The sequence below is a fragment of the Enterobacter cloacae complex sp. IR5459 genome (assembly GCF_049238005.1).
In the GTDB taxonomy this organism is placed as follows: domain Bacteria; phylum Pseudomonadota; class Gammaproteobacteria; order Enterobacterales; family Enterobacteriaceae; genus Enterobacter; species Enterobacter hormaechei_C.
This window is the reverse complement of sequence record NZ_JBMKIG010000012.1, coordinates 1-56,063: the sequence shown is the minus strand read 5'-3', so window position 1 is coordinate 56,063 and position 56,063 is coordinate 1. Positions and strand designations below refer to the sequence as shown.

Genomic DNA, 56,063 nt, shown 5'->3' with positions numbered 1-56,063 from the left:
AAAAGATAACAAACTGAATATTCAGGGGAAAATATGCGCAAGATCACACTGGCGCTCAGCGCCGCCTGCTTATTGTTCTCGCTTAATAGTACCGTTGTTGCGCGGGCTTCTGCACCCACGCCGCTTTACACCGGCACCACCGCCGCCATTCTTGCCGAACAGGCCCCCATTCACTGGGTTTCAGTGGCACAAATTGAAAACAGCCTGACGGGTCGCCCGCCGATGGCCGTGGGCTTCGATATTGACGATACCGTTCTCTTCTCCAGCCCCGGTTTCTGGCGCGGCAAAAAAACGTACTCCCCGGACAGCGAAGCCTATCTGAAAAACCCGGAATTCTGGGAAAAGATGAACAACGGCTGGGATGAGTTCAGTATCCCGAAAGAGGTTGCCCGCGCGCTGATCGCCATGCACGTAAAGCGCGGCGACAGCATTTACTTCGTGACCGGACGTAGCCAGACCAAAACCGAAACCGTCTCGAAAACGCTACAGGATGATTTTCTGATCCCGGCGGCCAGCATGAATCCGGTCATTTTTGCCGGGGACCAGGAAGGGCAAAACACCAAAACCCAGTGGCTGGAAAAGAAAAATATCAAAGTGTTCTACGGGGATTCAGATAACGACATCACCGCGGCGCACGACGTGGGAGCCAGAGGCATCAGGGTGTTACGCGCCTCGAACTCCACCTACCGACCGCTGCCGATGGCCGGAAAATTTGGTGAAGAGGTGATTGTTAACTCTGAATACTGATGTATTAACGGCGGGGTGAATGCTTTTTTAAGCAAATCTCGCTGCGCGGGTTTTACCTTTCGCTTTCTTGCTGCACACTTAGAAAGATTCACCTTTCATAATGGAGCAGCACATGTGGTATCAACAGACCCTGACCTTAAGCGCAAAACCACGCGGATTTCACCTTGTGACGGACGAAGTCATCGGGCAAATCCGCGACCTGTCGCGCGTCAAAACGGGTTTGCTGCATCTGCTGCTTCAGCACACGTCTGCTTCTCTCACGCTTAATGAAAATTGCGATCCCACCGTCCGGTCCGACATGGAGCACCATTTTCTGAAGAGCGTCCCGGACAACGCGCCTTATGAGCATGACTATGAGGGGGCGGACGATATGCCTTCGCATATTAAATCCTCCCTGCTGGGCGTCTCGCTGATGCTGCCGGTCCACAACGGACGGCTACAGCTGGGAACGTGGCAGGGGATCTGGCTGGGAGAACATCGCATTCACGGTGGTTCGCGTAAAATTATCGCAACGCTACAAGGGGAATAAAGATGACAATTTCGGAGATACTTCAGTACTGCATGAGCAAGCCGGGGGCGGAACAAAGCGTACACAGCGACTGGAAAGCCACGCAGATCAAAGTGGGGGATGTGTTGTTCGCGATGGTGAAAGAGGTGGATGCGCGGCCTGCGGCATCACTGAAAACCAGTCCTGAACTGGCCGACTTACTGCGCCAGCAGCACGATGATGTCAGGCCTAGCAAGCATCTGAATAAAGCACACTGGAGTACGGTGTTTCTCGACGGCTCGCTGCCAGATTCGCAAATTTACTACCTGGTGGATGCGTCGTATCAACAGGCGGTAGAACTGCTGCCGGAAACGATCCGACAGCAGCTCTCCGTGTAACGATTACAGCAACGGTTTGAGGAAGCGCGCGGTGTGCGAGGCTTCGCACTCTGCAACGGTCTCTGGCGTACCGGAGACGAGGATTTCACCGCCGCCGCTGCCGCCTTCCGGGCCGAGATCGACAATCCAGTCCGCGGTTTTAATCACGTCCAGGTTGTGCTCAATCACCACGATGGTGTTGCCCTGATCGCGCAGCTGGTGCAGCACGTCCAGCAGCTGCTGGATATCCGCAAAATGCAGGCCGGTGGTCGGCTCATCCAGAATGTACAGCGTCTGACCGGTACCGCGTTTAGACAGCTCACGCGCCAGCTTCACGCGCTGCGCTTCACCACCGGACAGCGTTGTCGCTGACTGCCCCAGACGGATATAGGTCAGACCCACATCCATCAGGGTTTGCAGCTTACGCGCCAGCGCAGGGACGGCGTCAAAGAACTCGCGCGCCTCTTCGATGGTCATATCCAGCACTTCGTGGATGGTCTTGCCTTTGTACTTAATCTCCAGCGTTTCACGGTTATAGCGCTTGCCTTTGCACTGGTCGCACGGCACGTAGATATCCGGCAGGAAGTGCATCTCAACCTTGATTACGCCGTCGCCCTGGCACGCTTCACAACGGCCGCCGCGCACGTTAAAGCTGAAACGTCCTGGCGTGTAGCCGCGCGAACGCGCTTCCGGCACGCCGGCAAAGAGTTCACGTACGGGCGTAAAGACGCCGGTATAGGTCGCCGGGTTGGAACGCGGCGTACGGCCAATCGGGCTCTGGTCGATGTCGATAACCTTGTCGAAATGCTCCAGCCCCTGAATGTCGCGGTACGGTGCAGGTTCAGCCAGCGTCGCGCCGTTCAGCGCCGTCTGCGCAATCGGGAACAGCGTATCGTTGATCAGCGTCGATTTACCGGAACCGGACACGCCGGTGATGCAGGTGAACAGCCCGACAGGCAGCGTCAGGGTCACGTCCTTCAGGTTGTTGCCGCGCGCCCCGGTTAGCTTCAGCACTTTTTCCGGGTTCGCCGCCACGCGCTGTTTTGGTACTTCAATTTTGCGCTTGCCGCTCATGTACTGGCCGGTCAGCGACTCGGGCACCGCCATAATGTCTTTCAGCGTCCCTTCTGCCACCACCTGTCCGCCGTGCACGCCAGCGCCCGGGCCGATGTCGATCACGTGGTCAGCGGCGCGAATGGCGTCTTCGTCGTGCTCAACCACAATCACAGTGTTGCCAAGGTTACGCAGGTGAACCAGCGTGCCGAGCAGGCGTTCGTTGTCGCGCTGGTGCAGGCCGATAGACGGCTCATCCAGCACGTACATCACGCCGACTAAGCCTGCGCCAATCTGGCTCGCCAGACGGATACGCTGGGCTTCACCGCCGGAGAGCGTTTCAGCCGAGCGGGAAAGCGTCAGGTAGTTCAGGCCAACGTTCACGAGGAACTTGAGGCGATCGCCGATCTCTTTCAGCACTTTTTCAGCGATTTTCGCGCGCTGGCCGGAGAGCTTCAGGTTGTTGAAGAAGTCCATCGCGTGGCCGATGCTCATGTCTGAGATGGTCGGCAGCGCCGTGTTTTCGACAAACACGTGTCGCGCTTCGCGGCGCAGGCGCGTGCCCTCGCAGGTGGCGCAGGAGCGGTTGCTGATGAACTTCGCCAGCTCCTCACGCACCGCGCTGGATTCGGTCTCTTTGTAGCGGCGCTCCATGTTGTGCAGCACCCCTTCGAACGGGTGGCGACGCACGGAAGTGTCACCGCGATCGTTCATGTACTTGAACTCAATGTTCTCTTTGCCGGAACCGAACAGGATCACTTTATGTACGTTCGCGCTCAGGCTGGCCCACGGGGCTTCAACGTCGAACTTGTAGTGCTCCGCCAGCGACTTCAGCATCTGGAAGTAATAGAAGTTACGCTTGTCCCAGCCGCGAATGGCGCCACCCGCCAGCGACAGCTCCGGATTCTGGATCACGCGATCAGGGTCGAAATACTGCTGAACGCCCAAGCCGTCACAGGTCGGGCACGCGCCCGCCGGGTTGTTGAACGAGAACAGGCGCGGTTCCAGCTCGCGCATGCTGTAGCCGCAAATCGGGCAGGCAAAGTTGGCGGAGAAGAGCAGCTCTTCCGCTTTTGCATCGTCCATGTCTGACACCACCGCCGTGCCGCCCGACAGTTCCAGCGCCGTTTCAAAGGATTCCGCCAGACGCGTCGCCAGATCTTCACGTACCTTAAACCGGTCAATCACCACTTCGATGGTGTGTTTCTTTTGCAGCTCCAGCTTTGGCGGATCGGACAGGTCACACACTTCGCCGTCGATACGGGCGCGGATATAGCCCTGGCTTGCCAGATTTTCCAGCGTTTTAGTGTGTTCGCCCTTACGCTCTTTAATGATTGGCGCCAGCAGCATCAGGCGTTTGCCTTCCGGCTGCGACAGCACGTTATCCACCATCTGGCTGACGGTCTGGGCCGCCAGCGGAACGTCGTGATCCGGGCAGCGCGGCTCGCCCACGCGCGCATACAGCAGACGCAGGTAGTCATGGATTTCGGTAATGGTACCGACCGTGGATCGCGGGTTATGCGACGTGGATTTCTGCTCAATGGAGATAGCAGGAGACAACCCTTCAATGTGGTCGACATCCGGTTTTTCCATCAGCGACAGGAACTGACGCGCGTACGCCGAGAGCGATTCAACGTAACGACGCTGTCCTTCGGCATACAAAGTGTCGAAAGCCAGTGAGGATTTGCCAGACCCCGAAAGCCCGGTCACGACGATGAGTTTGTCGCGAGGGATTATGAGGTTGATATTCTTGAGATTGTGGGTGCGGGCGCCCCGAACTTCGATCTTATCCATTCACCTTTCCCGGTTGGAACACGGATTGCCTGATTTGTTTGAAGGACAAACGGCTGTCAGAAACGGCTAATTATGACACAAAATGACCTGTTTGAATATACAGTATTGGAATGCATTTTCTGATTCACTGTGTAACAATGTCGAGTCCGCGAGAGAACTCTGGAACATGCTACGCAACTATCAAAGTGTCGCATGGAAATGGTACACTCGCGCGTTTACACTATTAAGAAACGTATTCAGGAGACACGAACATGGCCAGCAGAGGCGTAAACAAGGTGATTCTCGTCGGTAATCTGGGCCAGGACCCGGAAGTACGCTACATGCCGAGTGGTGGCGCAGTTGCCAACATTACGCTGGCTACTTCCGAATCCTGGCGTGATAAAGCGACCGGTGAAATGAAAGAGCAGACCGAATGGCACCGTGTTGTGCTGTTTGGCAAACTGGCTGAAGTGGCCGGTGAGTATCTGCGTAAAGGCTCTCAGGTTTACATTGAAGGCCAACTGCGTACCCGCAAATGGACCGATCAATCCGGTCAGGAAAAATACACCACGGAAGTGGTGGTGAATGTTGGCGGCACCATGCAGATGCTGGGTGGCCGTCAGGGCGGCGGCGCACCGGCAGGTGGCGGCCAGCAGCAGGGCGGTTGGGGCCAGCCTCAGCAGCCGCAGGGCGGCAATCAGTTTAGCGGCGGCGCGCAGTCCCGTCCGCAGCAGCAGTCTGCTCCGGCACCGTCTAACGAACCGCCAATGGACTTCGACGACGATATCCCGTTCTGATATCCAGACGCGTTAAACACAAAAAACCCAGACAATGTCTGGGTTTTTTTATAACAGGCTATCAGGTAATCACCATCGGCCAGTCTGGTGGGGTGTGGCTCATGGCTTCAACCATCACCACTTTAATGTTTTCCCAGACGGCGGCTATATCCACCAGCGTAATACCGAGCAAACCTGTTGCGAACCAGCATGCGGCGCCTAACCCTAACAGGGTGCTAATCACAGCAAGACCTGCGTAGTCGGACTTTCGGCACTGAATGTTTAACGTGCTGGCCAGGAACATCAAAACCGCGCTCAACAACGGCCAGCGCAGGAGCACCATGCTGGTGGTAATGGTTGCCATAAAACTCATCCTCGACAAAACAGACGAACTGGAATGAAACAATGTTTCTCGTTACATAAGATGTGTGAACTATATCACATTTGCTGTTTTATTAGCCAGTATCCGCGTGAGGTAAAAGTGGGTTTATTACCAGGGAAAATATATCGTCGTCGCTCGTATCCGCGTCTGGTCGGAATTTTTATTTTTAATTCATTCAGATAGCAAAACCTTTGCAAAACACCTTCGGCTGTATAGCGTTTACAGCAGTATGTCTATGGATTATGCTTGTGTGGAACAATAAATGTACCCGCAGAAATAATTCATCGCATTGAATTAATTGCCTTTTTTGGATTTTATATTCTTTGTTTTACACTCAGCATGCTCTTTGATTTCGTGGTCTTATTCTTTTATTCAGATATGAGTTATTGCGGTTGCTCTCTCGATTAATGACCTGCGAAAAGATAATGAAAGAACAAAGACGCGAGATTATTAACGACAGCATGCAGGCGCTGCACGCCCTGGCGAAGCTGATGCCGCAACTCAACGCGCAGTGTTCGCCGGTGGAAATGCTGGAAACCATCAACAGCGCTCTGGGGGCAAATCTCTCGTGGGTCAGTGTCGAATCCGCAGACGGGCCGCGCGTGGTTTGTGCCGGCGACGTGACGTGTCACGCCTTCAACGTGGCGGATTTTCTTGCCAGCACCCTGTTGCAGCGGCATCACCGCGCCTGGCGCGTTATCTACTGGAAAGCGCATATTGGCCGGGCGGTATTTTCCCCTCAGCACCCGGGCTATGCGCGGCTGCAAAGCGGCGTTCTGTGTAAACTCTCAGCGCATGGCAGACAGTGCAGTGGTTATTTCTTTTTGGCTTTTAATGGAAAACTTACCTCGTTGCCGATACTGAAAAATATCGTGGTGGTATTGGTTGAGAAGCTAAAAGATTATTTTGATGACATCATCGTGCGGGAAAAAACGGCGCAAGAAATGCAGCGTGTCGTCACGCAATATAAAACCTTATTTGAGCGTGCGCCGGTATTAATGAACGCCTTTGACAGGCATAACCGGTGTGTATTGTGGAATGCCGAATGCGAAAAAGTCTTTGGCTGGAGTATGACTGAAATCGACGAGCACCCCGATCCACTGGCCCTGTTTTATCCGGATCCCGAGGAGCGACAGCGCGTGCAGGAGTCGGTTCGTTTCGCACCACTTAAGGATATGTACGAATGGCACCCGGTGCGTAAAGACGGGACGCAGTTAACGATTCTCTGGTCAAACATCCTTTTGCCGGATAACTCCATTCTCAATATTGGCCTGGATATCACCGAACGTAAAAAAGCAGAACAGCAGCTGACCGTCAAAGCCACCACGGACGATCTGACGGGCTGTCTGAATCGCTCGACAATCTTACAGCAGCTCAAAATGGCGCTGGCAGCCAGTTCGCCGCAGGATGTCAGTAGCCACTTCTGTCTCCTGATGTTCGATCTCGATTATTTCAAGCAGATTAACGATCGGTGGGGACATCAGGTTGGCGATGCGGCATTGATTCACTTTTGCGACCGTATTCGCGAGGTGAGCCCGGCCGGGTCAGCGCTGGGACGGGTGGGGGGCGAAGAGTTTGTTCTTCTGCTGGCGCGTACGGATGGTATGGCCGCTACGTTGCTCTCTTCTCGCCTGCGTGCCGCGCTGATCTCAAAACCGCTGCGTGTGGGCGATAAAACGCTGGTACTCTCCTTCAGCGCCGGGGTGGTTGAAGTCTGTCAGGGGCAACGAGATACTTCTGCCATACTGATGCGTGCCGATAAGGCATTATATGACGCCAAGCGTACGGGAAGAGGAAAAACGGTCCTGGCGTCTGATTATTTATAAATCAGCATAAGAACAAAGAGCAGGCTATTTCAGCCAGCGAATTTTCCACACCTGTCGCGGGTAATTATTTTCCTTATCAGAAACGAAATGAATACTTTTAGTTTGGCTTACGGGAAAATATTATCGGCATCACGAATTTTAGGATTTTTAATACCAAAAGTCAGTTGCTAACTTCCTATGATTCATGCAACGTAATCACCTGTTTATCAAAGCAGCCGGTCTTCATTGCTACAGGCGTACAACATGCAGGGATACAGAGCGGGAAATGAATCGTAGCGCGCGGCGCAAAATGCTTAAAGTGGTCGGGATTATCATGGTAGTTATGCTGCCGGTGATGCTTGCGCTATGGTTTGCCCAGCTTAGTGCAGTGTCGGAAATCAGCGCCCAGCTGCGCACGTTTGCTGAACTTGCTTTAAATAAAACTGAACGGGTTATTCAACAGGTTGACCTGGCCCGGAAAGACGCGGAAAAATATCAGGGCAAAGTGTGTACGCCGGAGCATCGTCAATATATGTTGAACGTTTCCCGCGGTCGCCTTTTTGTTGCCGATTTAATTTATGCTGATGGCCAGGACTTTCTCTGCTCGACCCTTTTTACGCCGAAACACCCTTACATCATCCCCGCTGCCAATTACACACGTAAACCCGACGTTGCTATCTATTATTTTCGCGATACACCATTTTTTAATGGTTATAAAATGATATATATGCAGCGCGGAAATTATGTCGCAGTGGTCAACCCGCTTTCGTACAGTGAGGTGATGTCAGACGATCGTTCCCTGTCGTGGGGAGTGTATGACACCGTCAGCAATGCATTCTTTTCTGTGAGCCAGAAAGCCAATATTTCTTTATTGCATTCGATGCTTCGACATCAGGAAACGACTTTTCAGAAAGATGACCGTTTTTATACGATCGTAAAATCAGAGCAGCGGCCCATTGCGGCCATCGTTTCTACCTCCAGTGCCCGTTTTTATAAAACGCTTTATCATCAGGCTACCCTGACGCTACCGCTAGGGATAATTTGCAGCATTATTATTCTGCTGGTGTGGTCGCGTACACACCGTGAATTCAATTCGCCTGGCCGACTTCTGCACCGGGCGCTGAATAAACGCCAGCTGTGCGTCCATTATCAGCCCATTATTGATATTAAAAATAACCAGTGCGTGGGGGCAGAGGCGTTGTTGCGCTGGCCTGGATTCAACGGTCAGGTTATGAGCCCGGCGGAATTTATTCCCCTGGCAGAAAAAGAGGGGATGATTGAGCGCATTACGGATTACGTCGTTGAGGAGGTGTTCAGCGATCTGGGCCATTTTCTTGCCGCTCATCCCGATCTGTATGTCTCGATTAACCTGTCGGCGTCAGATTTCCACTCTTCGCGTCTTATCGCCCTGATCTCCGACAAAGCCCGCTTTTACTCGGTTCGCGCGCAGCAAATCAAAATTGAGGTGACGGAGCGGGGGTTTATTGACGTGCCGAAAACCACGCCGGTCATTCAGGCGTTTCGTCAGGCGGGGTATGAAGTGGCGATTGATGATTTCGGAACCGGCTACTCTAACCTGCATAACCTCTATTCACTGAACGTCGATATCCTGAAAATCGACAAATCCTTTATCGATACCTTAACCACCAACAGCACCAGCCACCTGATTGCCGAGCACATCATTGAGATGGCGCAAAGCCTGCGGCTGAAAACCATTGCGGAAGGGGTCGAGACGGGGGAGCAGGTGAGCTGGCTGCTGAAGCGTGGCGTACAGTATTGCCAGGGATGGCACTTCGCGAAAGCGATGCCGCCCCAGGCATTTATGGCCTGGCAGCAGCAACCCTTGCGTTAACACGCATTAATTGAGCTGATGGCGGTAGTCGCTCGGCGTACGGTCAAACTCGCGGCGGAAGACGCGGGAAAAGGTCTGCTGCGACACATAGCCCAGATCCATTGCGATATCAAAAATGGGCCGCTGCGTTGAGCGTAACGCCTGCGCCGCCAGCAGGAGCCTGCGCTGGCGAATGTAATCACCCAGCGTTTGATGCATTACGGTGCGGAACATTCTCTGTAAATACCATTTCGAATAGCCCGACTTCTTAGCGACCACATCAATGTTCAACGGCTGGTCGATATGTTCATCAATCCATTCAATAAGTGTCTGAATAATTTGCTGATGCGACATAAGGTTACCCCTCTGTGGAGACATCTGTCCTGGTTGATTCGTCATTTTCTCTGCGGGGGAGTATAATTCCTCAAGTTAACTTGAGGTAAAGAGGTTTTATGGAAAAGAGATTACCGCGCATCAAAGCACTGTTAACCCCCGGTGAAGTGGCTAAGCGAAGCGGTGTGGCGGTGTCGGCGCTCCACTTCTATGAAAGCAAAGGGTTAATAAAAAGTATCCGTAACGCCGGAAACCAGCGGCGCTACACGCGCGATGTGCTCCGCTACGTGGCGATTATCAAAATTGCGCAACGTATCGGCATTCCTCTGGCCACCATTGGTGACGCGTTCGGCGTATTGCCGGAAGGGCACTCACTGAGCGCGAAAGAGTGGAAGCAGCTGTCGTCCCAGTGGCGAGAAGAACTGGATCGTCGTATTCACACGCTGGTGGCCCTGCGCGATGAACTGGATGGCTGCATTGGTTGCGGGTGTTTATCACGTAGCGATTGCCCGCTGCGTAACCCGGGTGACAGGCTGGGCGAGCAGGGAACAGGGGCACGGTTGCTGGAGGAGGATTGAGAGGTGTTTGCCGGGTAAGGCGCAGCCGCCACCCGGCAACAAACATAAAGAACTAAAGCGCCACTAAGGGCGCTTTAGTTTTTTCCGGTCTTTGTCTTTCTCTCTATCCCGCTGGCTCACGGGAGGGTTTCCCCCGACATCAGTACCCCTCGTGTCGAGCTTGTGAAGGAGGTTCCGGTTTGTACTGACACTTTAATTTTATGCCCGGCCGCCGTTTTTGCCACCGGAGACGGTGAGATTTTAGCCGAATTTTTTTCGTGAAGTTGTTCAGTTTTCTATAGTTAAAAAGTATGAATCATCGGAGAACATCATGCTAACGGTCCACCACCTTAATCAGTCTCGTTCACATCGTGTCCTCTGGGCGCTGGAAGAGCTGGGTCTGACGTACGACATCGTGCGCTACCAGCGCGAAAAAACCATGCTCGCGCCAGACTCGCTCAAAAAAGTGCATCCGCTGGGAAAATCCCCGGTACTCGAAGATAACGGACTGGTTCTGGCCGAATCAGGTGCGATTCTGGAATATCTTCAGGAAACGTACGATTCGGCGTCACGATTCAAACCGTTAGATCCCGCCCATAAAGTGCAGTATCGCTTCTGGCTGCATTACGCCGAAGGGTCTTTGATGCCGCTACTGTTAATGAAGCTGGTGTTTAACAGCCTCGGCAAACCACCCGTCCCGTTTGGCCTGCGCACGCTGGGTAAGGCGCTGGGGCAGGGGGTGCAAAAAGCGTATCTCAACCGCCAGCTGGAAACGCATGCGCACTTTATTAACGATCATCTTGCCGAAAACAGTTGGTTTGCCGGCGACACGCTGACCATGGCTGATATCCAGATGAGTTTTCCCCTCTTCGCCCTGCTGGCGAGAGGCGGCATCGACAATCTCGACCACATAGCGGCGTGGAAACAGAGAGTGGAGGCACGTCCGGGCTGGCAGACAACGCTTGCGAAAGGCGGCCCGCTGACGATCCCCGGCGAGGGATGAAATTTAACGAAATTGCGCATGGACGATAACGTTTGCGCATCCTCTGCTTAATTCTTCATCGTCATGAGGCAATTTTAGCGAAAAACGAGAAAGTTCAGTTGAAAAGGGCGGGTATTAGGCTAGATAATCGTTTGCCTTAATTTGACCACCCGTTTGTAAGCGCGGAGCTAAACGTTTGCTTTTTCTGTGACGCCCTTTCGTCGCAAACGCAACACAAGGATTTGACGTTTAGCTGGCAGTGGCGTCTCCACCTCGCTTACGGACTTCCTAAAAAACTCTCAGGGGATGTTTTCTATGTCTACGCCATCTGCGCGTACCGGCGGTTCACTTGACGCCATGTTTAAAATTTCTGCTCGCGGCAGCACCGTGCGCCAGGAAGTTGTTGCCGGTCTGACCACGTTTCTGGCGATGGTGTACTCCGTCATCGTGGTGCCGGGCATGCTCGGCAAAGCGGGCTTCCCGCCAGCGGCGGTCTTCGTTGCCACCTGCCTGGTTGCGGGTGTGGGTTCGATTGTGATGGGCCTGTGGGCGAACCTGCCTCTGGCGATCGGGTGCGCCATCTCCCTGACCGCATTTACCGCCTTCAGCCTGGTGCTGGGCCAGCAGATCAGCGTCCCGGTAGCGCTCGGCGCCGTGTTCCTGATGGGCGTGCTGTTCACCGTAATTTCAGCAACCGGCATTCGTAGCTGGATTTTGCGCAACCTGCCGCAGGGCGTGGCGCACGGCACCGGCATCGGTATTGGTCTGTTCCTGCTGCTGATCGCTGCCAACGGCGTCGGCCTGGTCATCAAGAACCCGCTGGACGGCCTGCCGGTTGCGCTGGGTAACTTCGCGAGCTTCCCGGTGATCATGTCGCTGGTGGGTCTGGCGGTGATCATTGGCCTGGAAAAACTGAAAGTGCCGGGCGGCATTCTGCTGACCATTATCGGCGTGTCCATCGTCGGCCTGATCTTCGACCCGACCGTTCATTTCTCCGGGATTTTCGCCATGCCGTCGCTGAGCGATGACAAAGGCAACTCCCTGATTGGCAGCCTGGATATTATGGGCGCGCTGAACCCGGTGATCCTGCCAAGCGTGCTGGCGCTGGTAATGACCGCGGTATTTGACGCCACCGGCACCATCCGCGCGGTGGCCGGTCAGGCGAACCTGCTGGATAAAGACGGACAGATTATTGACGGCGGCAAAGCGCTGACCACCGACTCCCTGAGCAGCGTTTTCTCTGGTCTGGTGGGTGCGGCGCCTGCGGCGGTGTACATCGAGTCCGCAGCGGGTACGGCGGCGGGCGGTAAAACCGGCCTGACGGCCATCACCGTTGGCGTACTGTTTCTGCTGATCCTGTTCCTCTCTCCGCTCTCTTATCTGGTGCCAGCTTACGCGACCGCACCTGCGCTGATGTACGTTGGCCTGCTGATGCTGAGCAACGTGGCGAAAATCGACTTCGCGGATTTTGTTGATGCCATGTCCGGCCTGATCACTGCGGTATTCATCGTGCTGACCTGTAACATCGTGACCGGCATTATGATCGGCTTCGCCTCGCTGGTGATTGGGCGTCTGGTCTCCGGTGAGTGGCGCAAGCTGAACATTGGGACCGTGGTCATCGCCGTTGCGCTGGTGGCGTTCTACGCGGGCGGCTGGGCCATCTGAATTGACTTTTTATGCGAAAACGGGTGGCTAAGGCCGCCCGTTTTTATTTTCAGGACTCATCCTGTTGCCTTTTACGTTACTCTGGAGAGGATAGAATAAGAGGCACGACGCCTCAGGTTTGGCTTATAAGAAACACAGCAAACAGGGAACGCATGGAAATTTTCTTCACAATACTCATCATGACCCTTGTGGTCTCATTATCCGGGGTGGTTACACGCGTACTGCCCTTCCAGGTCCCCCTGCCCTTAATGCAAATAGCTATCGGCGCGCTGCTGGCGTGGCCGACGTTCGGTCTGCACGTGGAGTTCGATCCGGAACTGTTTCTCGTGCTGTTTATCCCGCCGCTGCTGTTTGCCGATGGCTGGAAAACGCCGACGCGCGAATTTCTGGAGCACGGGCGAGAGATCTTCGGCCTGGCGCTGGCGCTGGTGGTCGTCACCGTGGTCGGGATTGGTTTCCTGATCTACTGGGCCGTACCAGGGATCCCGCTCATCCCCGCCTTTGCGCTGGCTGCCGTGCTGTCGCCTACCGACGCCGTGGCGCTGTCCGGCATTGTGGGTGAAGGGCGCATTCCAAAGAAAATCATGGGCATTTTGCAGGGCGAGGCGCTGATGAACGACGCCTCTGGCCTGGTCGCCCTGAAGTTTGCCGTGGCGGTTGCCATGGGCACGATGGTCTTTACCGTAGGCGGCGCGACCCTGGAATTCTTCAAGGTGGCGATTGGCGGTATCCTCGCGGGCTTCGTAGTGAGCTGGCTGTACGGACGCTCGCTGCGCTTCCTTAGCCGCTGGGGTGGTGATGAACCGGCGACGCAGATCGTCCTGCTGTTCCTGCTGCCGTTCGCCTCTTACCTGATTGCCGAACATATCGGCGTGTCGGGCATTCTGGCGGCGGTAGCTGCGGGGATGACCATCACCCGCTCCGGCGTGATGCGCCGCGCACCGCTGGCGATGCGCCTGCGTGCAAACAGTACCTGGGCGATGCTCGAGTTTGTCTTTAACGGCATGGTGTTCCTGCTGTTGGGCCTGCAACTGCCGGGCATTATGGAATCCTCGCTGATTGCGGCCGAAGCGGATCCAAACGTTGAAGTCTGGATGCTATTTACCGATATCGTGCTCATCTACCTTGCGCTGATGCTGGTACGTTTCGGCTGGCTGTGGACGATGAAGAAATTCAGCGTTCGCTTCCTGACCAAAAAGCCGATGGAGTTTGGCTCGTGGACCACGCGCGAGCTGCTGATTGCCTCTTTCGCGGGCGTTCGCGGGGCGATCACCCTTGCTGGTGTGCTCTCCATTCCTCTGCTTCTGCCGACGGGCGACGTCTTCCCGGCGCGCTACGAGCTGGTGTTCCTGGCGGCAGGCGTGATCCTCTTCTCGCTGTTTGTCGGCGTGATTATGCTGCCGATTCTGCTGCAACATATTGACGCGGGTGACTCCTCGCAACAGCACAAAGAAGAGCGGATTGCCCGTGCGGCGACGGCGGAAGTGGCGATTGTCGCCATCGAGAAAATGGAGGAGCGTCTGGCCGCCGATGCCGAAGAGAACATTGATAACCAGCTGCTGAAGGAAGTCAGTTCACGCGTGATTGGTAATTTGCGTCGCCGTGCTGACGGACGTAACGACGTGGAAAGTTCGTTGCAGGAAGAGAACCTCGAACGCCGTTTCCGCCTGGCGGCGCTGCGCTCCGAGCGTGCCGAGCTGTATCACCTGCGCGCGACGCGGCAGATCAGTAACGAGACGCTGCAAAAGCTGCTGCACGATCTGGACCTGCTGGAAGCGTTGTTGATAGAGAATCAGTAGCGCGCTTTGCCCCCTCACCCTAGCCCTCGCCCTATGGGGAGAGGGGTTGGGGTGAGGGGTCAGGGCACCCAAAACCCCTCACAGCATTGCAACCACGCCTGCGCGCTGTGCGACAGATAGACCCCTTCACGCCAGATCATCCCCAGCTGCCAGTGCAGGTCGCTCTCCAGCGGGATCCAGCGCAGCGTGTTTTTATCCAGCCGCTCGCAGATCGGCTGCGGCAGAATGGCAATCCCCACGCCCGCCTGTACCATCGCCGCCAGAAAATCCCACTGGCCGCTGCGCACCGCAATGCGCGGCTTTACGTTGTGCTGGTTAAACAGCGCCATCAGCTGGCGGCTTAAGGCAAAATCTTCGTTGTAAATCAGCAGCGGGTGTTCGCCGAGCAGCTCGGGTTTTACTGCGTCTATCTTCAGCCAGTCGCCGGAGCGCGGCACCAGCACGCACAGCGGGTGGCTGAACAGCGGCAGCGTCGCCAGGCCGCTTTCCTCCTCTACGGGAAGGGCCGTCATGGCTACATCCAGTTCACCGTTCATCACCGCCTGCTGCACGGTCAGGCCGCCAAATTCAGAAATTTTTAGCTCAACGCCGGGGTAGCGCTGACGAAACAGGCTTATCGGCCCGGCCATCATCATGCCGACCATCGGCGGAATACCGAGCCGCAGCAGCCCTTTTGTCAGGTGGTTGATGTCCCCAAGCTCGGCCTCCAGCTGGCGGAACTCTGCCAGAATGGCCAGCCCGCGCTCGAACACTACGCGACCGGTATCGGTCAGCAGTAGCTTGCGCCCGTCGCGGATCAGCAGCGTACAGTTCAGCTCATCTTCGAGGTTTTTCAGCATCTTGCTGATGGTCGGCTGGGTTACGAATAACTTCTCCGCTGCGCGAGTAAAACTTTGCTGGCGAACCACCTCGACAAAATAGCGCAGCGTTCTTATGTCCATGATTATTCCTCGAAACTATACCTTCGATGATTTTAATTCATTTCAGTCGATACCGTACGCTCACTATACTGGCGCCTCGTCTCATTTCTGAGGAAAACCCCCATGGCCGTGGCGTTAAGCCGTGTTACGCCTGCCGTTGTGCAACGACTTCAGGTACCGGTTCAGGTACTGCTCTACGCGGGACTGTTTGTTTTCGCGGAATATCTTGTCGACTGGCTGCATCTGCCTTTACCCGCCAACCTGGTGGGGATGGTGCTGATGCTGACGCTGATCCTCTGTCGCGCGTTGCCCCTTAACTGGGTGCGCGCCGGGGCGCGCTGGCTGCTGGCGGAGATGCTATTGTTCTTTGTGCCGGCCGTGGTGGCGGTGGTGAATTATGCACAACTGCTGATGGTCGACGGCTGGCGCATCTTTGCGGTTATCGCCCTGAGCACGCTGATGGTGCTGGGCGCCACCGCCTGGGTGGTGGATAAGGTGTATCGCTTTGAAATCAGCAGGCAGAAGCATGACTAACTTTCAGATAAGCCTGCTGTGCCTGATTGCGACAGTCGTCATCTACTTTGCCAACAAGCGCCTGTATCGCCGCTTTCGCGCGCTGCCGCTGATGCCGCTGGTCTTTACGCCGATCCTGCTGGTGCTGATGCTGGTCTTCGGCCATATCTCCTGGCAGAACTACATTGGCGAATCCCACTGGCTGCTGTGGCTGCTCGGCCCGGCGACCATTGCCTTCGCCGTACCCGTTTATGACAACCTCGCTATTATCAGACGCCACTGGATGTCGCTCAGCGCGGGCGTCGTCACCGCGACGGTGGTGGCGGTGAGCAGCTCGGTCTGGCTGGCGCGGCTGTTTACCCTGTCGGATGAAATCCAGCGCAGCCTGGCGGTGCGTTCGGTGACCACGCCGTTTGCGCTGGCAGCCGCCAAACCGCTCGGTGGCCAGCCGGATCTGGTGGCGCTGTTTGTGGTGGTGACGGGCGTCTTTGGGATGGCGGTGGGCGATATGCTGTTTCTGCGGCTTTCTATTCGGGAAGGAATGGCCAAAGGCGCGGGATTTGGCGCGGCGTCGCACGGCGCGGGCACGGCACGTTCCTATGAGCTGGGACAGCAGGAGGGCGTTGTCGCGAGCCTGGTGATGATGCTTTCGGGCGTCACGATGGTGCTGATCGCACCGCTGGTGGCGTGGGTGATGTTTTAAGCTCCCCGGCCAGAATGGCCGGGGAGAAAGGTTTAGTGCGCGCGGCCCTGCTCAACGCCAAGACCGGTTTGTGAACGAATAAACTGGGCGCGGAATTTCTCGCGCTCCAGGTTACCTTCCGGCGAATTGTCGGTAGCCGAGAAGACCCAGATACCGACAAACGCCACGGCAATGGAGAACAGCGCCGGGTATTCATACGGGAAGATAGCGCTTTCGTGACCGAGGATCTGCACCCAAATCGTTGGGCCCAGAATCATCAGGATCACCGCCGTCAGCAGCCCCAGCCAGCCGCCAATCATCGCCCCACGGGTGGTCAGTTTTGACCAGTACATTGAGAGCAGAATGATCGGGAAGTTACAGCTTGCCGCAATCGAGAAGGCCAGCCCGACCATAAAGGCGATGTTCTGCTTCTCGAACAAAATCCCCAGCAGGATGGCGACGACGCCCAGCACCAGCACGGTGATTTTGGAGACTTTTAGCTCATCGCGCTCGCTCGCGCCTTTACGGAAAACGTTGGCGTAGAGGTCATGCGAGACCGCCGACGCGCCGGCCAGCGTCAGCCCTGCAACCACCGCGAGGATGGTGGCGAAGGCCACGGCAGAGATAAAGCCAAGGAACAGGTTGCCGCCCACCGCGTCGGCCAGATGCACCGCCGCCATGTTGTTACCGCCGATAAGCGCGCCCGCCGCGTCTTTAAACGCCGGGTTCGCCCCCACAAGCATGATCGCGCCAAAGCCGATGATAAAGGTCAGAATGTAGAAGTAGCCCATAAACCCGGTGGCGTAGAACACGCTCTTACGCGCTTCACGCGCATCTGACACCGTGAAGAAGCGCATCAGGATATGCGGCAGACCTGCGGTACCGAACATCAGGCCGAGACCGAGCGAGAGCGCGGATATCGGATCTTTCACCAGCCCACCCGGGCTCATGATCGCTTCCCCTTTCGGATGCACTGACATGGCTTCGGTAAACAGATTATTGAAGCTGAACCCAACGTGCTTCATCACCATAAAGGCCATAAAGCTGGCGCCGAACAGCAGCAGTACCGCCTTGATGATCTGTACCCAGGTGGTGGCCAGCATGCCGCCGAACAGGACATACATCACCATCAGCACGCCCACCAGCACCACCGCGATGTGGTAGTTGAGGCCGAACAGCAGCTCGATCAGCTTGCCTGCACCCACCATCTGAGCGATCAGATACAGGGCCACCACTACCAGCGAACCGCAGGCAGAGAGCATGCGGATAGGGCCTTGCTTCAGACGATAGGAGGCCACGTCCGCAAAGGTATAGCGGCCAAGGTTACGCAGGCGCTCGGCAATCAGGAACAGAATGATCGGCCAGCCGACGAGGAATCCGAGGGAGTAGATCAGGCCGTCATAGCCGGAGGTATAGACCAGCGCGGAAATCCCGAGGAAGGAGGCGGCAGACATAAAATCGCCCGCAATCGCCAGCCCGTTCTGGAAGCCGGTAATATTGCCGCCCGCGGTGTAGTAATCGTTACGGGAGCGCACGCGCTTTGACGCCCAGTAGGTGATGTACAGCGTCAGCACGACGAAAATCAGGAACATAACAATCGCCTGCCAGTTGGTAGGCTGGCGCTGGACCTCGCCGGTAAGGGCATCTGCCGCGTGGGCGGCAAAGGGAAGTGTGGCGGCAAGCGCCGTCAGGACTCGCTTCATGATGCTTTTACCTCTTGCAGTACCGCTTTATTGAGACGATCGAATTCGCCGTTCGCGCGCCAGACGTAGACGCCGGTCAGCAGGAATGAAATCACAATCACGCCAATGCCAATCGGGATACCGCGCGTGACGCTGGTTCCGGCGTGCAGCGGCGTGCCGAGCCACTGGGGGGCAAAGGCGATCAGCAGAATAAAGCCGACGTAGATAATCAGCATGATGATGGAAAGCAAGAAGGCAAACCGTTGCCGTTTTTCGACGAGCTCCCTGTAGTGCGCACTATTCTCTATCTGCTGACAAATATCGTTATTCATCACAGAAATCTCCAGAAGTAAGGTTGGTTTGTTTTATCCCCTCTCCCCTATGGGGAGAGGGTTAGGGTGAGGGGAGAGGGAGAAAAAAATTATGAAGGCATTGCGATGGCCTGCTTCTCTTCGAGCAGTTTGTCCACCACGCCAGGATCCGCGAGCGTTGAGGTATCACCGAGGTTGCTGGTGTCGCCTGCCGCGATTTTGCGCAGGATACGGCGCATAATCTTGCCGGAACGGGTTTTCGGCAGCGAGTCGGTCCAGTGCAGCACGTCCGGCGTGGCAAGCGGGCCGATCTCTTTACGCACCCAGTTGCGCACCTCGGTATACAGCTCTGGCGACGGCTCTTCGCCGTGGTTCAGGGTGACGTAGGCGTAGATCGCCTGGCCTTTGATGTTGTGCGGAATGCCGACAACCGCCGCTTCGGCAATCTTCGGATGCGACACCAGCGCAGACTCAATCTCCGCCGTGCCCAGACGGTGGCCAGAGACGTTCAGCACGTCGTCCACGCGTCCGGTGATCCAGTAATAACCGTCTTCATCCCGGCGCGCGCCGTCGCCGCTGAAGTACATGTTTTTGAAGGTCGAGAAGTAGGTCTGCTCGAAGCGCTCGTGGTCGCCGAACAGGGTACGCGCCTGGCCAGGCCAGGAATCGACGATCACCAGATTGCCCTCGGTGGCGCCTTCCTGCGGATTGCCTTCGTTATCCACTAGTGCAGGCTGTACGCCGAAGAACGGACGGGTGGCCGAACCGGCTTTCAGCTGCGTGGCGCCCGGCATCGGGGTGATCATAAAGCCGCCGGTTTCGGTCTGCCACCAGGTGTCCATCACCGGGCACTTCTCGTTGCCGATCTTCTTCCAGTACCACTCCCAGGCTTCCGGGTTGATCGGCTCGCCCACGGAGCCGAGGATGCGCAGGGAAGAGCGGTCCGTGCCTTCGATGGCTTTATCGCCTTCCGCCATTAATGCGCGGATCGCCGTTGGCGCGGTGTAGAGAATGTTGACCTGATGCTTATCAACCACCTGGCACATACGCGCCGGCGTTGGCCAGTTCGGTACGCCTTCAAACATCAGCGTCGTTGCGCCGCAGGCCAGCGGGCCGTACAGCAGGTAGCTGTGGCCGGTGACCCAGCCCACGTCGGCGGTACACCAGTAGATGTCGCCCGGATGGTAGTCGAAAACGTATTTAAAGGTGGTGGCCGCGTAAACCAGATAGCCGCCGGTGGTATGCAGCACGCCTTTCGGCTTACCGGTGGAGCCGGAGGTATAAAGAATAAACAGCGGATCTTCCGCGTTCATCTCTTCCGGCTGATGCTGGTCGCTCGCTTTTTCAATCAGATCGCTCCACCACAGGTCACGCCCCTCGTGCCAGTCGATTTTGCCGCCCGTGCGTTTGAAGACAATGACGTTACTGATGGATTTCACGTTCGGGTTTTTCAGCGCTTCATCAACGTTTTTCTTCAGCGGAATACCGCGCCCGGCGCGCACGCCCTCGTCAGCGGTGATCACCAGCTTCGAATTCGAGTCGACAATACGCCCGGCAACCGCCTCCGGCGAGAAGCCGCCGAAGATAACGGAGTGGATCGCGCCGATGCGCGCGCAGGCCAGCATAGCCACCGCCGCTTCCGGCACCATTGGCATATAGATCGCCACTACATCGCCTTTTTTAATGCCCTGGGCCAGCAGCACGTTGGCAAAGCGGCACACGTCGCGATGCAGTTCTTTATACGAGATGTGTTTACTCTGAGAGGCATCGTCGCCTTCCCAGATGATGGCCGTTTCGTTGCCGCGTTCGGCAAGATGGCGGTCCAGGCAGTTCGCCGCCAGGTTCAGCGTGCCGTCTTCATACCATTTAATGGAGACGTTGCCCGGCGCGAAAGAGGTGTTCTTTACCTTCTGATAAGGTTTGATCCAGTCGAGGATGTGACCCTGCTCACCCCAGAACGCGTCAGGGCTGGAAACGGACTGCTGGTATTTCTCCTGGTACTGCTCCGGACTTATCAGGCAACGGTCCGCAATGTTTGCGGGAATGTCGTGTTTGTGTATTTGGCTCATGGCTTTTTTTCTCCTTGTAAGATGTTAATAATATGTCGCAAAAACGTTAATAGTAGGGGCTTTACAAGCTTTGTTTAGTATTTGGGCGACAGATCACGCAATGTCTGAAGAGTATGAAAATTGAGCGAATGAAACTTTGAAGGGAAATAATTCATCTGAAGAATTATTCACTTTTTTGAAGTGAAAATATTTTGTATAACAAACGGTTATTTATGCGAATTGCTATAAATTACCGACAATGACACTTTTTGCAGTGAAATGCCTTGTTCTTTAAGGCTTGCGCAGCATGCCGTGCAAATGATACTCATACGGCGCGTTAAAAAATCCCATAAACCAACGCAACACAATTCATACCCTTTCAGTATGTCTCCATATTCATGCAGTTTTGATGGTGCGGAGATTTCATTGAGGAAGTCAGTTTCTATGAAAAATTTGAAAGTCAGCCTGGCCTGGCAGATCCTGCTGGCCCTTGTGCTGGGCATCTTGCTGGGCAGTTACCTCCATTATCATAGCGACAGTCGCGAGTGGCTGATTGCGAACCTTCTCTCCCCTGCGGGCGATATCTTTATTCATCTGATCAAGATGATTGTTGTGCCGATTGTGATCTCGACGCTGGTGGTCGGTATCGCGGGTGTTGGTGATGCGAAACAGTTAGGCCGCATCGGCGTTAAAACCATTCTCTATTTCGAAGTGATCACCACGGTTGCCATCGTTCTTGGCATCACCCTGGCGAACGTGTTCCAGCCTGGTGCCGGGATCGATATGTCGCAGCTGGCGACGGTGGATATTTCGAAATACCAAAGCACAACCGCCGATGTGCAGAGCCATTCGCATGGGTTGATGGGGACTATTCTCTCGCTGGTACCGACCAACATTATCGCGTCCATGGCGAAGGGCGAGATGCTGCCGATCATCTTCTTCTCGGTACTCTTTGGCCTGGGGCTTTCTTCCCTGCCCGCGACGCACCGTGAACCGCTGGTGACCGTGTTCCGCTCTATCTCCGAAACCATGTTCAAAGTCACCCACATGGTGATGCGTTATGCGCCGGTCGGGGTGTTCGCGCTGATTGCGGTGACCGTAGCGAACTTCGGCTTTGCCTCCCTGTGGCCGCTGGCGAAGCTGGTGATTCTGGTGCACTTCGCGATTCTGTTCTTCGCGCTGGTGGTGCTGGGCATTGTGGCGCGCCTGTGCGGGCTCAGCATCTGGATCCTGATCCGCATCCTGAAGGATGAGCTGATTCTGGCGTACTCCACGGCAAGCTCCGAGAGCGTACTGCCGCGTATCATTGAGAAGATGGAGGCCTACGGTGCGCCGGCGTCCATTACCAGCTTCGTTGTACCGACCGGTTACTCCTTCAATCTGGATGGTTCAACGCTGTATCAGAGTATTGCAGCGATCTTTATCGCGCAGCTGTACGGCATTGACCTGTCGCTGTGGCAGGAAATCGTGCTGGTTCTGACGCTGATGGTGACTTCAAAAGGGATCGCAGGCGTGCCGGGCGTCTCCTTCGTGGTGCTGCTGGCGACGCTGGGCAGCGTCGGTATTCCGCTGGAAGGCCTGGCGTTTATTGCCGGTGTGGACCGTATCCTCGACATGGCGCGTACCGCGCTGAACGTGGTGGGTAATGCCCTGGCGGTACTGGTAATCGCTAAGTGGGAACACAAGTTCGACCGTAAAAAAGCGCTGGCGTATGAACGCGAGGTACTGGGTCGTTTTGATAAAACGGCTGACCAGTGATGTAAAAAGCCGGGTGGCGGCTTCGCCTTACCCGGCCTGCATAAGCCGTAGGCCCGGTAAGCGCAGCGCCACCGGGCAACAATTTACTCCCCGCTCAATGCATCAAACTCTTCACACCCGGTATCAAACCCTTCGGTACAGCTCAGGTTTAACCAGTAAAGCGCTTTCTGCTTATTCGGTGTGATAAAGCCTTTCTCACCCTGCCTGAACAGCATTCCTGCCCAGTACTCCGCATAGCCCGTCCGGGACAGAGCCGAACTCCGCTTGAACCACGATGCGGCCTGCACGTCATCCTGAGGAACTTCAACGCCGTTGGCATAGATCAGCCCCAGCAGCTGTTGCGCGTCTACCGCCGAGTCGCTATCGATGTCTTCGGTCGCCGATTGCAGCAGTGCGATGGCCTGCGGGTAGTCGGTTTTGCCCGCCTGCGTGTTCACCAGCACACGCGCCAGCATGATCGCGCCGCGTTTGCTGCCCGCAATGTTTGCCTGTTGGGCCAGGGCTTTAGCCTGCGCATAGTCACCCTGCGAAAAGTGGATTTGCGACAGCAGCGCCATGGCGTCGACATCACCGCCTTTTGCCGCTTTTTCCGCCCACAGCGCCGCCTGCGCGCTGTCGCCGGAACTGAACCAGGTATCGGCGAGATAATACTGCGCGCGCGCATCGCCCGCTTCAGCCTGCTTTTTATACTGGCTGCCTATCTCATCGGCATGGGCAAACGCGGTTAAAAATAACAACATCAGAAAAAGGATTTTCATGGATTCTTATCATCTGGGTACACGCCGCGCAGTATAATCGCGGCGACAGAAGAAAAAAACGGGTGCGTTAAGACCTCAGCATCCCACAAGCCGGGCGGAACACGCGTTCCGCCCGAAGAGGTTAGCCTGCGTTACAGGCTAATTTCGCCGCCACCTCCTGATGTTCACTCTTTATTGAAAACTCGCAGAGCCTGCCGCGAGTAATAAAGGTAAAGATCACTATCGTCAGGCAAACAATAAAGACGATGCCTAACGCAGTTTTTAATGGCGTCATGCCTTTTACTCCTTGTCAAAAAAAGAATAAGAGGCTACTCTCAACTTGTTGGAGTTGAGGGAGTAGCCTCGGGTAAATGAAAATTTCCCGGGGCTTTCTACTTTCTGTCCCTCAACAATGCTCAAGACAGAAAGTCTTAAGCACCCGCCGCACATCTTATCCCTCTGAATTAAAATGCAAAGATGTAATTCTATTCTGCGTAAATTACATTATTTCTGCGAGCCGCTTTCCAGAATAATAATTTCTATTTCTTATGAATTAATCGGAAATAAAAAGGGAGTGAATATATCACTCCCTTTATTCAACGATAAATTAACGGCTTCAACCCATTGCGCTTTCGCGCAGTCGGGCTTTCAGCTTGTTATATTCGTCGATCACATACTGTTCCGCAGCGTGTTGATCCGCAATGGGCTCCACGTTTACGGCGCAGTATTTATACTCCGGCGTTTTGGTTATCGGGCTTAAGTTCTCGGTCACCAGCTCGTTGCAGGCGCCAATCCACCACTGGTAGGTCATATAGACTGCCCCTTTGTTCGGACGGTCGCTGACCTGCGCGCGGGTAATGATGCGGCCTTTACGCGAATTCACCCACACCAGCGCTTCATCTTCAATACCGAGCCGTTCGGCATCGGCGGTGTTGATCTGCGCGTAACCCGGTTCATCCGCCAGCGCCGCCAGCGCGGCGCAGTTGCCGGTCATGGAACGGCAGGAGTAGTGGCCCACTTCACGCACGGTGGAGAGCACCATCGGATACTCGTCGGTGAGCTTATCGATCGGCGCGACCCAGTCGCAGGTGAAGAACTGCGCCAGCCCGTTCGGGGTGTCGAACTTCTCTTTAAAGAGGAATGACGTCCCCTGATCGGATTCTGACTCATCCCGGCACGGCCACTGGATGTAGCCCAGCTCACCCATTTTTTCATAGGTTGCCCCATAAAAGTCCGGGCACAGATGCCGCAACTCGTCCCAGATCTCCTGGGTGTTGTTGTAGTGCATCGGGTAGCCCATGCGGGTGGCGATTTCGCTGATGATCTGCCAGTCCGTTTTCAGATCCCATTTCGGCTCGACGGCCTTGAAGAAGCGCTGGAAGCCGCGGTCTGCCGCCGTATAGACACCTTCATGCTCGCCCCAGGAGGTCGACGGCAAAATCACATCCGCCGCTGCCGCGGTTTTGGTCATAAAGATATCCTGAACAATCACCAGCTCCAGATCCTCAAAGCCTTTGCGCACTGCGGACAGTTCGGCGTCGGTCTGGAGCGGATCTTCACCCATGATGTAGGCCGCACGCACTTCACCGTGCGCCGCGCGGTGCGGCAGCTCGCTGATGCGATACCCGGTGTGTGCCGGCAGGCTCTCCACGCCCCAGGCCTTCGCAAACTTCTCGCGGTTTTCCGGGAATTTGACGTACTGGTAGCCCGGATAGGTGTCCGGCAGCGCGCCCATATCACACGCACCCTGCACGTTATTCTGACCACGCACCGGGTTCACGCCCACATGCGCTTTACCCAGATTGCCGGTCAGCATGGCGAGGCTGGTGAGCGAGCGCACGGTTTCCACGCCCTGGTAGAACTGGGTCACACCCATGCCCCACAGAATAGCGGCGGTTTTCGCCCCGGCATACATTCTGGCCGCTTGACGAATCTCCTGCGCGCTGACGCCGGTTATCGCTTCGACGGATTCAGGCGTATAGCCCTCGACTATTTTCTTATACTCTTCAAAGCCTTCTGTACGGGTCGCGACAAACGCCTGATCGTACAGGTTCTCCTCAATAATGACGTGCCCCATTGCGTTCAACAGCGCGATGTTTGAGCCGTTTTTCAATGCAATGTGCATATCCGCAATGCGCGCGGTTTCAATTTTGCGCGGATCGCAGACGATGATTTTCGCCCCATTCTGTTTAGCGCGAATAACGTGGTTCGCGACGATAGGGTGAGAATCCGCCGGGTTATAGCCGAAGATGAAGACGAGATCGGTATTATCTATCTCGTTGATGGCATTACTCATTGCGCCGTTACCGACCGACTGGTGCAGACCTGCAACCGATGGGCCGTGTCAGACGCGAGCGCAGCAGTCGACGTTATTGGTACCAATAACGGCGCGCGCGAATTTTTGCATCACATAGTTGGTTTCATTCCCGGTTCCGCGTGAGGAGCCGGTGGTCTGAATCGCATCCGGGCCATACTTGGCCTTGATGGCGCTGAGGCGCGTGGCGACGTAATCCAGCGCTTCATTCCAGGAGACGGCTTCCAGCTTGCCGCCGCGCTCGCGGCGGATCATAGGGGTTTTCAGGCGCGGGGTAAGGATTTGGGTATCGTTAATAAAATCCCAGCCGTAATATCCTTTCAGGCACAGCGTGCCCTGATTGGTTTTACCCTGCGCCGCTTCCGCCCGGACGATTTTGCCGTTATTGACCACCAGGTGGATCTTGCAACCTGAGGCACAATAAGGGCAAACCGTGACGACTTTTTTCATCACTTTGCTCCAGTTAAACAGTTCTTACCTGCCCAATATGCAGCTTCTATGCCATGTTTTTATTATGGGTATTTCCTGACTTTACGACCCTTTGCGTGGCAAAACCCTGACGAAAAACAGCCAATCGTCAAAATTGACGTGTCGAAAGGGCAGGGGATGTGACATGGATTGAATTTCCGTCACGTAAAAAACAATTCGGCTGGAGCCGGCGGCAGAATGGTTCAGACTTAACATAATTCCCTGACGGAAGCATGCGATGAAACCGGCGATTCTGGTGGTTGACGATGATGTCGCAGTCTGCGAACTGCTACAGGATGTGCTCAGCGAGCACGTCTTTACCGTACTGACGTGTCACTCTGGGCAGGACGCGGTGAACCGTGTCCAGCAGGACTCCGGCATTGCGCTGGTTCTGCTGGACATGATGCTGCCGGATATCAACGGATTACAGGTTTTACTGCAACTGCAAAAGCAGCGACCATCGCTACCGGTGGTAATGCTGACGGGGCTGGGAAGTGAATCAGATGTGGTCGTCGGGCTGGAAATGGGCGCTGATGATTACATCGGAAAACCGTTCAATCCGCGCGTGGTGGTCGCCCGCGTTAAGGCGGTGCTGCGGCGTACCGGCGTGCTGGACGCGGAGCCTGCCGCGCCGCGCGTTGAAGGTATTGCCTTTAACGGCTGGACGCTGGACACCACCCGCTGCGAGCTGAGCGATCCGCAGCGTAATACCGTGCCGTTAACACAAGGCGAATATGGCCTGCTGCTGGCATTAACGCAAAACGCCCGCCGGGTACTGAGTCGTGAACAGCTGCTGAAGCTGACCCACAGCGAAAGCGCCGAGGTCTTTGACCGCACTATCGACGTGTTGATCATGCGGCTACGGCGAAAAATTGAGGTCAATCCGCACCAGCCTCTGCTGATCAAAACCATTCGCGGTCTGGGCTATGTTTTTGCCACGGACGTTTCCCATCATGAGAAAGCCGCCTGACCGTTCTCCTGAATAAACGCCTGAAGCTCGGCCAGCGTTTTCGCGCCGTCAATTGCATTAGCCGCCAGCAGGCTGGCCCGCGCGCAGGCGTGCGCCAGATAAATACTCTCCGTCAGCGGCAGGGATTCATGGCAGCCGTATAAAAAGCCCGCGCAAAACGCGTCGCCCGCGCCGACGCTGCCGATAATCTCGTCCTGCGTCAGCTTCCACGACGGAACCCATTGCCCTTTTTCACCCGGCGCTTCACCCCATGCCCCTTCCGGACAGTGGATCACCACCCGCTGTCGCACGCCTGCCGCCAGCAGTTGTGTGGCAGCGTCGGCGATATGGGCCATGTTCAGCGCATCATGGCCGTCACGGATCTCAAGCCCGCTAAACTCACCGGCTTCCAGCTCGTTAATCACCAGATAATCAAGATGGCGCAGGGCAGGGAGCACCAGCGGCTGATAGCGCGGATCGCCCTTGCGGGACACCAGATCGAGCGAGGTTTCATACCCCTGATCGCGCATCTGTGCCAGTAACCGCGCGCTGCGGGTGCCAAATTCCTCGTCCGGCATGTCCAGGCTGTCGAGCAGCAGCAGGTAGCCGAGATGGAAGATCTTCAGCGATCCGTCTAAACGATCGAAGGCGGGAAGATCCAACAGGCGGTTGGCGCCCGGCGAGTGGAAAAAAGTGCGCTGTCCGCTGGGGTCGGTCATCACCTGCGACATCGACGTTGGGGCGAACGTTGTACGCTGCACGCGCTGGCGATTGACGTGATACTGGTCGAGCATCGCCAGAATATAGTCTCCGTCGCTGTCTTCCCCAATCAGCCCCACCGCCTGTAACGGCAGGCCGACGTGCATTTTCGCCAGCGTCAGCAGAACGTTGAGCGGCGCACCGCCGGTTGAGCGCTCACTGTGGGTGATTTCCGCCAGCCAGCCGCGCTCCGGCCACTGTACGATCTGGTGGACGTGATCCACCAGCATGTTGCCTGCGGCGATAATCCCTTTGCGTTCCATTATGCCTGCCCCGCGCTGCCGAAGATGCGCATCTGTTCCGCAACCGTATCGGTAATGGCCTCTTCAATGCCCAGCAGCAGCTCTGCAAATTCATCGTACAGCGGCTGGCGGTTTGCCATGCGCTGCTCAACGGCGGCGAGCGCGGCCTGCGACATGCCGGTATAAAAGTTGATTTTATGAATGCCCAGCTCGATGGCGCGGCGGAAATCAGTATCGCTTATGCCAGAGCCGCCGTGTAAAACCAGCGGCAGGCCCGTCTGCTGTCGAATGGCGTCCAGACGCGGGAAATCAAGCTTCGGCTCGCCCTTGTATTTGCCGTGCGCGTTGCCAATGGCGACCGCCAGCGCGTCGATACCGGTTAAATCGACAAACTCGCGCGCCAGCTGCGGATCGGTGAAGAAGGCTTCATCCGCATGCCCGTAAAGCGCACCCCCTTCATCACCCCCGACCGCGCCCAGCTCCGCCTCTACCGAGACGCCCACCGCATGGCACATCTTCACCACTTCCCGCGTCTGGCGGATATTTTCCTCATAGCTCAGCGTCGAGCCGTCGAACATCACCGAGCTGAACCCTAAGCGCAGGGCGCGCACGACGGCCTCAAAATGCAGCCCGTGGTCGAGGTTAAGCACCACGGGAATATCGTGACGGGCGGCTTCGAACTTCACTGCTTCGACAAGCGACTCCAGAGACACGTACTTAAAATGCACTTCGGCGATGTTGATGATAAACGGCGAGCGTTCCTGCTTCGCGGCGGCAAACAGCGCGCGCAGGAAGTGGGAGTCGAGAACGTTGAACGCGCCCAGGGCGTAGCGGTGTTCCCTGGCGTGTGCCAGACCGTCGGCAAGAGAAATCAATGGCATCATTCACTCCTTATATCCGAAACAGGTTGTACTCGTTGCACAGCACCAGCACCGCCGGTTCGTCTTCTTCAATGGTGTTGTAGCGGTCAATGGGCTGTAAAAAGTGGTTGTCGTGTTCATCGTCATTGACCGACGACACTTCGCCCACCAGCACGTCGCCAAAGCCGCGTTCACCCCAGAAACTGTGGTACAGGCCGGGCGTCAGGCAGATGCTCTCCCCTGGTGTGAGGCGCAGCTGGCTGCCGGGCGTGTGCGTCTGCCGACAGCCGTCGACGGTAACGGTCACGTCGGTGTTTTCGGTCTCTTCATGCGCGTCCGCATTCCATAACTCAATAATCAGATTCCCGCCGCCGCGGTTAATGATGTCCTCCCGCTTGCGCCAGTGAAAATGCATCGGCGTCACCTGGCCGTCGCGGACGTGCATGATTTTTTCGGCATAGCACTTTTCATAGGGCACGCCGTTGGGGGAGCCGTTGCGCAGGGTGAACAGCGTTAACCCCTGTGCAGCGAAGTTGTTGCCGCCGAACGCCGTCACGTCCCAGCCGAGCCTGAGGTCAAACACCTCCTGCCATGCGGCCTGGTCAAGCTGCTGCCATTTTGTCGGCGGAAAGCTGGCAAAAGGCGGGAGATGCACGTCGTGCATGGAGAAGAACTGCCGCGTATGGCCGAGGATTTCATTGATGTCGGAGCGTTTCATGGGGACTCCTTGAAAACAGTTCCCTCTCCCTGCGGGAGAGGGAAAAGGATCATTTAACCGTCCACCCCTTATACGTGCCGACGTTCTTTTTATCGATCATCGTCACCGGGATCAGCACAGGCTCTTTCGGCGCAGGTTTGCCCTGAAGAATGTCATAGCCGATCTCCACCGCCTTCGCCGCCATCACCTGCGGATCCTGCGCTGGCGTCGCCACAAACAGGGAGTTTTCGCGCTTCAGGGCTTCTTCACCGTCCGGGCTGCCATCCACACCAACGATAAAGAACTCGTTGCGCTGCGCCTGCTTCGCGGCCAGATCGGCGCCGATCGCGGTAGGATCGTTAATCGCGAATACGCCGTCGATCTTCGGATTAGCCGCCAGCAGGGAGGTCATGACCTCCAGCCCGCCTTCACGGCTGCCTTTGGCGTTCTGGTTATCCGAGAGCACTTTGATATCCGGGTGGCGCCTGAACTCGGTCTGGCAGCCCTCCACGCGGTTTTGTACCGCAGAAACCGGCGGTCCGTTGATGATCACCACGTTGCCTTTACCTTTCAGGCGGTCGGTAATGTAATTACAGGCCATTTCTCCCGCCTGGGTGTTATCGGAGGTGATGGTCGCATCGGCCCCTTCCGCCGCCACGTCAACCGCCACGACCACGATCCCCGCCTCTTTGGCGCGTTTTACCGCCGGGCCGATCCCTTTGGAATCCGCGGCGTTGAGGATGATCATGTCCACTTTCGCCGCAATGAAGTTATCAATCTGCGACACCTGCTGGCCCAGATCGTACCCGCTGGAGACCAGCGTCACCTTGACGTTGTCCCCCGCCAGCTTGCGCGCTTCCAGCTCGGCACCTTTGGTGATCTGCACGAAGAACGGGTTAGCCAGGTCGCCCACCGTCACGCCGATGGATTTCAGATCTTTTGCCTGCGCAAACGGGGTTGCGGCCAGCAGCGCGCCAGCACAGAGCGCGGTCACTAAGGGCTTCAATCTCATGCTGTATTCCTCACGTAGGGTATTGTTGTTATGCACTTTGATGGTGTCGGGTACGGTATTTGTCGATCAGCACCGCAATGATGATCACCGCCCCTTTGATCACCAGCTGCCAGAAGTAGGAGACGCCCATCAGCGTCATGCCGTTGTTGAGGGTGGCGATGATCAAGGCACCGACCAGCGTGCCGGTGATCGTGCCGATCCCGCCGACGAAGCTGGTGCCGCCGAGGATCACCGCCGCAATTGCATCCAGCTCATACCCCGTGCCGAGGTTGCCATTGGCGCTGTAGAGACGTGAAGCGCTCATGACGCCGCCGAGACCGGAGAGCAGGCCGCTCATGCCGTAGACAAACAGCAGCACCAGCCAGACCTTAATGCCCGTTAAGCGCGCCGCCTGCATATTGCCGCCGACCGCATAGATGTGAACGCCGAGGGTTGTGCGACGCAGAATAAACCAGCACACCACAATCACCGCCAGGGCGATCACAACCAGCCAGGGGATCGGGCCGAGGTAGTTATTGCCGATCCACTCGAAGTTGATGTTGGAGTTAATGACCGTCGTGCCGTCCGCCAGCAGGTAGGCCGCGCCGCGCAGCGCCGTGTAGGTGCCGAGCGTGACGATAAATGGCGGAAGTCCGGCGAAGGCCACCAGCGCGCCGTTGAACAGCCCCAGTACCATACCGAGCATTAGCGCCGCCGGAATGGAGAGCATCGCAAATTCAGGGATAAGCGAGACCACCATCGCCGCCACCGCCGTGGTGCCCAGAATCGAGCCCACGGAGAGGTCAATCCCGCCGGTCAGGATGATGAAGGTCATCCCGGCCGCCAGAACAATGTTGATCGACGCCTGCCGGGTAATATTGAGCAGGTTACTTTCTGTGAAAAAGTTCGGAGCGATAAAGCCAAATACAGCCACAATCAGGATTAAAATCGGCAAAATGCCGATCGTTTGCATCAGATCGCTCATCAGCATTTTTTTGGCAGAGGCGGATTTCGCCACCTGCTGCGGATGGGTTGGAGTTGTCATAATTACACCGCCTGATGATGTGTGTCGTTCACGCCGGTTGCCAGCGTCATGATGTTTTCCTGAGAGATGTCGCGCCCGTGCAGTTCACCCGCAATGCTGCCTTCCCGCATCACGTACACCCGGTCGCTCATTCCTACTACTTCCGGCAGCTCGCTGGAGATCATCAGGATCGCCACCCCTTTGCGCGCCATCTGGTTCATGATGCGGTAGATCTCGCTTTTTGCCCCGACGTCCACGCCGCGCGTGGGTTCGTCCAGAATCAGAATGCGCGGGCCTATCGCCACCCAGCGGGAGATCAGCAGTTTTTGCTGGTTGCCGCCGGAGAGCCCGCCTGCGCGCACCTGAGAATGCGGCACGCGGATATTGAGCAGGGCGATGGCGTCATCGGAAATCGACTGCGCTTTTTTGCGGTTCAGCCAGCCGAAGGTGGCGTCGCGCTCCAGCGTCGCCATGGTGATGTTCTCCTGCGCCGCCAGCTCCAGAAATAGCCCCTGCTCCTTGCGGTTCTCGGTGAGAAAACCGATGCCGTTCTCAATGGCCGCGCGCGGGGAGTGGATCACCACCGGTTCGCCGTCCACTTCAATCATGCCGCCGGTGGCTTTGCGCACGCCGAAGATCAGCTGCGCCAGCTCAGAACGCCCGGCGCCGACCAGCCCTGCCAGCCCGACGATTTCACCGGAGCGCACCTGCAAACTGCACGGCTGCACTTTTTTGCCATCCGTGAGGTGATGCACGTTCAGACGCGGGCTGCCGAGCGGAATATCGCGCTCTTTGTTAAACAGGTCGCTTAACGGACGACCCACCATCATGCGCACCAGCTCGGAGGCGTTGAGCTTGTCGCGCGTCAGGCTGCCGACGTATTGCCCGTCGCGTAGCACGCTGACGCGATCGGAAAGCTCATACACTTCCGCCATGCGGTGGCTGATGTAGATAATCGCCATCCCTTCATCGCGCAGGCGCAAAATCAGTTCGAACAGACGGTGGGTTTCGCGTGAGGAGAGGGCGGCGGTAGGTTCGTCCATCACCAGAATGCGGCTGTTGCGGTGCAGCGCGCGGGCGATCTCCACCTGCTGTTGCTCGGCGATGGTCAGTTTCATGACCAGGTCGGTGGCGCTGAACTGCGCGCCCAGACGGTCAATGACCGCCTGGGCCTGGGCAGCCATCTCTTTGCGCTGGACCAGCCCGCCGCGCGACAGCTCGCTACCGAGAAAAATGTTTTCCGCCACGGTCAGGTTAGGAGCAAGCTGCATCTCCTGATAAATCAGGGTAATGCCTGCGGCCAGCGCATCCTTCGGCCCTTTGATGTGAAACGGCTGACCGTCGATGAGGATGTCGCCGCTGCTGGCGGTATAGGCGCCTGCGAGGATCTTCATCAGCGTGCTCTTTCCGGCGCCGTTTTCCCCCATCAGCGCGTGGATCTCACCGGGGAAAACCGTCAAATCCACGCCCTTGAGCGCGTGGAAATTGCCAAAGGTTTTGGCAATGTGGCGCATCTCTAAAACCGGGGTTCTGCTCATGGCGGATCTCCTGTGAATGTCGATATCTGCACTTCATCACAGGCGCGTAAATGCAAAATGTCAGAAGCTGTTCATATTTGTCATAGTTATGAATAGCTAATCGCCATCACATTTTCCTTTTCCCTCTCCCTGTGGGAAGAGGGCCAGGGTGAGGGCACCAAACCGCAGAGGAGCCCAAACCCATGCCATCACGCCCCCCGTTCTTCACCAGCGCCCGCGGTCGCCTGCTGATATTTAACCTGCTGGTGGTGGCGGTAACGCTGATGGTCAGCGGCGTGGCGGTGCTCGGCTTTCGTCATGCCAGCCAGATCCAGGAGCAGGTGCAGCAGCAAACGCTGGATGACATGACCGGCAGCATGAACCTCGCGCGCGACACGGCCAATGTGGCAACGGCGGCGGTGCGGCTGTCGCAGGTGGTCGGTGCGCTGGAGTACAAAGGCGAAGCTGAGCGGCTTAAACAGACGCAAATGGCGCTGCGCCACTCGCTGGAGCAGCTTGCCGATGCGCCGCTGGCGCAGCAGGAGCCGGCGCTGGTGACGCGTATTATTCGCAGGAGCAATGAGTTACAGCAGAGCGTGACGGGAATGCTGGAGCGCGGGCAAAAACGGCATCTGGAGCGTAACGCGCTGCTCAGCGCGCTGTATCAAAGCCAAAGCTACCTGCGTCATTTGCAGGATATCAACCGTCGTTACGCGAGCAATGTGCCAGACGCCCGGCAGCTTGCAGAGATGGACAGGCTGATCGTTGCCGCCATTGATACCCCTTCACCGCGCGCCACGGTGCAGCAGCTGGATGCAGTAACCGCGATGTTACCCGCGAGCGCCCTGCAACCGGTGGTCAACCTGGTGCTCCCGGATTTTAATGATGAGCTGCGCAAGCTCGCGCCACTGTCGAAGCAGCTGGAAGAGAGCGATCTGTCCATCAGCTGGTACATGTTCCACATCAAGGCGCTGGTAGCGATATTAAACCGCGACATCAATCAGTACGTTGAACAGGTGGCGCAGGCCTCCCGGCTGCGTACCGCCCAAAGTCACCAGGAGCTGCGCTCCATCAGCGTGTTTATCAGCGTTTTCGCGGTGCTGGCGCTGATCATCACCGGCTGCGCCTGCTGGTATATTTATCGCAATCTGGGCTCCAACCTGACGGCTATCTCAAGGGCAATGTCGCGTCTCGCTCACGGAGAGCAGAATGTGTCGGTGCCCGCACTACAGCGGCGTGATGAGCTGGGGGAACTGGCGCGCGCGTTTAACGTTTTTGCACGCAATACCGCTTCGCTGGAGCACACCACGCGGCTGCTTAAGGAGAAGACCTCGCAGATGGAGGTCGACCGCATCGAACGTCAGGGGCTGGAGGAGGCGCTGCTGCACAGCCAGAAAATGAAGGCGGTCGGGCAACTGACGGGCGGTCTGGCGCATGATTTTAATAACCTGCTGGCGGTGATTATCGGCAGTCTGGAGCTGACCGATTCAGCGTCACCGGACGCGCCGCGCATCACTCGTGCGCTCAAAGCCGCGGAACGCGGGGCCATGCTCACCCAGCGTCTGCTGGCCTTCTCGCGCAAGCAATCCCTGCAACCCCATGCGGTAGAGATGAAGCCGCTGCTGGAGAACCTGAGCGAGCTGATGCGGCACTCCCTTCCCGCCACGCTGACGCTGGATATTGAAGCGCAAACCCCGGCCTGGCCCGCATGGATTGACGTCAGCCAGCTGGAAAACGCCATTATCAACCTGGTGATGAACGCCCGTGATGCAATGGAGGGGCAAAACGGTGTGATTAAAATCCGCACCTGGAACCAGCGTGTGACCCGCAGCGACGGGCGCAGGCAGGATATGGTCGCGCTGGAGGTGATTGACCACGGCTGTGGGATGTCGCAGGAGGTGAAATCGCAGGTCTTTGAACCGTTCTTCACCACCAAACAGACCGGCAGCGGCAGCGGATTAGGGCTGTCGATGGTGTACGGCTTTGTGCGTCAGTCCGGGGGGCGCGTTGAGATCGAAAGCGCGCCGGGGCAGGGAACCACCGTGCGGCTCCAGCTGCCGCGCTCGACGCTGCCCGCGTTCTCCAATGATGCCGCGCTGGCGACCACGGCCCCGACAGAAAGTGAGCTGCTTGTGCTGGTCCTGGAAGATGAGGCGGGCGTGCGGCATACCCTGTGTGAGCAACTGCACCAGCTTGGCTACCTGACGCTCGAAGCCGAAAACGGCGAGCAGGCGCTGAACATGCTGGACGCATCACCGGATATCGGCATGTTTATCAGCGACCTGATGCTGCCGGGCGGCCTGAGCGGTGCGGAGGTGATCGGCCATGTACGCAGCCACTATCCGCAGTTGCCGGTGCTGCTGATCAGCGGGCAGGATTTGCGCCCGGCGCATAACCCACAGCTGCCGGACGTTCCGTTACTGCGTAAGCCGTTTACCCGCCAGCAGCTGGCGCAGGCACTGCGGAAGGTGATGGTAATTTGAGATTCCTCCGCTACTCCCGTTAACAGCCAGTCATTACTTTAAGGCCAGTTCACCTGCGAGTCTGGCCTTATGAAACGTTACTCTACCGCTCTGTTATTGGGTCTGCTGACTTTAACCAGCCAACTGGCGCATGCCGATGTGATTGATGACGCCATTGGCAACATTCAGCAGGCGATCAACGATGCCTACAACCCCAGCAGCAGCCGTAATGACGATGACGACGATCGTTACGACCGCAGCCGTCAAATCGACAGCCGACAGTACGACGATCGTCGTCGGCAGCTCGAAGACAGACGCCGCCGTTTAGACGAGCGTCAGCGTCAGTTGGACGACGACAGGCGTCGGTTAGAAGAGGACGAGCGCAGGTTGGAAGACGATTACGATCGCGGCTAAGTGCGGCCTGTTGCCCTCACCCCAACCCTCTCCCACGGGAGAGGGAGAAAACCTAATCCAGCACCATCACCATCCCGTCATACCCCGCTTCAATGCCGGACGGCAGCGGGTTATCCATCATCCACACGTCAAACTGATGGCTGATATGCGTCAGGATCACCTGCGGACAGCCAATCACCTCGTTCAGCGCAATCACCGTATTCAAATCACAATGGTTGCGCGGCGTCTCCGGGCGCGGTTCATGGCTACAGTCGATAATCATCGCCTGCGGCTGATTGTTTAGCAGAAACGTCACCGTTTTATCCGGCAGTCCGGCGGTATCAGAAAGCCACGCCACGCGGCTGTGGGCGGACTCCAGCAGATAGCCAAACGTGAGTTTTGAATGGTTGAGCGGCAGCGGCGTCACCCGCAGGCCCTGTAGCTCAAACATCACGAACGGCTCGACCGTGTGGCTGAAATCCAGAAGGCCCGGATGTTTGAACAGGTCGTCACAGCCTGCGTCGTCCGGCGGACCGTAAACCGGAATGGTCGCCCCCACGCCCCAGCGCAGAGGAAACAGCCCCTGAACGTGATCCATATGATAATGGGTAAGCAAAAACTGCCTGAAACTCCCCGCGGGCCAGTCGTCCATCAGGTGTGGAATACCCGCGTCCAGCAAGGTGACCGCATCGTTGAATTTCACCGCCGCGCTACAGGGGCGACGGCGATAATTTTCCTGTAAACGCGCCCGTCGGCACGCCGCGCAGTCGCAGCCAAACACCGGCACCAGCTGCGCCCCTCCGGTTCCTGTCAGCGTGATCGTCAGACTCATAACGCCCCTCTACAGCGGTTTGGTGAAGCGGAAATGGCTTTGCGTATACCCTTCACGAACATAAAAACGGTGCGCGTCCACGCGCTTCACGCTGGTGGAAAGCTCGGTCAGCTCGGCGCCTGCCTGCCGTGCGACGTCCTCTGCCCAGGCCAGCAGCTGGCTGCCCACTTTTAATCCGCGCGCCTGCGGCATCACCACCAGTTCCTGGATCTCGCCGATCCAGCGGGCGTGGTGCAGGTGAAACTGCATGTGCAGGCCGATCATCCCGATGATCTGCCCGTCCAGCTCGGCCAGCTGGTAGCGCATATTGTGATCCTGCAAGTTGGCCAGATACCCGGCGTGAAACGCCTGATGATCGAACTCGGCCTGCTTAAGTTCGCAGATCAGCGCGTAAACGATCGGCGCATCGTCGGCGGTGGCGGGGCGAAGCTGGCAGTCAGGCATGTTGTTTCTCCTTCTGGCGAATAAGCGATAGAAAGGTCTCGACTGACTGTAGCAAACTTCCGTCGTTATTGAGGAGATGGCAACCCGACGGGGTGTAACGCGCCGCCCGTTCCAGCCGCTGGTCGATCTCGCGCGCGTTTTCGCGCCCCCGCTTTTGCAGCCGGCTACGCAGAACGTCCGGGGAAACCTGCAAACAGACCGGGAGCAGCGCCGCTTCGTACCGGGCGCGAGCCTGCGGGAGATGCGCCCGCGAGCCGTTGACCAGCACGTCAAAGCCCGCGTGCAGCCAGAGGTCGATCTCGATGCCGACGCCATAGTAGTAACCGTTGGCATGCCAGCTCAGCGCCAGCAGGTTTTGCCCGGCGCGGGTAAAAAACTCCTGCTCGCTCAGGGCGATATGGTTTTCACTCCCGGCGTTTGCCGCGCGGGTAATGTAGCGGTGCGCCACCAGCAGCTGTGAATGTTCCCGCTGCCGTAACGCCGACAGCAGGCTGTCCTTCCCGGAGCCGGACGGGCCCATTAACCAGATGAGTCTTCCCATCAGAACACCCTTTTTCCCTGACGCCAGACGTGGTCGATATGAACGTGCTCGCCCTTGCGGTGCGCCAGCACCAGGTCTGCCCGTTTGCCTTCGGCAATCTCACCGCGATCGTGAAGGTTGAGCGCGCTGGCCGGGTTTTTTGTCACCAGGCGAATCGCCTGTGGCAGCGTGAAGCTGTTGCCCTCATCGTCCGCCACCCGGAACGCCGCGTCCAGCAGGCTGGCGGGGTAATAGTCAGAGGAGAGGATATCCAGCAGGCCGAGCGAGGCGAGCTTGCTTGCCGCCACGTTGCCGGAGTGCGACCCGCCGCGTACGATGTTCGGCGCGCCCATCAGGACGTTCATGCCATGCTTACGTGATGCTTCTGCCGCCTCGAACGTGGTGGGAAATTCGGCGATCACGCTCCCAAGCTGGTGGGATTCGCGCACGTGATCGTGCGTGGCGTCATCATGGCTGGCCAGGGCAATATTACGGTCCCGGCACATAGCGGCAATGGAGAGGCGATTCGGCTGCGACCACTGGGCCGCCAGCGCCAGCTGCTCTTCTTCGTAACGGGCCATCTCCGCGTCGCTGAGAGAATATTTGCCCTGATAGTATTCGCGATACTTTTCAATGTTGGCGAACTGGCGCTGTCCCGGCGAGTGATCCATCAGGGAAACCAGCGAGACCGGCTCGCGGCCCACCAGCTTCTCAAACAGCGGCAGGGTGGTGTGGTGCGGCAGCTCGCAGCGCAGGTGCAGGCGGTGCTCGGCGCGGTTGAGGCCGCGCTTTTGCGTCTCCTCCACGGCGTTGATCATCTTCTCCAGGTTCTCCAGGCGATCGCCGCCGTCGCGCACGTCGCCGATCGCCACCGCGTCCAGCACCGTGGTGATGCCGCTGGCGACCATCAGCGCGTCGTGGCTGCTCATCGCTGAATACGCAGGCCAGTCCACCTTCGGGCGCGGGGTGAAGAATTTATCGAGATTATCGGTATGCAGCTCAATCAGCCCCGGTAGCAGCCAGCCGCCTTCGCCGTCCATCGCGTCCGGTGAGCGGCTCTGGGTTTCGGCAAAGGCGCGGATGACACCGTCCCGCACCTCAACCGAGCCGTTCACGACCTCATTTTCCAGCACCAGCCTGACATTATTGATAATCATACGTTTGTCCCCATCGGGTGCAGTCTGTCCGCCACGCGATGGCGTACGGCGTCGTCGTGGAAGATCCCGACGATCGCCGCGCCGCGCGCTTTGGCCTGTTCGATCAGTTCTATCACCGCTGCGCTGTTTTTACTGTCGAGCGAGGCGGTGGGTTCATCCAGGAGTAAAATCGGGTAATCGACGATAAAGCCACGGGCGATGTTGACGCGCTGCTGCTCGCCGCCGGAAAAGGTCGACGGGGCGAGGTGCCACAGACGCTCCGGTACGTTGAGACGCGTCAGCAGGCTGGCGGCTTTAGCGGCGCAGGTTTCGCGCGGCACGCCGAGATCCAGCAGAGGCTGCATGACCACGTCCAGGGCGGAGATCCGCGGGATCACCCGCAGGAACTGGCTGACCCAGCCGATCGTCGAGCGGCGTACTTCCAGCACTTTGCGCGCGGGAGCCTGGACCAGATCAACCCATTCATTGTTATGGCGGATATGGATATGGCCTTCGTCCGGCAGATAATTGGCGTACAGGGAGCGCAGCAGGGTGGATTTTCCGCTGCCGGAATGGCCATGCAGCACCACGCATTCGCCGTTGCTGACCTCTAATGAGGCATTTTGCAGTACCGGCAGGCGGACACCGTTTTGCTGGTGGAGCACAAAGGTTTTACTGACATTTTCAACGTGGATCATGTTGGCCTCTTAATTCTGTAATACCGAGGACACCAGCAGTTGGGTGTACGGATGATGGGGATCGTCGAGCACCCGATCGGTCAGCCCACTTTCCACCACCTGACCCTGCTTCATCACCAGCAGGCGGTCCGCCAGCAGGCGCGCAACGCCTAAATCGTGGGTGACAATCACTACCGCCAGGTTCAGCTCCACCACCAGGCCGCGCAGCAGATCCAGCAGGCGCGCCTGCACGGAGACGTCCAGCCCACCGGTCGGTTCATCCATAAACACCAGCTTCGGATGGGTGACGAGATTGCGGGCAATCTGTAAACGCTGCTGCATGCCGCCGGAGAAGGTTGTCGGCAGGTCGTCGATGCGCGAGGCGGGGATTTCAACCTCTTCCAGCCAGTGCTGCGCCGTGGCGCGGATGTTGCCGTAGTGGCGCGCGCCGGTGGCCATCAGCCGTTCGCCGATGTTGCCCCCCGCCGAGACCTGGCGGCGCAGGCCGTCCATCGGGTGCTGGTGCACCACGCCCCACTCGGTGCGCAGCAGGCGGCGGCGCTCGGCTTCGCTCATGCCATACAGCGACACGCCCTCATACAAAATGTCGCCATTCTGCGGCGTCAGGCGCGCGGAGATGGACTTCAGCAGGGTGGTTTTACCGGAGCCGGACTCGCCGACAATGCCCAGCACTTCGCCCGGCCACAGCTCAAACGACACGTCGCTAAAGCCTTTGCCCGGTGCATAAAGGTGAGTCAGGTTATTAACCGAAAGCAGCGGTTTCATTGGCTGTTCGCCTCGCTCTGTTGGCGGCAGTAATCGGTGTCGGAGCAGACAAACATCCGTTTGCCCGTATCGTCCAGCACCACTTCATCCAGATAGCTATGCTTCGAGCCGCAGATGGCGCACGGCTCGTCCCACTCCTGCACCGTAAACGGGTGATCGTCAAAATCCAGGCTCTCCACACGGGTGTACGGCGGTACGGCGTAGATGCGTTTTTCCCGTCCGGCACCAAAAAGTTGCAGGGCGGGCATCATGTCCATCTTCGGGTTATCGAATTTCGGGATCGGCGACGGGTCCATCACGTAGCGGCCGTTCACCTTCACCGGATAGGCGTAGGTGGTGGCGATATGGCCGAAGCGGGCGATGTCCTCATACAGTTTGACCTGCATGATCCCGTACTCTTCCAGGGCGTGCATGGTGCGGGTTTCGGTTTCCCGCGGCTCGATAAAACGCAGTGGCTCCGGGATCGGCACCTGGAAAATCAAAATCTGATCTTCAGTCAGCGGGGTCTCCGGAATGCGGTGACGGGTCTGGATCAGCGTCGCGTCTTCGGTTTTTTCAGTGGTGTTGACGCCCGTTACGCGCTTAAAGAAGTTGCGGATCGACACGGCGTTGGTGGTGTCGTCTGCCCCCTGGTCGATGACCTTCAGCACGTCCGCTTCGCCGATCACGCTGGCGGTGATCTGAATACCGCCGGTGCCCCAGCCGTAGGGCATCGGCATTTCGCGGCCGCCGAACGGCACCTGGTAGCCGGGGATCGCCACAGCCTTAAGGATGGCGCGGCGGATCATGCGTTTAGTTTGCTCGTCCAGATAGGCAAAGTTGTAGCCGCTTAAGTTAGCCATTGGCGCGCTCCCGTTGCAGGCGTTTCAGCAGTTCCAGTTCGGCCTGGAAATCGACGTAGTGCGGCAGCTTGAGGTGCGAGACAAAGCCGGCGGCCTCAACGTTATCCGCGTGGGCCAGCACGAACTCTTCGTCCTGTGCCGGGCCGGCAATATGCTCGCCGTAGTCCGGCGCCTGGAGCGCACGGTCAACCAGCGCCATCGCCATCGCCTTGCGCTCGCTCAGGCCATACACCAGCCCGTAGCCGCGGGTAAAATGCGGATCTTCATTCTCTGGCGCGACAAAACCGTTGACCATTTCGCACTCGGTCATCAGCAGTTCGCCGATGTTCACCGCAAAACCCAGCTCTTCCGGCACAATTTCGACATCGAGATAACCGCTGCGGATCTCTGCCGCGAACGGGTGGTTGCGCCCGTAGCCGCGCTGCGTGGAGTAGGCCAGCGCCAGCAGATACCCTTCATCGCCGCGCATCAGCTGTTGCAGGCGGGACGAGCGCGAACAGGGATAGACCGGCGGCGTGCGAGTGATGTCATCCGGTGTGCTGCCGGTGTCTTCTTCCGCCTTCGCCAGCCCCTGGTTTGCCAGCAGGCTAAAGACGTGCGGGGAGGCGTCTTGTTCAGCGTCAGAGACGCTGAGCTGCGGTGTTTCACCGTTCGCCAGTAGACTGAAGTCCAGCAGGCGATGGGTGTAGTCGTAGGTCGGACCAAGCAGCTGGCCGCCAGGAATATCTTTGTACACCGCAGAAATACGTCGCTCTAAACGCATTTCCGCCGTTTTCACCGGCTCGCTTACCGCCAGCTTCGCAAGCGTAGTGCGGTAAGCGCGCAGCAGGAAAATGGCTTCCACGTTATCGCCGCTGGCCTGTTTCAGCGCCAGCGCCGCCAGCTCGCGGTCTGCGATGCCGCCTTCGGTCATCACGCGGTCGACGGCCAGGTTTAACTGCTGTTCAATCTGGGCGACGCTCAGCTCGGGTAAGGCGTCATCCCCCCGGCGTCTGTGCGCCTGCAAGGCATGGGCGGCGGCGATCGCCTTCTCGCCCCCTTTGACGGCAACGTACATCAGCACACCTCCACGTGAGTGGTTCTCGGGATCGCCAGCAGGCGCTCGCCGCAGGTCAGGATCAGGTCGATACCGAGCGGGAACGGATGCGGGCGCTCGGTCAGCTCATGAATGATGCACTCCGGCAGCTGGGGGGCGACCATCCGCTCGTCGGCGATCCCTGCCCCCGTCAGGCGTAGCATGCGGCCACCGCTCAGGCTGGAGACCTGCAAAATCAGCGTAGCGCTGGTTTCCGGTGCGACGGCGCTGCCTTCGCTCAGGGCATTAAGTTGTTCATGGCTGATTTGCTCGTCGGCCACGGCGAAGACCGCCTGCTGGGGCTGCTCGACCAGCGGCGCGTTGGTGTGAAAGCGCAGGTTCTGGCTGGCGATATCGTTCAGCAATGCCCCTGACAGCCATACCGGGGTGTCGTTGTCCGCCAGCGTCAGCAGCACGCTGGTAGAGGCGAGGTTCAGCGGCAGCCAGCCCTGGGAGAGCTGGTGCAGCGAGACAATGACGCCCGGCTCGCTCATGGCTTTCAGCAGGCGACGGAAACTCTGTTGGGCATCCTGGACGGCCAGGGTAAAAGCAGGTTGAAGCGTCATGCGTTGTCTCCGCGAACGAGCGTAAAGAAGTCGACCCGGCTGGTATTTACTTCGGCCTGACGCGCGGCAAGGCGTGCGGCGCGGTCAGCTTCCAGCGGGGCAATAAGGGTTTCCATTAACGTCTGAAAATGCGGCTTTTCCTGTAAAAGCGCGTCGATCGCTGCGCAGCGCTCGGCGTGCGTTTTGTCGCGGCCAAGTACGTAGCCGTAGCCCAGCGTGCCGCTTTTCAGGCGGATCACCGCGCGGGTGAGGGTGGCATCGCCGGCGAAGAAGCGCTCGCCGGTGCCGCCCATGCGTGCCTGGATCTGCACCAGGCCGATCTCCGGCGCGCGGATCGTGTCGTAATCCGGCGTCAGGCCGAGCGCGTTCATGCGGGCAGCCAGCGCAGCAGGCTGGCTGTGGGCCAGCACGCGCATCCAGCGCTGACGAGTGGAGGTGTCGAAGTGCATTCAGTGCTCCATGGTAAATTCAATCATGTCGGCGCGGGTCAGGCTGACGGAGTATTCCGTTGCGTTGACGTCGCCGTCACGGTGGTTGAGGGTGCGCACGCAGAGCAGCGGGGCCATGTTGGGGATCTCCAGCACCTTGCTCTCTTTCGCCTGCGCGCGGCGGGCGCTGATGCGCGTCTGGGTGCGTTTGAGCACGATACCCGTCGCGTCCTGAAGAAAATCATGCAGGGAACCGCTGGCGAAATGTTGCAGAACGGGCCAGAGGGTGAGGTCCGCGAAGTAGTGGTCGATCTGACAGACCGCCACGCCGTTCACCCGGCGCAACGTGCGCAGGTGAACGACGTTGTCGCCCTCCTGAATCCCCAGCGCGTCCGCCACGTGGCGGGAGGCCGGGCGCAGGACAGACAGCAGCTTTTCGCTGGTGGGGTGGCTGCCCTGATCGAGAAGGTTCTGGCTAAAACGCGCCTGGGCATTGAGCGGGTAGTCAAACGGACGCATCAGCACCAGCACGCCGACGCCCTGACGACGCTGGACCCAGCCGCGCTCCACCAGTTGATCGATGGCACGACGCAGGGTGTGACGATTCACTTCGTAGCGGTCGGCAAGCTGCTGCTCGGCAGGCAGGTAGTCTCCGCAGCGATAGTGCGTGCGCAGCTCCACTTCGAGCTTTGCCGCAATCTCTTGCCAGCGGGTGGGGTAACTGGTCGGATGTCTGGATAAGTGCATACCAATCAAAGCCTCGCTTCTCAGATGAAGTGCTTACGCAAACGTTGAGAGAGGAAATCCAGCAGGCTGACGGTGACGATGATGAGCACCATCAGGGCGCAGGTTTGCTGGAACTGGAAACCACGAATCGCTTCCCACAGGGTGACGCCAATGCCGCCTGCGCCCACCATGCCGACCACGGTGGCGGAGCGAACGTTGGACTCGAAGCGGTACAGGGAATAGGAGATGAGCAACGGCATCACCTGCGGCAGGACGCCGTACAGGATCTCTTCGATTTTGTTCGCTCCGGTTGCCCGGATGCCTTCCACCGGGCCGGGCTCGATGGCTTCAACCGCTTCGGAGAGCAGCTTGGAGAGCACGCCGGTGGTGTGGATGAACAGCGCCATCACGCCCGCGAACGGACCCAGGCCGACGGCGACCACGAATAGCATCGCAAAGACCATTTCGTTGATGGCGCGACAGGCGTCCATCAGGCGGCGCATCGGCTGGTAAACCCACCATGGCACGATGTTTTCGGCGCTCATCAGGCCAAACGGAATGGAGAGGATCACGGCGAGGGCGGTGCCCCAGACGGCAATTTGCAGGGTGATCGCCATTTCACCGAGGTAGTCCTGCCACTGGCTGAAGTCCGGTGGGAAGAAGTCGGCGGCGAAGGTCGCCATGTTGCCTGAGTCCCTGAAGAGCAGCAGCGGATCCATCTCCGCGCCCTTCCAGGAGATAACGAGCACCGCCAGCAGAACAGCCCAGCTTATGAGCGAGAACCAGCTGCGTTTTGGCGGCGGGAGGGTGATGGTTTGCATGTTGGCTCCTTTGGGTTTAGTCCCCTCTCCCTTGAGGGAGAGGGAGAAAGGCGTTACTGCACCGCTTTATTCACGCTGGTCATGGCGCCGAGCGCGGCGGTCAGGCGGTCAAGATCGTCCAGCTGCGCCTGAATTTCCGACACTTTGCTGGTCTTCTCTTCGTCCTTCAGGCCTTTGTTGTCCTTCACGCCCTGCATCTGCTTGAACAGCGCCAGCTGGCGAATCGGCACCAGCTGCAAATCGCTGGACGCGCGGAACGGTGCCCAGCCCAGACGTGCCAGAACCGCTTTCTCTTCCGGCGTTTTGCCGTAGTTCATAAAGAAGTCGTAGACCTTGTCCTTGGTGTTCTCGGAGAGGTTTTTGCGCCACACGATCGGGTCGCCCGGGATCAGCGGTGATTTCCAGATAACCTTGATTTCCTTCAGCTTGTCCGGCGCGGAGGTCTTCAGCTTGTCGAGGTTTTCAGTGTTGTTGGTAGCAACGTCAACCTGCTTATTCGCCACGGCCAGGGCATTGGTTTCGTGGCTGGCGTTAACCGTGCGCTTAAAGTCGCTGGCGGAGACGTTGTTTTTCGCGAAGACGTAGTAGCCAGGGACGAGGAAGCCGGAGGTAGAGTTCGGGTCGCCGTTACCAAAGGTCAGCTCTTTGCGTTTGGCGAGCATGTCGTTGAGGTTGTTGATCGGGCTGTCTTTGTTAACGATCAGCACGCTCCAGTAGCCCGGAGAGCCGTCTGCCGCAACGGTCTGGGCGAACACCTGGCCGTTCGCGCGATCTACCGCTTCCATAGCAGAGAGGTTGCCATACCAGGCGATGTCGACTTTGTTGAAGCGCATTCCTTGAATGATGCCCGCGTAATCCGGGGCGAAGAACGCGTTCACTTTGATCCCCAGTTTGGTTTCCATATCTTTCAGGAACGGTTCCCACTGGGGTTTCAGGTTCTGCTGTGATTCTGTCGAAATGATGCCAAAGTTCAGTGCTTTTTCCTGCTCCTCGGCGTGGGCCGGGCTTAACAGGGTGCTGATGCTGAACATGCTGGTGAAGGCCAGCGCGGCAACCGTTTTATAGCTCATTTCCATTCCTCGTTATGGGTCGTTATGCAGCCTGCGCGCGCTCTTCGACGCGGTTTACGCTGCGGTAGAGATGGTCAAAACGTTCGTTATCAAACTGGTGGCTTGCGCCATCAAAGAACACATGTCCCTGACGCAGGGCGACGATGCGCTCGCAGTAGCGCAGGGCGTAATCCACCTGATGCAGCGTCACCACCACGGTGATGCCGTCGTTCTGATTGATGTCGCGCAGGGTTTCCATCACGATGCGGGCGGACTCCGGATCCAGCGAGGCGATAGGTTCATCGGCCAGGATAATTTTGGCTTTCTGCATCAGGGCGCGGGCAATGGCGACGCGCTGCTGCTGTCCGCCGGAGAGCGTGGAGACGCGCTGGTGGGCGAAATGCGCCATGCCGACGCGGGTCAGCGCCTGTAAGGCTTCTTGCTTCTGGGATGGGGAGAACCAGCGCAGGCAGGTGCGCCAGAACGGGGTGCTGCCGAGCGCGCCAATCAGCACGTTCTCGAGCACGGACAGGCGGTTCACCAGGTTGAACTGCTGAAAGATATAGCCCGTCTGAGCGCGGCTTTTGCGAATATCGCTCGCCAGACGCCCCGCATGTTGCACGGTGTTCCCCAGCAGTTCGACGCGGCTTTCCGGCGTTTTGTCACAGGTAATCAGGCCGCTCAAGTGACGAAGAAGGGTGGATTTACCTGAACCAGACGGCCCCAACAGCGCCACCATTTCGCCCTGCTGGACGGTCAGATCAACGGCATGCAGCGCCTTGTTGTGATGGAAGGTTTTGCTCAGTTTCTCGACGCGAATGACAGTTTGCATGTGCCCGGCCTCACGATAAATGTGGCCTCATGCTGGCGCATCAATATGACATTCAGGTTAAGTGTTGGTTGCGGGAGTTTGAAGAGTTGAGGGGAGTTTGATGACAATCACCCTAGGCCCGGCCAGCGCAGCGCCACCGGGCGCTGTTGCCGGATGCGCTGCGCTTATGCGGCCTACGATTTAACGACGTTAATCATCCACGGCACGCCGTATTTATCGGTGACTTTCCCGAATCCGTGCGCCCAGAAAGTCTCCTGCCAGGCCATTTCGACATTGCCGCCATCAGAGAGGTTGTCGAACCAGCGTTTGCCTTCATCCACGTCCTGCGTGTCGAGCACCAGCGTAAATCCGGCGTACTGCGTGCTGCTACCGGGTGGCAGACCATCGCTCATCATGATATCGCTTCCGGCAATGCGGACATTAGAGTGGGCGATGGCGGTATCCGGGAAGTTCATGCCTGACGGACAGCCTTCTTCGCTGTTTTCGTCTTTGGGCATTTCGCCGAAGGTGATTTTGTAGAGGAGTTCTGCGCCGACGGCCTGCTGATAGAAGGCGGCCGCCTCCGCACAGTTGCCGGCGAAAGAGATGTAGGGACTTAACGGCATAATCTTTACCTCACGTAAGAAAAGCCCGTTAAGTGTAGTTCCCGAACGCCCGGTAAGCGAAGCGTCACCGGGCGGGACAATCAGTTCTTTTTCACGAACTCAGATTTCAGTTTCATCGGACCGAAGCCGTCAATTTTGCAGTCGATATTATGATCGCCTTCAACCAGACGGATATTTTTAACTTTAGTGCCGATCTTCAGCATGGAGGAGCTGCCTTTTACCTTAAGATCTTTCACAACGGTAACGCTGTCGCCGTCTGCCAGCAGGTTGCCATTCGCGTCTTTCACGATCAGCGCATCGCTGTCCTGCGCAGGCTCCGCATCGTTCCATTCATGGGCGCATTCCGGGCAAACGAACATGCCATTGTCTTCATAGGTGTATTCAGAATTGCATTTCGGGCAGTGTGGAAGTTGCATGTGGGTATCCTCAAAAGTGTTAACACGCTGGAAAACGCCAGCTAAATGACGGCAGTGTGCCGAAAAAGGCAGCGAGTATAACGCAAATCCCCACTTTTGTCGGTGATATTGTTTTATAAAAATAGCGCATAAATGCGCAAGCGATGACACGAACTGTCAGTGAATTAAGGGAAGCGTATGCCCTGAACGGCAGAGATCGTAATCATACTAAATGTATCGAATATTTTATTACAGCAAATTGCTACGCTGTGCCATTTCGGATAAGGTGAAGGAACAAGCCGTTATTTATCTACCCTCCTCTGACGACATACATCTTTTGGCGTCAGGGAATACCTCTCTTTTTTGGTGGGTAAATAACGATGATATATCCTGATGTTTCCTGAAAATGCGTTTTGTCTATTCACTTTTGGCTTTCTGGCCAGGGGATGTTTTACACGTATTACGAGGGTGGGTTTTAAATTCTCATTATCTTCAGTTAGTTGTATTAAATGAACATGTTTTCCATACGTGATCATATAAGCCTGAAAAGTATAATTAAAACATCGTGGCTTAATAAAAGTAATAAATTTGCGTTAAGGGAAGGCTTTTATCATGCACACACAGACCATATTTGAATTAAGCCAGGAAGCTGAACGTTTGTTACAGCTCGCTCTGAACAATCTTGATTCATTAAAATCTATGCCGATTGCAAAGCTGGATAGCACAACCGCTGCCATGAGCGGCGTTAATAACAACGTTTTGCCATTGCATTTTAGCGCACGAGGTGTCGACGCTCAGCAGGCGATGCTGAATAATGAATTACGCAAAATAACCCGCCTCGAAATGGTACTGGCGATTGTGGGTACCATGAAAGCGGGAAAATCGACCACCATTAATGCGATTGTGGGCACGGAAGTGCTGCCGAACCGCAATCGTCCGATGACGGCGCTTCCCACGCTGATCCGCCATACGCCGGGCCAGAAGGAGCCGGTGCTGCATTTTTTGCACGTTTCGCCCATCGATACCCTGATTACCCAGTTGCAGAAAAAACTGTGCGATAAAGATCGCGGCAAGCTGGCGCGGCGTCTGGAAATCGACAAGGACATGAATACGCTGCTGGAGCGCATAGAAAGAGGTGAGGCGTTTGAAAAACATCACCTGGGCGCGGAGCCCATCTTTCATTGTCTGAAAAGCCTGAACGATCTGGTGCGGCTTTCTCAGGCGCTGGGCGTGGAGTTTCCGTTCTCTGAGTATGCCGCGATTGAACATATTCCGGTGATTGAGGTGGAGTTTGTGCATCTCGCCGGTCTGGATGCGCACCTGGGGCAACTGACGCTGCTCGACACGCCGGGGCCGAACGAGGCCGGTCAGCCGCACCTGCAAAAAATGCTCAATGAGCAGTTGGCGCGCGCCTCCGCCGTTCTGGCGGTGATGGACTACACCCAGCTTAAATCCATTTCTGATGCTGAGGTTCGTCAGGCAATTTCGGCTGCCGGGAAATCCGTGCCGCTTTACGCCCTGGTCAACAAATTCGATCAGAAAGATCGTAATAGCGACGATGAAGAGCAGGTGCGGGCGATGATTTCCGGCACGCTGATGAAAGGGAATATTTCTCCGGGGCAAATTTATCCGGTCTCTTCCATGTGGGCCTATCTGGCAAACCGCGCCCGCTATGAGATGAACGTCCATGGGCGCCTTCCCGATCATCAGGATCAGCGTTGGGTACAGGATTTTGCCGAGGCCGCGCTGGGCCGCCGCTGGCGAACGGCCGACCTGGACGATATTGGCCATATTCGCCATGCGGCGGATCTGCTGTGGGAGGATTCGCTGTTCGAACAGCCCATCCGCAAACTGATTTACGCGGCTTACGCCAACGCCTCACTGTTCGCTTTACGGTCGGCATCGCATAAGCTGCTGAACTATGCGCAAAATGCCAGAGAATACCTGGACTTTCGCCATCAGGGACTGACGGTCGCTTTTGATGAGCTGGAGCTGAATATTGCGCGCCTGGAAGAGGATATGACGATGCTGCGTCAGCGGCAGAGCGTGGTGAGCGATGAGGTCCAGCATGAAGTTGAAGAGGCGCTCAACGCAACGGATGCTTTTCTGCTTCGCCAGAAAGATGAACTTCACCAGGCGCTGGGCGACATTTTTAGCCGCCCGTCTATTCTTGACTTAGCAGGCCGCGAGCCATCCAGTTTGCGTGAAGACGACGCGGATGCGATCCAGCAGCTGGTGCTTGACGATGAAGGGCAGGCGCAGATTGTCCTGAGCAAGATCCGATCGTCATGCGAGCAGATTATGCTGAATGCGCAGAGCAGAATTGGCCGGGAGCTGGCGTTACGCTTCGATCAGCTGGAGTCTACGCTCGCCCGATCGTTGAATGAGGCGATGCGACCCATCGAGACGCGAATTAAGGAACAGCTCAGTCATGCCGGATTTCGGGCGCGGATTAGCTTCCCGGCGTTTCAGGCAAACCAGCTTAATTTCAATACGCGCGGGTTATTTAATGATGCCATTGTGCAGGACACCCCTCCCGCCAGTCAGCCAGCAGGGGCAGGCAGCGTACGTAATACCGTCTCGCGCTGGCTCAATAATCCCGGCTGGGGCTGGGAGGAGTATGTCGTGACGCGCACACGCTATGTCATCGACATCGCTCAGCTTCATGGCAAATTTACGCAACATACCGATCAGTTTTGCGATCAAATTCGTAAAGCTTTGGCCGCGCAGGTCGATGTCTCTGTTACGGCAGGTATGGCAACGTTCTTTGCAGAGTTTTCGTTGTGCCTGACCGGGTTACAGGAAAGCTTGCGTGATAGCCTTGCCGTTCGGCAGCAGAATGAGCATTCAACCCGGGCGCTTAGCCAGTTGTTGAAGCAAAGTATGACCACTGCGGCGTGGATTCAGGAAGATACCCGACTGTTACGCGATGATATTCAAACCTTATTCGCGGCAGAGCAACCATGACAACACAGCTACTGGACGGTCCCGGGCGGACGCTGGAGTGTATTCATCCAAAATTTATGGTCGATTTGGTCCAGGGGGCGGATGCTGCACGTCACGCCCTCCTGGGGCCACAGCAACTACAATTTCGTGAGCGTTTGACGCAGGAGATCATTACGCAGACCCGGCTGCGGCCGTGGGCAATGGCGGGAATGCTCAACGAAAATGCAGCACTGCGGCTGGGTCTGGCGGAGAAACTTGCCGGTATGCTCGACCCCGGACACCTTGCGCTGACCCGTATGTCCGACAGGCTGGTAGCCCTGCGCCAGCAGGTGAATCCACGCCTCCCTCAACCTCCCGGATTGTTGCAACAGTACGAGGAGCTCTCCGCACATTTCAACCAGCGTGCCGCCTATAAAGAGAAAGCGCTCGCGCAGCGCGGTCTTACGGTTCAGGCGGGTGAGCACAGCGAGCAAATTTTTACCCGCTGGCGAGCCGGGCAGTATGACGGCTGGTCGCTGGCTGGCCGCTGCTTTATCGTGCTGGAAGAGTTGCGCTGGGGGGCGTTTGGCGATGCCTGTCGTCTGGCGAATAGTGATGTGGCGGCCATGCTGAAAGATAACCTGCGCAGCATGGCCGCAAATTATCTGGCACAGGAGATTAATGCTTCTCCCACCACCCGGCATTTTTACCATCAGTGGCTGACGACGCCCGCTTCTCCCGGTCTGATTGATTATAAAGATATGCTGGGCTGGCTGGGGGACTGGTGTCAGGCGGAAAAACATCCGGTGAGCTGGTCAGTGACGCAGAGCTGGCAAACGGTCGCGCTGGGGATGCCAAGACTCTGTTCGGCAAAACGGCTTGTGGATGGCATGGTGGAAGAGATATTTGGTACGTGATTGCCCCCCCTCTTTTTAAAGAGGGGGGCGAAAGGGTTAGTGGTGCATTTCTACCGCTTCATGTTCTGTCCGGGACTCAGGCACATGCCCAAAGCGTCTGGCGTACAGTGCCGTGATGATAGGGACCAGAATTGCCGTCACAATCACGCTGGCGGCAACCAGAGCCGTGGCGGAAGCGGCTACGGGTTCAAAGGCCGGGTTAATCTGGGCGATAATCACCGGGTTGGCTACCGCAGCGCCTGCGGCCGAAGAGGCGGCCACACCCGCGGTTCCGTTGCCGCCCCCGATGACGCGGTCTGCAATAATCAGCGGAATACCCGTGATGACGATGACGGCAACACCCAGCACAATACCCAGCAGGCCGGTTTCCAGAATTACGTTCAGGTTGATGGTATTGCCCAACGCGAAGCCGAAGAACGGGATCAGTACCGGGGTGGCTTTGCTGAAGAAATCGCGCAGATCGTGATCGAGGTTACCCAGCGCAAAACCAATCAGGAACGGCAGGATCGCCCCGACAAAATGGTGTAGTTCAAAGGAGGCAAGGCCAGCAGAACCCAGAATCAACATCGTCATCAGTGGACCCGACTCCAGGGACATCAGCACGAACGCGCCCGATTCTTCTTTGGTGCCATATTGATTCATCAGGCTGGCATAGAGACCGCCGTTGGTCATATCCATTGCTGAGACAATGGCCAGAACGGATAATCCGGCGAAGAAGCCAGTCTGAATTCCATTCTCCGGAATGAACATCGCACAGATCATGGCAACAACCCAGGCGACCGCAATTTTAGTAATGACCAACGTCCCTGATTTACGTAATACCGTACCTGTTGCACGCAAGTTAATAGATGCGCCGATGCAAAAGAACCAGACTGCCAGAATCGGTACCGTTCCGGTGATCATACCTTTTGTAAAACCGCCAAAATAAGCACCGGTATTCGGGGCCAGCGTATTTAATATCGCGCCAAGTACCAGCGGGACCAGCATCATCCCGCCCGGGATGCGTTCTATAGTTGCTTTAATCTTCATCATTAACCCTCACATCTCGCCCGCGTGGCTGGCGGAAATCTCAAAAATAGATCAACAAATTCAAATGATTGCCTTTTTGGAAGCCAATCGATTCGTTACTTATGCTGTAAAGTGAAATTAAGGCGTTCAGTATTCCTTCATTTGAAAGCCGCTGAGATATCGTGTTCGGATTTATCATGCGATCTTTGGAATTGCGATTCAATCAAAACGAAACACTGTTTTAGTTATCTCCGTCACATATTGAATGGAAACAGGATTGCCCACGATTAATAATTAAATTTTGTGTAAATTCGCTGTGAAGAAATGTGATTGTATTTTGTTTGGGAATGAATAATAACGGGCGTTAAGATCTGTTTGATAAGGGGGTTGAGAATGACCTTACTTATCGTGAATTGACAAAAGCTGAAGGCATCTTACGAACAGGAAAAATATATGTGAAGTTGATCACATATATAAACGCTGGTAGGGTAAAAAGGTCTTTAACTGCCCAGACAGGCGTCAACAGGTTCGGTTGTATTGAGGTAAAACGTCAATGTAAGTAAACCTGCTACGCTTGAATAAGGAGATTCGCATGGAGCGGATCTCTGGTTCACAGCTTGCAAAATGCGCTGTGAAACGGACGGGGCTGAGTCTACGAGGAAAGCTATGCTTAGAAGGAAAAAAGTAAAACCCATCACGCTGCGCGATGTCACCATTATTGATGACGCGAAACTGCGCAAAGCGATTACAGCGGCCTCGCTCGGTAATGCGATGGAGTGGTTCGATTTTGGTGTTTACGGCTTTGTGGCCTATGCACTTGGTAAAGTGTTCTTCCCCGGTGCCGATCCCAGCTTGCAGATGATTGCCGCGCTGGGTACGTTCTCCGTTCCCTTCCTGATTCGCCCTCTTGGTGGTCTTTTCTTCGGCATGCTGGGTGATAAATATGGTCGCCAGAAAATCCTGGCTATTACCATTGTCATCATGTCGATAAGTACATTCTGTATCGGCCTTATTCCGTCGTATGCGACTATTGGTATATGGGCGCCGATTCTGCTGTTGATCTGTAAGATGGCGCAGGGCTTCTCCGTTGGCGGCGAATATACCGGTGCATCGATTTTTGTCGCCGAATATTCTCCGGACCGTAAACGCGGCTTTATGGGCAGCTGGCTGGACTTTGGTTCGATTGCCGGATTCGTCATGGGCGCGGGGGTTGTCGTTCTGATCTCAACCGTAGTGGGTGAAGAGAACTTCCTTGACTGGGGCTGGCGTATTCCGTTCTTCCTGGCGCTGCCGCTGGGCATCATTGGGCTTTACCTGCGTCACGCCCTGGAAGAGACGCCTGCGTTCCAGCAGCACGTTGAAAAGCTGGAGCAGGGTGACCGTGAAGGGTTACAGGATGGCCCGAAAGTGTCGTTCAAGGAGATTGCGACCAAACACTGGCGCAGCCTGCTGACCTGTATTGGTCTGGTGATTTCCACCAACGTCACCTATTACATGCTGCTGACCTACATGCCGAGCTACCTGTCGCATAACCTGCACTACTCGGAAGACCACGGTGTGCTGATTATTATCGCCATCATGGTAGGTATGCTGTTTGTGCAGCCGATTATGGGTCTGTTGAGCGACCGCTTTGGCCGTAAGCCATTCATTATTCTCGGCAGCGTCGCCTTGTTCGCACTGGCAATTCCGGCCTTTATTCTGATTAACAGCAATGTGCTGGGGCTGATTTTCGCCGGTCTGCTGATGCTGGCAGTGATCCTTAACTGCTTCATCGGGGTGATGGCTTCTACGCTGCCGGCAATGTTCCCGACGCATATTCGCTACAGTGCGCTGGCGGCAGCCTTTAATATCTCCGTTCTGATTGCGGGCCTGACGCCGACACTTGCTGCTTCACTGGTGGAGAGCACGCAGAACCTGATGATGCCTGCTTACTATCTGATGGTCATTGCGGTGGTCGGCCTGATTACCGGTATTACCATGAAGGAGACGGCGAATCGTCCCCTGAAAGGGGCAACGCCTGCGGCGTCTGATATTCAGGAAGCGAAAGAGATCCTGCGTGAGCACTACGATAATGTAGAGCAGAAGATTGAAGATATTGACGCAGAGATCGAGGCGCTCCAGAAAAAACGTTCTCGCCTGGTTGACCAGCATCCGAGAATTAACGAGTGATAAAAAAACCCGCCGCTGGCGGGTTTTCTTTTATTAGCATCCTGCGGCGATGTAGTCGCCGCCAGCGCTGACGGGGATCACCGTCAGGAACAGGACCGTCGCGAACAGTATCAGAACAACCCCTCCGGCAATTTTGACCATCGGCATTATCCAGTTCAGGGACGTGCCGCCACCAAACCAGGCTACTGTGCGTTCACGTGCGTAACGTACTGCCAGCGACAGCCCCATAATCGACAGCGCCGTGCCCAGCGACATTGTCATCACAGCAGCAATCCCCCAGCTAATAATGCCGAGCGCATTCGAGAACATCAGGATCATAATTGCCCCGCTGCACGGGCGTGCGCCTATGGCCAGCACCACGCCCAGACGGGTTTTCCAGTCGCTTTTAGCCAGATCCACCCCTACGCCGTGATGGCCGCAGCCACAATGTTCATTATGCTGGTGAAGCGGCTTGATGGCGCTAATCGCCATTTTGCGCGGACGCAGGCTGCTGAGCGCCTGATAAATGATAAATGCACCGAAGGCGGCAATCAGTAGGGCGCTGATTTTCTCGACGTACCAACGGCTGGTGCTGATATCCCCTGACGCGAGGTTCAATCCAACCGCCAGGATAAAGACAAAGGCGATTGCGCTGACGCCCTGCATCAGGCTACCGATAAACGGTACGACGCGCGCCGCGAGCTGGCTCTCTTTATTGGTGGTGAGATACGTGGTGACGATGAATTTGCCGTGTCCCGGTCCAACGGCATGGAGTACACCATAAAGAAACGCACCGGTTAACAACCACAGCCCACCGCTGTACTGATGATTATTAAGTTGCAGCAAATACATCACCAGATAACGGTGCAGGGTGATCTGGGTGGCGAGGCACCACTGAATAAAAGCATTCCAGTGCTCATGCAGCGCAAAACCTGCCATAAGTAACACCAGCACGGCGAGCCCGGCAGTTGGGAGACGCCAGTCACGTTGAAGTCGTTGTGTCGTCATGAGGTTGACCCGCGAGAGAAATATTTGCCGCTAGTATAGTGTTCAAATCGCTGAATCACACCGGGATCGTCAATGGATTGTGGATAAGTCTGTGCGTAAAAAGGTATAAGGCGGGGTTTTGCTGGGGAATACAGCAGTCAGTCATTTTTTTGCAACTTTTCTGTTGCGGTCGCTCGGGAACTCCCTATAATGCGCCTCCATCGACACGGCGGATGTGAATCACTTCACAAACAGCCCGGTCGGTTGAAGAGAAAAAATCCTGAAATAACGGGTTGACTCTGAAAGAGGAAAGCGTAATATACGCCACCTCGCAACGGTGAGCGAAAGCCGCGTTGCACTGCTCTTTAACAATTTATCAGACAATCTGTGTGGGCACTCAAAGTGACATGGATTCTTAACGTCCTCGGACGAAAAATGAATACCAAGTCT

General features: G+C 56.8%; 53 protein-coding genes. 19 read left to right on the top strand and 34 right to left on the bottom strand.

Going from position 1 to position 56,063, the window contains the following annotated elements:
- The first annotated feature begins 33 nt into the window (after positions 1-33).
- The 3 genes from aphA to ACOTX4_RS20955 all read left to right on the top strand — a co-directional run bounded on the left by aphA (position 34) and on the right by ACOTX4_RS20955 (position 1,632).
- Positions 34-747, top strand: a complete 714-nt coding sequence (aphA, locus tag ACOTX4_RS20965) for an acid phosphatase AphA (RefSeq protein ID WP_003860292.1) — start codon at positions 34-36, stop codon at positions 745-747.
- Positions 748-859: 112 nt separating this feature from the next.
- The gene (locus ACOTX4_RS20960) at positions 860-1,276 is read left to right on the top strand and encodes a secondary thiamine-phosphate synthase enzyme YjbQ (RefSeq protein ID WP_017382627.1); all 417 of its coding nucleotides are present in this window, start codon (positions 860-862) and stop codon (positions 1,274-1,276) included.
- A gap of 2 nt (positions 1,277-1,278) precedes the next feature.
- Positions 1,279-1,632: an MmcQ/YjbR family DNA-binding protein gene (locus ACOTX4_RS20955; RefSeq protein ID WP_003860288.1), complete on the top strand. Its 354-nt coding sequence runs from the start codon at positions 1,279-1,281 to the stop codon at positions 1,630-1,632.
- Positions 1,633-1,635: 3 nt separating this feature from the next.
- Here the strand turns inward: ACOTX4_RS20955 and uvrA are convergent, their stop codons facing one another.
- On the bottom strand, positions 1,636-4,458 hold the full coding sequence (uvrA, locus tag ACOTX4_RS20950; RefSeq protein ID WP_003860287.1) for an excinuclease ABC subunit UvrA: 2,823 nt from the start codon (positions 4,456-4,458) through the stop codon (positions 1,636-1,638).
- A gap of 251 nt (positions 4,459-4,709) precedes the next feature.
- Here uvrA and ssb1 point away from each other — a divergent pair, with 251 nt between their 5' ends.
- Positions 4,710-5,234: a single-stranded DNA-binding protein SSB1 gene (gene ssb1 / locus ACOTX4_RS20945; RefSeq protein WP_003860284.1), complete on the top strand. Its 525-nt coding sequence runs from the start codon at positions 4,710-4,712 to the stop codon at positions 5,232-5,234.
- Between the two features lie 61 nt (positions 5,235-5,295).
- On the opposite strand, the gene ACOTX4_RS20940 is transcribed toward ssb1, so the two are convergent.
- Positions 5,296-5,577: a YjcB family protein gene (locus ACOTX4_RS20940; protein WP_421635424.1), complete on the bottom strand. Its 282-nt coding sequence runs from the start codon at positions 5,575-5,577 to the stop codon at positions 5,296-5,298.
- Positions 5,578-6,020: 443 nt separating this feature from the next.
- Here ACOTX4_RS20940 and ACOTX4_RS20935 point away from each other — a divergent pair, with 443 nt between their 5' ends.
- Positions 6,021-7,421 (top strand): sensor domain-containing diguanylate cyclase, encoded by a 1,401-nt coding sequence (locus ACOTX4_RS20935; protein WP_003860281.1) that lies wholly within the window; start codon positions 6,021-6,023, stop codon positions 7,419-7,421.
- A gap of 265 nt (positions 7,422-7,686) precedes the next feature.
- The gene (locus ACOTX4_RS20930) at positions 7,687-9,252 is read left to right on the top strand and encodes an EAL domain-containing protein (RefSeq protein WP_045331358.1); all 1,566 of its coding nucleotides are present in this window, start codon (positions 7,687-7,689) and stop codon (positions 9,250-9,252) included.
- Positions 9,253-9,258: 6 nt separating this feature from the next.
- On the opposite strand, the gene soxS is transcribed toward ACOTX4_RS20930, so the two are convergent.
- Positions 9,259-9,585: a superoxide response transcriptional regulator SoxS gene (soxS, locus tag ACOTX4_RS20925; RefSeq protein WP_003860277.1), complete on the bottom strand. Its 327-nt coding sequence runs from the start codon at positions 9,583-9,585 to the stop codon at positions 9,259-9,261.
- Between the two features lie 98 nt (positions 9,586-9,683).
- Between soxS and soxR the strand changes: the two genes are divergently transcribed.
- From soxR to ACOTX4_RS20905, 4 genes are all read left to right on the top strand, one after another.
- Entirely contained in the window at positions 9,684-10,142 is a 459-nt protein-coding gene (soxR, locus tag ACOTX4_RS20920; protein WP_003860275.1) for a redox-sensitive transcriptional activator SoxR, read from the top strand.
- A gap of 310 nt (positions 10,143-10,452) precedes the next feature.
- Positions 10,453-11,124, top strand: coding sequence for a glutathione S-transferase family protein (locus ACOTX4_RS20915; RefSeq protein ID WP_045331361.1), 672 nt, complete (start codon positions 10,453-10,455; stop codon positions 11,122-11,124).
- A 294-nt stretch (positions 11,125-11,418) separates the two neighbouring features.
- Positions 11,419-12,768, top strand: coding sequence for a guanine/hypoxanthine transporter GhxP (gene ghxP / locus ACOTX4_RS20910; RefSeq protein WP_003860271.1), 1,350 nt, complete (start codon positions 11,419-11,421; stop codon positions 12,766-12,768).
- A gap of 152 nt (positions 12,769-12,920) precedes the next feature.
- Positions 12,921-14,567 carry a Na+/H+ antiporter gene (locus ACOTX4_RS20905; RefSeq protein WP_003860270.1) on the top strand — a complete coding sequence of 549 codons (1,647 nt, stop codon included), beginning with the start codon at positions 12,921-12,923 and terminating at the stop codon, positions 14,565-14,567.
- 59 nt (positions 14,568-14,626) lie between these two features.
- Here the strand turns inward: ACOTX4_RS20905 and ACOTX4_RS20900 are convergent, their stop codons facing one another.
- Positions 14,627-15,508 carry a LysR family transcriptional regulator gene (locus ACOTX4_RS20900; RefSeq protein ID WP_023324015.1) on the bottom strand — a complete coding sequence of 294 codons (882 nt, stop codon included), beginning with the start codon at positions 15,506-15,508 and terminating at the stop codon, positions 14,627-14,629.
- Between the two features lie 102 nt (positions 15,509-15,610).
- On the opposite strand from ACOTX4_RS20900, the gene ACOTX4_RS20895 reads away from it, so the two are divergent.
- On the top strand, positions 15,611-16,021 hold the full coding sequence (locus tag ACOTX4_RS20895; RefSeq protein ID WP_022650231.1) for a CidA/LrgA family protein: 411 nt from the start codon (positions 15,611-15,613) through the stop codon (positions 16,019-16,021).
- Positions 16,014-16,703, top strand: a complete 690-nt coding sequence (locus ACOTX4_RS20890) for an LrgB family protein (protein WP_032661181.1) — start codon at positions 16,014-16,016, stop codon at positions 16,701-16,703. The genes ACOTX4_RS20895 and ACOTX4_RS20890 overlap by 8 nt, the downstream gene beginning before the upstream one ends.
- 32 nt (positions 16,704-16,735) lie before the next feature.
- Here the strand turns inward: ACOTX4_RS20890 and actP are convergent, their stop codons facing one another.
- The 3 genes from actP to acs form a co-directional block, all read right to left on the bottom strand.
- The gene (gene actP / locus ACOTX4_RS20885; protein WP_045331370.1) at positions 16,736-18,385 is read right to left on the bottom strand and encodes a cation/acetate symporter ActP; all 1,650 of its coding nucleotides are present in this window, start codon (positions 18,383-18,385) and stop codon (positions 16,736-16,738) included.
- A complete protein-coding gene (locus tag ACOTX4_RS20880; protein WP_003860260.1) occupies positions 18,382-18,696 on the bottom strand; it encodes a DUF485 domain-containing protein in 315 nt (104 codons plus the stop codon). Before ACOTX4_RS20880 ends, actP begins: the two co-directional genes overlap by 4 nt.
- Before the next feature lie 89 nt (positions 18,697-18,785).
- The gene (gene acs / locus ACOTX4_RS20875; protein WP_022650235.1) at positions 18,786-20,744 is read right to left on the bottom strand and encodes an acetate--CoA ligase; all 1,959 of its coding nucleotides are present in this window, start codon (positions 20,742-20,744) and stop codon (positions 18,786-18,788) included.
- A gap of 423 nt (positions 20,745-21,167) precedes the next feature.
- Between acs and gltP the strand changes: the two genes are divergently transcribed.
- Complete coding sequence (gene gltP / locus ACOTX4_RS20870) at positions 21,168-22,481, top strand: glutamate/aspartate:proton symporter GltP (RefSeq protein ID WP_003860256.1); 1,314 nt, start codon at positions 21,168-21,170, stop codon at positions 22,479-22,481.
- A gap of 83 nt (positions 22,482-22,564) precedes the next feature.
- Here the strand turns inward: gltP and ACOTX4_RS20865 are convergent, their stop codons facing one another.
- From ACOTX4_RS20865 to fdhF, 3 genes are all read right to left on the bottom strand, one after another.
- Positions 22,565-23,239, bottom strand: a complete 675-nt coding sequence (locus ACOTX4_RS20865) for a tetratricopeptide repeat protein (protein ID WP_003860254.1) — start codon at positions 23,237-23,239, stop codon at positions 22,565-22,567.
- Between the two features lie 121 nt (positions 23,240-23,360).
- The gene (locus ACOTX4_RS20860) at positions 23,361-23,513 is read right to left on the bottom strand and encodes a Hok/Gef family protein (RefSeq protein WP_003860252.1); all 153 of its coding nucleotides are present in this window, start codon (positions 23,511-23,513) and stop codon (positions 23,361-23,363) included.
- A 321-nt stretch (positions 23,514-23,834) separates the two neighbouring features.
- The gene (fdhF, locus tag ACOTX4_RS20855) at positions 23,835-25,982 is read right to left on the bottom strand and encodes a formate dehydrogenase subunit alpha (protein WP_080336071.1); all 2,148 of its coding nucleotides are present in this window, start codon (positions 25,980-25,982) and stop codon (positions 23,835-23,837) included.
- A 256-nt stretch (positions 25,983-26,238) separates the two neighbouring features.
- Between fdhF and ACOTX4_RS20850 the strand changes: the two genes are divergently transcribed.
- Positions 26,239-26,970: a response regulator gene (locus ACOTX4_RS20850; protein WP_045331377.1), complete on the top strand. Its 732-nt coding sequence runs from the start codon at positions 26,239-26,241 to the stop codon at positions 26,968-26,970.
- Here the strand turns inward: ACOTX4_RS20850 and ACOTX4_RS20845 are convergent.
- From ACOTX4_RS20845 to ACOTX4_RS20820, 6 genes are read right to left on the bottom strand one after another with little or no spacing between them, the layout of a single operon-like run.
- A complete protein-coding gene (locus tag ACOTX4_RS20845) occupies positions 26,952-27,971 on the bottom strand; it encodes a carbohydrate kinase family protein (protein WP_003860244.1) in 1,020 nt (339 codons plus the stop codon). The two genes, ACOTX4_RS20850 and ACOTX4_RS20845, sit on opposite strands and share 19 nt — an antisense overlap.
- On the bottom strand, positions 27,971-28,831 hold the full coding sequence (locus ACOTX4_RS20840) for a ketose 1,6-bisphosphate aldolase (RefSeq protein ID WP_003860242.1): 861 nt from the start codon (positions 28,829-28,831) through the stop codon (positions 27,971-27,973). Before ACOTX4_RS20840 ends, ACOTX4_RS20845 begins: the two co-directional genes overlap by 1 nt.
- Before the next feature lie 10 nt (positions 28,832-28,841).
- On the bottom strand, positions 28,842-29,528 hold the full coding sequence (locus ACOTX4_RS20835; RefSeq protein ID WP_045331380.1) for a D-lyxose/D-mannose family sugar isomerase: 687 nt from the start codon (positions 29,526-29,528) through the stop codon (positions 28,842-28,844).
- A 49-nt stretch (positions 29,529-29,577) separates the two neighbouring features.
- Positions 29,578-30,519: an ABC transporter substrate-binding protein gene (locus tag ACOTX4_RS20830; protein WP_045331383.1), complete on the bottom strand. Its 942-nt coding sequence runs from the start codon at positions 30,517-30,519 to the stop codon at positions 29,578-29,580.
- Between the two features lie 28 nt (positions 30,520-30,547).
- Entirely contained in the window at positions 30,548-31,543 is a 996-nt protein-coding gene (locus ACOTX4_RS20825) for an ABC transporter permease subunit (RefSeq protein WP_003860239.1), read from the bottom strand.
- A gap of 2 nt (positions 31,544-31,545) precedes the next feature.
- The gene (locus ACOTX4_RS20820; protein WP_003860238.1) at positions 31,546-33,060 is read right to left on the bottom strand and encodes a sugar ABC transporter ATP-binding protein; all 1,515 of its coding nucleotides are present in this window, start codon (positions 33,058-33,060) and stop codon (positions 31,546-31,548) included.
- A 182-nt stretch (positions 33,061-33,242) separates the two neighbouring features.
- Between ACOTX4_RS20820 and ACOTX4_RS20815 the strand changes: the two genes are divergently transcribed.
- The gene (locus ACOTX4_RS20815) at positions 33,243-35,522 is read left to right on the top strand and encodes a hybrid sensor histidine kinase/response regulator (RefSeq protein WP_045346539.1); all 2,280 of its coding nucleotides are present in this window, start codon (positions 33,243-33,245) and stop codon (positions 35,520-35,522) included.
- A gap of 69 nt (positions 35,523-35,591) precedes the next feature.
- Positions 35,592-35,915 carry a DDRRRQL repeat protein YjdP gene (yjdP, locus tag ACOTX4_RS20810; protein WP_003860236.1) on the top strand — a complete coding sequence of 108 codons (324 nt, stop codon included), beginning with the start codon at positions 35,592-35,594 and terminating at the stop codon, positions 35,913-35,915.
- Positions 35,916-35,967: 52 nt separating this feature from the next.
- Here the strand turns inward: yjdP and phnP are convergent, their stop codons facing one another.
- The 16 genes from phnP to ACOTX4_RS20730 form a co-directional block, all read right to left on the bottom strand.
- Positions 35,968-36,726 carry a phosphonate metabolism protein PhnP gene (gene phnP, locus ACOTX4_RS20805; RefSeq protein ID WP_063938432.1) on the bottom strand — a complete coding sequence of 253 codons (759 nt, stop codon included), beginning with the start codon at positions 36,724-36,726 and terminating at the stop codon, positions 35,968-35,970.
- A 9-nt stretch (positions 36,727-36,735) separates the two neighbouring features.
- On the bottom strand, positions 36,736-37,170 hold the full coding sequence (gene phnO / locus ACOTX4_RS20800; RefSeq protein WP_015570217.1) for an aminoalkylphosphonate N-acetyltransferase: 435 nt from the start codon (positions 37,168-37,170) through the stop codon (positions 36,736-36,738).
- Positions 37,163-37,714: a ribose 1,5-bisphosphokinase gene (gene phnN / locus ACOTX4_RS20795; RefSeq protein ID WP_086531977.1), complete on the bottom strand. Its 552-nt coding sequence runs from the start codon at positions 37,712-37,714 to the stop codon at positions 37,163-37,165. The genes phnO and phnN overlap by 8 nt, the downstream gene beginning before the upstream one ends.
- On the bottom strand, positions 37,711-38,847 hold the full coding sequence (gene phnM / locus ACOTX4_RS20790) for an alpha-D-ribose 1-methylphosphonate 5-triphosphate diphosphatase (protein WP_045331398.1): 1,137 nt from the start codon (positions 38,845-38,847) through the stop codon (positions 37,711-37,713). The genes phnN and phnM overlap by 4 nt, the downstream gene beginning before the upstream one ends.
- Positions 38,844-39,524: a phosphonate C-P lyase system protein PhnL gene (gene phnL / locus ACOTX4_RS20785; protein WP_003860227.1), complete on the bottom strand. Its 681-nt coding sequence runs from the start codon at positions 39,522-39,524 to the stop codon at positions 38,844-38,846. The genes phnM and phnL overlap by 4 nt, the downstream gene beginning before the upstream one ends.
- 9 nt (positions 39,525-39,533) lie before the next feature.
- On the bottom strand, positions 39,534-40,289 hold the full coding sequence (phnK, locus tag ACOTX4_RS20780) for a phosphonate C-P lyase system protein PhnK (RefSeq protein WP_003860225.1): 756 nt from the start codon (positions 40,287-40,289) through the stop codon (positions 39,534-39,536).
- Positions 40,286-41,131: an alpha-D-ribose 1-methylphosphonate 5-phosphate C-P-lyase PhnJ gene (gene phnJ, locus ACOTX4_RS20775; RefSeq protein ID WP_006810438.1), complete on the bottom strand. Its 846-nt coding sequence runs from the start codon at positions 41,129-41,131 to the stop codon at positions 40,286-40,288. The genes phnK and phnJ overlap by 4 nt, the downstream gene beginning before the upstream one ends.
- Complete coding sequence (locus ACOTX4_RS20770; protein WP_023315237.1) at positions 41,124-42,188, bottom strand: carbon-phosphorus lyase complex subunit PhnI; 1,065 nt, start codon at positions 42,186-42,188, stop codon at positions 41,124-41,126. The genes phnJ and ACOTX4_RS20770 overlap by 8 nt, the downstream gene beginning before the upstream one ends.
- A complete protein-coding gene (phnH, locus tag ACOTX4_RS20765; RefSeq protein WP_003860219.1) occupies positions 42,188-42,772 on the bottom strand; it encodes a phosphonate C-P lyase system protein PhnH in 585 nt (194 codons plus the stop codon). Before phnH ends, ACOTX4_RS20770 begins: the two co-directional genes overlap by 1 nt.
- Positions 42,769-43,221, bottom strand: coding sequence for a phosphonate C-P lyase system protein PhnG (gene phnG, locus ACOTX4_RS20760; RefSeq protein ID WP_048245142.1), 453 nt, complete (start codon positions 43,219-43,221; stop codon positions 42,769-42,771). The genes phnH and phnG overlap by 4 nt, the downstream gene beginning before the upstream one ends.
- Positions 43,222-43,947 carry a phosphonate metabolism transcriptional regulator PhnF gene (gene phnF, locus ACOTX4_RS20755; RefSeq protein ID WP_003860215.1) on the bottom strand — a complete coding sequence of 242 codons (726 nt, stop codon included), beginning with the start codon at positions 43,945-43,947 and terminating at the stop codon, positions 43,222-43,224.
- Between the two features lie 20 nt (positions 43,948-43,967).
- Entirely contained in the window at positions 43,968-44,747 is a 780-nt protein-coding gene (gene phnE / locus ACOTX4_RS20750) for a phosphonate ABC transporter, permease protein PhnE (protein WP_023302942.1), read from the bottom strand.
- 53 nt (positions 44,748-44,800) lie between these two features.
- On the bottom strand, positions 44,801-45,817 hold the full coding sequence (phnD, locus tag ACOTX4_RS20745) for a phosphonate ABC transporter substrate-binding protein (RefSeq protein ID WP_003860211.1): 1,017 nt from the start codon (positions 45,815-45,817) through the stop codon (positions 44,801-44,803).
- Positions 45,818-45,839: 22 nt separating this feature from the next.
- Positions 45,840-46,628: a phosphonate ABC transporter ATP-binding protein gene (gene phnC / locus ACOTX4_RS20740; protein ID WP_421635423.1), complete on the bottom strand. Its 789-nt coding sequence runs from the start codon at positions 46,626-46,628 to the stop codon at positions 45,840-45,842.
- 173 nt (positions 46,629-46,801) lie between these two features.
- On the bottom strand, positions 46,802-47,233 hold the full coding sequence (gene yjdN, locus ACOTX4_RS20735) for a VOC family metalloprotein YjdN (protein ID WP_023315239.1): 432 nt from the start codon (positions 47,231-47,233) through the stop codon (positions 46,802-46,804).
- An 80-nt stretch (positions 47,234-47,313) separates the two neighbouring features.
- Positions 47,314-47,649, bottom strand: coding sequence for a zinc ribbon domain-containing protein YjdM (locus tag ACOTX4_RS20730; protein WP_003860206.1), 336 nt, complete (start codon positions 47,647-47,649; stop codon positions 47,314-47,316).
- 591 nt (positions 47,650-48,240) lie between these two features.
- On the opposite strand from ACOTX4_RS20730, the gene crfC reads away from it, so the two are divergent.
- On the top strand, positions 48,241-50,595 hold the full coding sequence (crfC, locus tag ACOTX4_RS20725; protein WP_023324027.1) for a clamp-binding protein CrfC: 2,355 nt from the start codon (positions 48,241-48,243) through the stop codon (positions 50,593-50,595).
- Entirely contained in the window at positions 50,592-51,470 is an 879-nt protein-coding gene (locus ACOTX4_RS20720) for a diguanylate cyclase regulator RdcB family protein (protein WP_003860203.1), read from the top strand. Before crfC ends, ACOTX4_RS20720 begins: the two co-directional genes overlap by 4 nt.
- Before the next feature lie 36 nt (positions 51,471-51,506).
- Here the strand turns inward: ACOTX4_RS20720 and kdgT are convergent, their stop codons facing one another.
- Positions 51,507-52,499, bottom strand: coding sequence for a 2-keto-3-deoxygluconate transporter (kdgT, locus tag ACOTX4_RS20715; protein ID WP_003860201.1), 993 nt, complete (start codon positions 52,497-52,499; stop codon positions 51,507-51,509).
- Positions 52,500-53,144: 645 nt separating this feature from the next.
- Between kdgT and proP the strand changes: the two genes are divergently transcribed.
- Entirely contained in the window at positions 53,145-54,647 is a 1,503-nt protein-coding gene (gene proP, locus ACOTX4_RS20710; RefSeq protein ID WP_003860199.1) for a glycine betaine/L-proline transporter ProP, read from the top strand.
- A gap of 33 nt (positions 54,648-54,680) precedes the next feature.
- Here the strand turns inward: proP and ACOTX4_RS20705 are convergent, their stop codons facing one another.
- Positions 54,681-55,634, bottom strand: a complete 954-nt coding sequence (locus ACOTX4_RS20705) for a nickel/cobalt transporter (RefSeq protein ID WP_032608267.1) — start codon at positions 55,632-55,634, stop codon at positions 54,681-54,683.
- Positions 55,635-56,063 lie beyond the last annotated feature (429 nt).

What these genes read in the sequence shown, in the direction of transcription:
- phnF (WP_003860215.1), bottom strand. Translation starts at nt 43,947, where the DNA reads ATGCACTTATCCAGACATCCGACCAGTTACCCCACCCGCTGGCAAGAG.
- ACOTX4_RS20940 (WP_421635424.1), bottom strand. Translation starts at nt 5,577, where the DNA reads ATGGCAACCATTACCACCAGCATGGTGCTCCTGCGCTGGCCGTTGTTG.
- phnH (WP_003860219.1), bottom strand. Translation starts at nt 42,772, where the DNA reads ATGACGCTTCAACCTGCTTTTACCCTGGCCGTCCAGGATGCCCAACAG.
- ACOTX4_RS20960 (WP_017382627.1), top strand. Translation starts at nt 860, where the DNA reads ATGTGGTATCAACAGACCCTGACCTTAAGCGCAAAACCACGCGGATTT.
- ACOTX4_RS20705 (WP_032608267.1), bottom strand. Translation starts at nt 55,634, where the DNA reads ATGACGACACAACGACTTCAACGTGACTGGCGTCTCCCAACTGCCGGG.
- ACOTX4_RS20860 (WP_003860252.1), bottom strand. Translation starts at nt 23,513, where the DNA reads ATGACGCCATTAAAAACTGCGTTAGGCATCGTCTTTATTGTTTGCCTG.
- phnM (WP_045331398.1), bottom strand. Translation starts at nt 38,847, where the DNA reads ATGATTATCAATAATGTCAGGCTGGTGCTGGAAAATGAGGTCGTGAAC.
- proP (WP_003860199.1), top strand. Translation starts at nt 53,145, where the DNA reads ATGCTTAGAAGGAAAAAAGTAAAACCCATCACGCTGCGCGATGTCACC.
- kdgT (WP_003860201.1), bottom strand. Translation starts at nt 52,499, where the DNA reads ATGAAGATTAAAGCAACTATAGAACGCATCCCGGGCGGGATGATGCTG.
- ACOTX4_RS20915 (WP_045331361.1), top strand. Translation starts at nt 10,453, where the DNA reads ATGCTAACGGTCCACCACCTTAATCAGTCTCGTTCACATCGTGTCCTC.
- ACOTX4_RS20905 (WP_003860270.1), top strand. Translation starts at nt 12,921, where the DNA reads ATGGAAATTTTCTTCACAATACTCATCATGACCCTTGTGGTCTCATTA.
- ACOTX4_RS20955 (WP_003860288.1), top strand. Translation starts at nt 1,279, where the DNA reads ATGACAATTTCGGAGATACTTCAGTACTGCATGAGCAAGCCGGGGGCG.
- phnL (WP_003860227.1), bottom strand. Translation starts at nt 39,524, where the DNA reads ATGATCCACGTTGAAAATGTCAGTAAAACCTTTGTGCTCCACCAGCAA.
- ACOTX4_RS20900 (WP_023324015.1), bottom strand. Translation starts at nt 15,508, where the DNA reads ATGGACATAAGAACGCTGCGCTATTTTGTCGAGGTGGTTCGCCAGCAA.
- ACOTX4_RS20730 (WP_003860206.1), bottom strand. Translation starts at nt 47,649, where the DNA reads ATGCAACTTCCACACTGCCCGAAATGCAATTCTGAATACACCTATGAA.
- yjdN (WP_023315239.1), bottom strand. Translation starts at nt 47,233, where the DNA reads ATGCCGTTAAGTCCCTACATCTCTTTCGCCGGCAACTGTGCGGAGGCG.
- ACOTX4_RS20825 (WP_003860239.1), bottom strand. Translation starts at nt 31,543, where the DNA reads ATGACAACTCCAACCCATCCGCAGCAGGTGGCGAAATCCGCCTCTGCC.
- ACOTX4_RS20840 (WP_003860242.1), bottom strand. Translation starts at nt 28,831, where the DNA reads ATGCCATTGATTTCTCTTGCCGACGGTCTGGCACACGCCAGGGAACAC.
- ACOTX4_RS20930 (WP_045331358.1), top strand. Translation starts at nt 7,687, where the DNA reads ATGAATCGTAGCGCGCGGCGCAAAATGCTTAAAGTGGTCGGGATTATC.
- gltP (WP_003860256.1), top strand. Translation starts at nt 21,168, where the DNA reads ATGAAAAATTTGAAAGTCAGCCTGGCCTGGCAGATCCTGCTGGCCCTT.
- ACOTX4_RS20830 (WP_045331383.1), bottom strand. Translation starts at nt 30,519, where the DNA reads ATGAGATTGAAGCCCTTAGTGACCGCGCTCTGTGCTGGCGCGCTGCTG.
- crfC (WP_023324027.1), top strand. Translation starts at nt 48,241, where the DNA reads ATGCACACACAGACCATATTTGAATTAAGCCAGGAAGCTGAACGTTTG.
- ACOTX4_RS20770 (WP_023315237.1), bottom strand. Translation starts at nt 42,188, where the DNA reads ATGTACGTTGCCGTCAAAGGGGGCGAGAAGGCGATCGCCGCCGCCCAT.
- acs (WP_022650235.1), bottom strand. Translation starts at nt 20,744, where the DNA reads ATGAGCCAAATACACAAACACGACATTCCCGCAAACATTGCGGACCGT.
- ACOTX4_RS20720 (WP_003860203.1), top strand. Translation starts at nt 50,592, where the DNA reads ATGACAACACAGCTACTGGACGGTCCCGGGCGGACGCTGGAGTGTATT.
- ACOTX4_RS20865 (WP_003860254.1), bottom strand. Translation starts at nt 23,239, where the DNA reads ATGAAAATCCTTTTTCTGATGTTGTTATTTTTAACCGCGTTTGCCCAT.
- yjdP (WP_003860236.1), top strand. Translation starts at nt 35,592, where the DNA reads ATGAAACGTTACTCTACCGCTCTGTTATTGGGTCTGCTGACTTTAACC.
- ACOTX4_RS20835 (WP_045331380.1), bottom strand. Translation starts at nt 29,528, where the DNA reads ATGAAACGCTCCGACATCAATGAAATCCTCGGCCATACGCGGCAGTTC.
- ACOTX4_RS20850 (WP_045331377.1), top strand. Translation starts at nt 26,239, where the DNA reads ATGAAACCGGCGATTCTGGTGGTTGACGATGATGTCGCAGTCTGCGAA.
- soxS (WP_003860277.1), bottom strand. Translation starts at nt 9,585, where the DNA reads ATGTCGCATCAGCAAATTATTCAGACACTTATTGAATGGATTGATGAA.
- ACOTX4_RS20845 (WP_003860244.1), bottom strand. Translation starts at nt 27,971, where the DNA reads ATGGAACGCAAAGGGATTATCGCCGCAGGCAACATGCTGGTGGATCAC.
- ACOTX4_RS20895 (WP_022650231.1), top strand. Translation starts at nt 15,611, where the DNA reads ATGGCCGTGGCGTTAAGCCGTGTTACGCCTGCCGTTGTGCAACGACTT.
- phnO (WP_015570217.1), bottom strand. Translation starts at nt 37,170, where the DNA reads ATGCCTGACTGCCAGCTTCGCCCCGCCACCGCCGACGATGCGCCGATC.
- ACOTX4_RS20880 (WP_003860260.1), bottom strand. Translation starts at nt 18,696, where the DNA reads ATGAATAACGATATTTGTCAGCAGATAGAGAATAGTGCGCACTACAGG.
- phnP (WP_063938432.1), bottom strand. Translation starts at nt 36,726, where the DNA reads ATGAGTCTGACGATCACGCTGACAGGAACCGGAGGGGCGCAGCTGGTG.
- phnG (WP_048245142.1), bottom strand. Translation starts at nt 43,221, where the DNA reads ATGCACTTCGACACCTCCACTCGTCAGCGCTGGATGCGCGTGCTGGCC.
- phnE (WP_023302942.1), bottom strand. Translation starts at nt 44,747, where the DNA reads ATGCAAACCATCACCCTCCCGCCGCCAAAACGCAGCTGGTTCTCGCTC.
- ACOTX4_RS20890 (WP_032661181.1), top strand. Translation starts at nt 16,014, where the DNA reads ATGACTAACTTTCAGATAAGCCTGCTGTGCCTGATTGCGACAGTCGTC.
- ghxP (WP_003860271.1), top strand. Translation starts at nt 11,419, where the DNA reads ATGTCTACGCCATCTGCGCGTACCGGCGGTTCACTTGACGCCATGTTT.
- phnC (WP_421635423.1), bottom strand. Translation starts at nt 46,628, where the DNA reads ATGCAAACTGTCATTCGCGTCGAGAAACTGAGCAAAACCTTCCATCAC.
- uvrA (WP_003860287.1), bottom strand. Translation starts at nt 4,458, where the DNA reads ATGGATAAGATCGAAGTTCGGGGCGCCCGCACCCACAATCTCAAGAAT.
- actP (WP_045331370.1), bottom strand. Translation starts at nt 18,385, where the DNA reads ATGAAGCGAGTCCTGACGGCGCTTGCCGCCACACTTCCCTTTGCCGCC.
- ACOTX4_RS20935 (WP_003860281.1), top strand. Translation starts at nt 6,021, where the DNA reads ATGAAAGAACAAAGACGCGAGATTATTAACGACAGCATGCAGGCGCTG.
- phnD (WP_003860211.1), bottom strand. Translation starts at nt 45,817, where the DNA reads ATGAGCTATAAAACGGTTGCCGCGCTGGCCTTCACCAGCATGTTCAGC.
- aphA (WP_003860292.1), top strand. Translation starts at nt 34, where the DNA reads ATGCGCAAGATCACACTGGCGCTCAGCGCCGCCTGCTTATTGTTCTCG.
- soxR (WP_003860275.1), top strand. Translation starts at nt 9,684, where the DNA reads ATGGAAAAGAGATTACCGCGCATCAAAGCACTGTTAACCCCCGGTGAA.
- ACOTX4_RS20815 (WP_045346539.1), top strand. Translation starts at nt 33,243, where the DNA reads ATGCCATCACGCCCCCCGTTCTTCACCAGCGCCCGCGGTCGCCTGCTG.
- phnK (WP_003860225.1), bottom strand. Translation starts at nt 40,289, where the DNA reads ATGAAACCGCTGCTTTCGGTTAATAACCTGACTCACCTTTATGCACCG.
- ssb1 (WP_003860284.1), top strand. Translation starts at nt 4,710, where the DNA reads ATGGCCAGCAGAGGCGTAAACAAGGTGATTCTCGTCGGTAATCTGGGC.
- phnJ (WP_006810438.1), bottom strand. Translation starts at nt 41,131, where the DNA reads ATGGCTAACTTAAGCGGCTACAACTTTGCCTATCTGGACGAGCAAACT.
- ACOTX4_RS20820 (WP_003860238.1), bottom strand. Translation starts at nt 33,060, where the DNA reads ATGAGCAGAACCCCGGTTTTAGAGATGCGCCACATTGCCAAAACCTTT.